General features: G+C 65.8%; 54 protein-coding genes. 48 read left to right on the top strand and 6 right to left on the bottom strand.

Going from position 1 to position 57,671, the window contains the following annotated elements:
* Positions 1 to 177 precede the first annotated feature (177 nt).
* Positions 178 to 1,197 (top strand): DNA-binding protein, encoded by a 1,020-nt coding sequence (locus tag VL15_RS07455; RefSeq protein WP_048244477.1) that lies wholly within the window; start codon positions 178 to 180, stop codon positions 1,195 to 1,197.
* Positions 1,198 to 1,329: 132 nt separating this feature from the next.
* Here VL15_RS07455 and VL15_RS07450 read toward each other — a convergent pair whose 3' ends face one another.
* A complete protein-coding gene (locus VL15_RS07450) occupies positions 1,330 to 2,901 on the bottom strand; it encodes a hypothetical protein (RefSeq protein ID WP_048244474.1) in 1,572 nt (523 codons plus the stop codon).
* Between the two features lie 307 nt (positions 2,902 to 3,208).
* Here VL15_RS07450 and VL15_RS07445 point away from each other — a divergent pair, with 307 nt between their 5' ends.
* The 7 genes from VL15_RS07445 (at position 3,209) to VL15_RS07415 (ending at position 11,253) form a co-directional block, all read left to right on the top strand.
* On the top strand, positions 3,209 to 3,829 hold the full coding sequence (locus VL15_RS07445; protein WP_048244472.1) for a TetR/AcrR family transcriptional regulator: 621 nt from the start codon (positions 3,209 to 3,211) through the stop codon (positions 3,827 to 3,829).
* 242 nt (positions 3,830 to 4,071) lie between these two features.
* Positions 4,072 to 5,130 carry an NADP-dependent oxidoreductase gene (locus VL15_RS07440; protein ID WP_048244470.1) on the top strand — a complete coding sequence of 353 codons (1,059 nt, stop codon included), beginning with the start codon at positions 4,072 to 4,074 and terminating at the stop codon, positions 5,128 to 5,130.
* Positions 5,131 to 5,223: 93 nt separating this feature from the next.
* Positions 5,224 to 5,523, top strand: coding sequence for a putative quinol monooxygenase (locus VL15_RS07435; protein WP_048244468.1), 300 nt, complete (start codon positions 5,224 to 5,226; stop codon positions 5,521 to 5,523).
* Positions 5,524 to 5,664: 141 nt separating this feature from the next.
* Positions 5,665 to 6,120 (top strand): (2Fe-2S)-binding protein, encoded by a 456-nt coding sequence (locus VL15_RS07430; protein WP_048244466.1) that lies wholly within the window; start codon positions 5,665 to 5,667, stop codon positions 6,118 to 6,120.
* A 1-nt stretch (position 6,121) separates the two neighbouring features.
* Positions 6,122 to 8,341, top strand: a complete 2,220-nt coding sequence (locus VL15_RS07425; RefSeq protein ID WP_048244463.1) for a xanthine dehydrogenase family protein molybdopterin-binding subunit — start codon at positions 6,122 to 6,124, stop codon at positions 8,339 to 8,341.
* 14 nt (positions 8,342 to 8,355) lie between these two features.
* Positions 8,356 to 9,654 carry a c-type cytochrome gene (locus VL15_RS07420; RefSeq protein ID WP_048244461.1) on the top strand — a complete coding sequence of 433 codons (1,299 nt, stop codon included), beginning with the start codon at positions 8,356 to 8,358 and terminating at the stop codon, positions 9,652 to 9,654.
* A gap of 153 nt (positions 9,655 to 9,807) precedes the next feature.
* Positions 9,808 to 11,253 carry an NAD-dependent succinate-semialdehyde dehydrogenase gene (locus tag VL15_RS07415; RefSeq protein ID WP_048244459.1) on the top strand — a complete coding sequence of 482 codons (1,446 nt, stop codon included), beginning with the start codon at positions 9,808 to 9,810 and terminating at the stop codon, positions 11,251 to 11,253.
* A gap of 157 nt (positions 11,254 to 11,410) precedes the next feature.
* On the opposite strand, the gene VL15_RS07410 is transcribed toward VL15_RS07415, so the two are convergent.
* From VL15_RS07410 to VL15_RS07400, 3 genes are all read right to left on the bottom strand, one after another.
* The gene (locus VL15_RS07410; protein ID WP_196319554.1) at positions 11,411 to 12,493 is read right to left on the bottom strand and encodes a phosphotransferase family protein; all 1,083 of its coding nucleotides are present in this window, start codon (positions 12,491 to 12,493) and stop codon (positions 11,411 to 11,413) included.
* A 228-nt stretch (positions 12,494 to 12,721) separates the two neighbouring features.
* Positions 12,722 to 14,182: a type VI secretion system-associated FHA domain protein TagH gene (tagH, locus tag VL15_RS07405; RefSeq protein ID WP_048244455.1), complete on the bottom strand. Its 1,461-nt coding sequence runs from the start codon at positions 14,180 to 14,182 to the stop codon at positions 12,722 to 12,724.
* Between the two features lie 48 nt (positions 14,183 to 14,230).
* Positions 14,231 to 14,617 (bottom strand): TssQ family T6SS-associated lipoprotein, encoded by a 387-nt coding sequence (locus tag VL15_RS07400; RefSeq protein ID WP_048244454.1) that lies wholly within the window; start codon positions 14,615 to 14,617, stop codon positions 14,231 to 14,233.
* Between the two features lie 630 nt (positions 14,618 to 15,247).
* On the opposite strand from VL15_RS07400, the gene tssJ reads away from it, so the two are divergent.
* From tssJ to VL15_RS39695, 18 genes are all read left to right on the top strand, one after another.
* A complete protein-coding gene (gene tssJ, locus VL15_RS07395) occupies positions 15,248 to 15,763 on the top strand; it encodes a type VI secretion system lipoprotein TssJ (RefSeq protein WP_048244452.1) in 516 nt (171 codons plus the stop codon).
* Positions 15,760 to 17,166, top strand: coding sequence for a type VI secretion system baseplate subunit TssK (gene tssK / locus VL15_RS07390; RefSeq protein ID WP_048244450.1), 1,407 nt, complete (start codon positions 15,760 to 15,762; stop codon positions 17,164 to 17,166). Before tssJ ends, tssK begins: the two co-directional genes overlap by 4 nt.
* 14 nt (positions 17,167 to 17,180) lie before the next feature.
* On the top strand, positions 17,181 to 18,509 hold the full coding sequence (locus tag VL15_RS07385) for a DotU family type VI secretion system protein (protein WP_048244600.1): 1,329 nt from the start codon (positions 17,181 to 17,183) through the stop codon (positions 18,507 to 18,509).
* A gap of 1 nt (position 18,510) precedes the next feature.
* Positions 18,511 to 22,137, top strand: coding sequence for a type VI secretion system membrane subunit TssM (gene tssM / locus VL15_RS07380; RefSeq protein ID WP_048244448.1), 3,627 nt, complete (start codon positions 18,511 to 18,513; stop codon positions 22,135 to 22,137).
* A complete protein-coding gene (gene tagF, locus VL15_RS07375; protein WP_155420142.1) occupies positions 22,119 to 22,814 on the top strand; it encodes a type VI secretion system-associated protein TagF in 696 nt (231 codons plus the stop codon). The genes tssM and tagF overlap by 19 nt, the downstream gene beginning before the upstream one ends.
* A gap of 62 nt (positions 22,815 to 22,876) precedes the next feature.
* Positions 22,877 to 25,135 carry a serine/threonine protein kinase gene (locus tag VL15_RS07370; protein ID WP_048244445.1) on the top strand — a complete coding sequence of 753 codons (2,259 nt, stop codon included), beginning with the start codon at positions 22,877 to 22,879 and terminating at the stop codon, positions 25,133 to 25,135.
* Positions 25,122 to 26,252: a type VI secretion system protein TssA gene (gene tssA, locus VL15_RS07365; protein WP_080970749.1), complete on the top strand. Its 1,131-nt coding sequence runs from the start codon at positions 25,122 to 25,124 to the stop codon at positions 26,250 to 26,252. The genes VL15_RS07370 and tssA overlap by 14 nt, the downstream gene beginning before the upstream one ends.
* An 82-nt stretch (positions 26,253 to 26,334) precedes the next feature.
* Complete coding sequence (gene tssB, locus VL15_RS07360) at positions 26,335 to 26,889, top strand: type VI secretion system contractile sheath small subunit (protein WP_048244443.1); 555 nt, start codon at positions 26,335 to 26,337, stop codon at positions 26,887 to 26,889.
* Entirely contained in the window at positions 26,882 to 28,390 is a 1,509-nt protein-coding gene (gene tssC, locus VL15_RS07355) for a type VI secretion system contractile sheath large subunit (protein WP_048244441.1), read from the top strand. The genes tssB and tssC overlap by 8 nt, the downstream gene beginning before the upstream one ends.
* A 47-nt stretch (positions 28,391 to 28,437) precedes the next feature.
* Positions 28,438 to 28,929, top strand: a complete 492-nt coding sequence (locus tag VL15_RS07350; protein ID WP_027791618.1) for an Hcp family type VI secretion system effector — start codon at positions 28,438 to 28,440, stop codon at positions 28,927 to 28,929.
* Positions 28,930 to 28,955: 26 nt separating this feature from the next.
* On the top strand, positions 28,956 to 29,504 hold the full coding sequence (gene tssE, locus VL15_RS07345; protein WP_048244439.1) for a type VI secretion system baseplate subunit TssE: 549 nt from the start codon (positions 28,956 to 28,958) through the stop codon (positions 29,502 to 29,504).
* A 4-nt stretch (positions 29,505 to 29,508) separates the two neighbouring features.
* The gene (gene tssF, locus VL15_RS07340) at positions 29,509 to 31,380 is read left to right on the top strand and encodes a type VI secretion system baseplate subunit TssF (RefSeq protein WP_048244437.1); all 1,872 of its coding nucleotides are present in this window, start codon (positions 29,509 to 29,511) and stop codon (positions 31,378 to 31,380) included.
* A complete protein-coding gene (gene tssG / locus VL15_RS07335) occupies positions 31,377 to 32,477 on the top strand; it encodes a type VI secretion system baseplate subunit TssG (RefSeq protein ID WP_048244597.1) in 1,101 nt (366 codons plus the stop codon). The genes tssF and tssG overlap by 4 nt, the downstream gene beginning before the upstream one ends.
* Positions 32,478 to 32,489: 12 nt before the next feature.
* The gene (tssH, locus tag VL15_RS07330) at positions 32,490 to 35,147 is read left to right on the top strand and encodes a type VI secretion system ATPase TssH (protein WP_048244435.1); all 2,658 of its coding nucleotides are present in this window, start codon (positions 32,490 to 32,492) and stop codon (positions 35,145 to 35,147) included.
* Positions 35,144 to 37,417 (top strand): type VI secretion system tip protein VgrG, encoded by a 2,274-nt coding sequence (tssI, locus tag VL15_RS07325; protein WP_048244433.1) that lies wholly within the window; start codon positions 35,144 to 35,146, stop codon positions 37,415 to 37,417. Before tssH ends, tssI begins: the two co-directional genes overlap by 4 nt.
* Positions 37,418 to 37,472: 55 nt before the next feature.
* Positions 37,473 to 38,096, top strand: a complete 624-nt coding sequence (locus VL15_RS07320; protein WP_048244431.1) for a hypothetical protein — start codon at positions 37,473 to 37,475, stop codon at positions 38,094 to 38,096.
* Between the two features lie 17 nt (positions 38,097 to 38,113).
* Positions 38,114 to 39,403, top strand: coding sequence for a hypothetical protein (locus VL15_RS07315; protein ID WP_048244429.1), 1,290 nt, complete (start codon positions 38,114 to 38,116; stop codon positions 39,401 to 39,403).
* Positions 39,400 to 44,331: an RHS repeat-associated core domain-containing protein gene (locus VL15_RS39695; RefSeq protein ID WP_080970748.1), complete on the top strand. Its 4,932-nt coding sequence runs from the start codon at positions 39,400 to 39,402 to the stop codon at positions 44,329 to 44,331. Before VL15_RS07315 ends, VL15_RS39695 begins: the two co-directional genes overlap by 4 nt.
* A gap of 164 nt (positions 44,332 to 44,495) precedes the next feature.
* Here the strand turns inward: VL15_RS39695 and VL15_RS39045 are convergent, their stop codons facing one another.
* Entirely contained in the window at positions 44,496 to 44,867 is a 372-nt protein-coding gene (locus VL15_RS39045; RefSeq protein ID WP_155420140.1) for a DUF3693 domain-containing protein, read from the bottom strand.
* Positions 44,868 to 45,217: 350 nt separating this feature from the next.
* Here VL15_RS39045 and VL15_RS07300 point away from each other — a divergent pair, with 350 nt between their 5' ends.
* The 22 genes from VL15_RS07300 to VL15_RS41765 all read left to right on the top strand — a co-directional run bounded on the left by VL15_RS07300 (position 45,218) and on the right by VL15_RS41765 (position 57,072).
* Complete coding sequence (locus VL15_RS07300) at positions 45,218 to 45,421, top strand: hypothetical protein (protein WP_048244425.1); 204 nt, start codon at positions 45,218 to 45,220, stop codon at positions 45,419 to 45,421.
* The gene (locus VL15_RS07295; RefSeq protein WP_048244423.1) at positions 45,418 to 45,618 is read left to right on the top strand and encodes a hypothetical protein; all 201 of its coding nucleotides are present in this window, start codon (positions 45,418 to 45,420) and stop codon (positions 45,616 to 45,618) included. The genes VL15_RS07300 and VL15_RS07295 overlap by 4 nt, the downstream gene beginning before the upstream one ends.
* Before the next feature lie 214 nt (positions 45,619 to 45,832).
* A complete protein-coding gene (locus VL15_RS07285) occupies positions 45,833 to 47,623 on the top strand; it encodes a replication endonuclease (protein ID WP_053077589.1) in 1,791 nt (596 codons plus the stop codon).
* Between the two features lie 10 nt (positions 47,624 to 47,633).
* Complete coding sequence (locus VL15_RS07280; protein WP_048244419.1) at positions 47,634 to 47,831, top strand: hypothetical protein; 198 nt, start codon at positions 47,634 to 47,636, stop codon at positions 47,829 to 47,831.
* A 47-nt stretch (positions 47,832 to 47,878) separates the two neighbouring features.
* Positions 47,879 to 48,127: a hypothetical protein gene (locus tag VL15_RS07275; protein ID WP_048244417.1), complete on the top strand. Its 249-nt coding sequence runs from the start codon at positions 47,879 to 47,881 to the stop codon at positions 48,125 to 48,127.
* Between the two features lie 11 nt (positions 48,128 to 48,138).
* Positions 48,139 to 48,432 (top strand): hypothetical protein, encoded by a 294-nt coding sequence (locus VL15_RS07270; RefSeq protein WP_048244415.1) that lies wholly within the window; start codon positions 48,139 to 48,141, stop codon positions 48,430 to 48,432.
* A gap of 2 nt (positions 48,433 to 48,434) precedes the next feature.
* Complete coding sequence (locus VL15_RS07265) at positions 48,435 to 49,055, top strand: hypothetical protein (RefSeq protein ID WP_048244414.1); 621 nt, start codon at positions 48,435 to 48,437, stop codon at positions 49,053 to 49,055.
* Positions 49,052 to 49,696 (top strand): hypothetical protein, encoded by a 645-nt coding sequence (locus tag VL15_RS07260; protein ID WP_048244412.1) that lies wholly within the window; start codon positions 49,052 to 49,054, stop codon positions 49,694 to 49,696. Before VL15_RS07265 ends, VL15_RS07260 begins: the two co-directional genes overlap by 4 nt.
* Before the next feature lie 116 nt (positions 49,697 to 49,812).
* Complete coding sequence (locus tag VL15_RS07255; RefSeq protein ID WP_048244410.1) at positions 49,813 to 49,998, top strand: hypothetical protein; 186 nt, start codon at positions 49,813 to 49,815, stop codon at positions 49,996 to 49,998.
* 7 nt (positions 49,999 to 50,005) lie between these two features.
* Positions 50,006 to 50,128 carry a hypothetical protein gene (locus VL15_RS43560; protein ID WP_256858024.1) on the top strand — a complete coding sequence of 41 codons (123 nt, stop codon included), beginning with the start codon at positions 50,006 to 50,008 and terminating at the stop codon, positions 50,126 to 50,128.
* 39 nt (positions 50,129 to 50,167) lie between these two features.
* A complete protein-coding gene (locus VL15_RS07250) occupies positions 50,168 to 51,163 on the top strand; it encodes a major capsid protein P2 (RefSeq protein ID WP_048244408.1) in 996 nt (331 codons plus the stop codon).
* A 33-nt stretch (positions 51,164 to 51,196) separates the two neighbouring features.
* Positions 51,197 to 51,643, top strand: coding sequence for a hypothetical protein (locus VL15_RS07245; protein WP_048244406.1), 447 nt, complete (start codon positions 51,197 to 51,199; stop codon positions 51,641 to 51,643).
* Complete coding sequence (locus tag VL15_RS07240; protein WP_048244404.1) at positions 51,644 to 51,901, top strand: hypothetical protein; 258 nt, start codon at positions 51,644 to 51,646, stop codon at positions 51,899 to 51,901. It abuts the gene before it with no gap.
* The gene (locus VL15_RS07235; RefSeq protein WP_048244401.1) at positions 51,871 to 52,281 is read left to right on the top strand and encodes a hypothetical protein; all 411 of its coding nucleotides are present in this window, start codon (positions 51,871 to 51,873) and stop codon (positions 52,279 to 52,281) included. Before VL15_RS07240 ends, VL15_RS07235 begins: the two co-directional genes overlap by 31 nt.
* Positions 52,278 to 52,838: a hypothetical protein gene (locus tag VL15_RS07230; protein WP_048244399.1), complete on the top strand. Its 561-nt coding sequence runs from the start codon at positions 52,278 to 52,280 to the stop codon at positions 52,836 to 52,838. The genes VL15_RS07235 and VL15_RS07230 overlap by 4 nt, the downstream gene beginning before the upstream one ends.
* A complete protein-coding gene (locus tag VL15_RS07225; protein WP_048244397.1) occupies positions 52,838 to 53,638 on the top strand; it encodes a hypothetical protein in 801 nt (266 codons plus the stop codon). The genes VL15_RS07230 and VL15_RS07225 overlap by 1 nt, the downstream gene beginning before the upstream one ends.
* Positions 53,639 to 53,643: 5 nt before the next feature.
* Positions 53,644 to 55,323 (top strand): hypothetical protein, encoded by a 1,680-nt coding sequence (locus VL15_RS07220; protein WP_048244395.1) that lies wholly within the window; start codon positions 53,644 to 53,646, stop codon positions 55,321 to 55,323.
* The gene (locus tag VL15_RS07215; RefSeq protein WP_329955934.1) at positions 55,323 to 55,952 is read left to right on the top strand and encodes a glycoside hydrolase family 104 protein; all 630 of its coding nucleotides are present in this window, start codon (positions 55,323 to 55,325) and stop codon (positions 55,950 to 55,952) included. Before VL15_RS07220 ends, VL15_RS07215 begins: the two co-directional genes overlap by 1 nt.
* Positions 55,949 to 56,296, top strand: a complete 348-nt coding sequence (locus tag VL15_RS07210) for a hypothetical protein (protein ID WP_048244393.1) — start codon at positions 55,949 to 55,951, stop codon at positions 56,294 to 56,296. The genes VL15_RS07215 and VL15_RS07210 overlap by 4 nt, the downstream gene beginning before the upstream one ends.
* Positions 56,293 to 56,727, top strand: coding sequence for a hypothetical protein (locus tag VL15_RS07205; RefSeq protein ID WP_048244391.1), 435 nt, complete (start codon positions 56,293 to 56,295; stop codon positions 56,725 to 56,727). The genes VL15_RS07210 and VL15_RS07205 overlap by 4 nt, the downstream gene beginning before the upstream one ends.
* A gap of 22 nt (positions 56,728 to 56,749) precedes the next feature.
* Positions 56,750 to 56,935, top strand: a complete 186-nt coding sequence (locus VL15_RS07200) for a hypothetical protein (RefSeq protein WP_196319553.1) — start codon at positions 56,750 to 56,752, stop codon at positions 56,933 to 56,935.
* Complete coding sequence (locus tag VL15_RS41765) at positions 56,935 to 57,072, top strand: hypothetical protein (RefSeq protein WP_155420139.1); 138 nt, start codon at positions 56,935 to 56,937, stop codon at positions 57,070 to 57,072. Before VL15_RS07200 ends, VL15_RS41765 begins: the two co-directional genes overlap by 1 nt.
* A 183-nt stretch (positions 57,073 to 57,255) precedes the next feature.
* Here the strand turns inward: VL15_RS41765 and VL15_RS07195 are convergent, their stop codons facing one another.
* Positions 57,256 to 57,489, bottom strand: a complete 234-nt coding sequence (locus VL15_RS07195; RefSeq protein ID WP_048244390.1) for a hypothetical protein — start codon at positions 57,487 to 57,489, stop codon at positions 57,256 to 57,258.
* Between the last annotated feature and the right edge of the window lie 182 nt (positions 57,490 to 57,671).

The following is a 57,671-nucleotide window of genomic DNA, read 5'->3' as shown; positions in this document are numbered from 1 at the left end:
ATCGCTGAAAGAGAGGCAGTTACAAATTTGTGCAGACAGACGGCCGAGATTCCGCGCGCCGCGCCGGCATCCTTCTATCTCAACATTATAGAAATAATGTCAAATCAATAGATCGCGATGATTGGATATTTAACGGTTTACGTTATATTATTGAAGAAATCACCGACGAAACCCGCCATGTCCGATCTCGCTGCCGACGAACCCCGCCTGACCGCCGAAATCGAGCGCCTCAAGGCCGACTTCCCGAAAACCCGCGAGCTGTATCGCGAAGCCTGCGCGCTGCTGTTCTTCCGCTTCGGCATCACGCCCACCGCGAACCGCCTGTACCAGCTCGTTCGCAAGGGCAGCATGAGCACGCCGACGGCCGTCCTCGGCGAGTTCTGGGCGGAACTGAGGGAAAAGAGTCGCGTCCGTATCGAACATCCCGACCTGCCGGCCGATCTGCAGGCGGCAGCCGGCGAGCTGGTCGCGGCATTGTGGAATCGATCGAGCACCGAAGCGGCCACCGCGCTCGACGCACTGCGCGCGGAAGTCGAAGCCGAGCGGGCGGCGGCGAACGCGGAAGTCGCCGCGCTGCAGGCCGAACTCGGCCGTACCGAAACAGCGCTGGAACAACGCACAGCCGCGCTGCTGACCGCGCAGGTGCGCATTCAGGAACTGGAGCAGGTGAGGGCGGCGGACGACGCGTCGCGGCGCGCACTGCAATCGGACGTCGAACGCCTGAAGGCCGACAACACGGAAGGCGATCGCGCACTCGTGCAGGCTCGCGCGGATTTCACCACCCAGCTCGACCGGCTGCGCGACGACGCGGGCCGGGCCGAGGAACGCTTGCGCGCATCGGAGAAGCGGGCGCTTCAGGAGATCGATCGCGAGCGGCTCGCCGCCGCGCGGCTGCAAAAGGAACTCGATGCCACGGCATCGCGCGCAGAACAACGCGATGCGCAGCACCGCAAAGACATCGCCACGCTGCAGACGCAACTCGGCGACGCGCTGCATCGATGCGGCGTCCTTCAGGGGCAGCTCGACGGTGCGCAGGCGACCGATGCGGCGCGCGGCAAGGAGCTCGATGCGCTGAGACGAGAGATGACGGTGCTCGCGCGCCGGGCCCCGCTGCGCGGCGCCAAGACGGCGCCGGCCGCGCAGCGAGACGAGCGAAGAACGCGCACGCGAAAGCGTGCCGACGAAGCGGCGCGTTGACGGCGAAACCAGCAGCCGGCGTGCGTCAGCCGAAGACGACGCACGCTGAGGCACACCGACGCACACCGAGGCAGGCAAGCGGCGAAACAGGCGAGATGCGCCGCACCGGAAACGCCTGCCTGCCCATTCAACTCAGCTCAGCACATACTTCGACGGCAGCGGCGGCGCGTCCGCCGGTATCGTCACAAGCGACGTGTTCAGCCAGCCCTGCGGCGTGCCGTTCGACTGCGCGTAGGCACCGACGTACGGCATCATCCGCGTCGTCTGATAGACCTGCGGCGTCCAGCCGGCCGGCGCGAGGAAGATCGACGTCGCACGCTTCTCGCTGTACGCGGACGCGCCATACGTCGAGATATTCCACAGCGTCTGCTGATACGTCGCGTAATCGGCGTTGTGACGCGAACCGCCGGCTTGCCAGCCTTCGAGCTGGATGAACGTGTTGTACGTGCCGGCGCCCGCGAGCAGGTTGTTCACCGTGCGCCCGTACAGGAACGACAGGATCAGCCCACAGTTCGCCGGCGCGAAATCGCTGCCGACGCTCAGGTAATAACGGCCCGTCGTGTTCACGACCGACGCGTAGTGCGAATTGCCGATATCCGTCGATGTCGTCAGCCCGCTCGCCCCCATGAAACTGTCGAACGCCTGCATCGTGACGCCCGCCGGCAGGTCGCTCGTCGCGCTGATCGCGACGAGGTGCGAACCGGCCGCCAGCAGCGTCAGGAACGCGGTCAGCGTGTCCGCGATCCAGTTGCCTTGCGCATCGACGAACGGAAACGCGCGATAACCCGTCAGCGCGAACACGGCCGGATCGGAGCCGGCCTGCCACGCGATCTGCGGCACCCACATTGTCAGCGGGCCGGCGCTCGATGCCGTGGACACGTACTGCTTCAGCGCATCGACGAGCTGCGCATCGGCGCCGGGCAGCTCGCCATACGACGCGCCGTTCTGCCAGCGCTGCACCCATTGCGCAACGAAACCCGCAAGCTGGCCGCCGGTGAAGTCGGCGGGGGGCACGTAGCCGAGCGGGCCGGTGCTCTGGTAGGCCGACTGGATCGCCGCGGCCGTGCGCACGTTACTGCCGAACATGCTGTTCGCGAAATCCTGGCAGTTGTTGGCCGGCGGCGTCGCGAGCTGCGCGAGCGGGACGACCCAGGCGCCGTTCGCGGTCGCGACGCCGCGATACAGGTTGAGATTCGCGACCGAGTCGTGGCCGGGAAACGTGGCGGCGTCCGCGCCCGACACGTAGCCGGCCGACGGCGTAACGCTGACGGTGGTCGGTTGCGATCCGAACGGATGCGTGTACGAGATCGCGAACGATGCATCGCCGCCGCCGAGGTTGAACGATCCCGCGCAATCGCCCCAGCTGTTCGACGCGCTGACGGCAGTCGATTGCCCGGTTGCAACCAGCGCTTGCGACGCCTGCGGCACCGACCCGCTCTGGCTCGCCGCGTTGCCGAACGCGAGCGTCGTCGACGGGATCGCATTGACGACGTTGATCGTGATCGAGCGATCGGCGATGCCGTAGCTGCGCGCGGACGCATCCGCCGCGCCGGCGGCGGCGAACGACGACGCGGACGTCGTGCTGCCGTCGCCGCCACAGGCGGCCAGCGTGCCGACGAGCGGCGACAGGGTCAGCGCGGCGCCGCGCTGGATGAAGCGCCGGCGGTTCGGCGCGGACGGGCGTTCGGGTTTCGAAGCAGTCATGGGCGTTCCTGGTCACGGGTTCGGGAGGAGGCAACGACAGTCCGGCGCATTGCACACGTGTGCAATGCCGGCCGCGGTTTCGCGCTCGCCGGCAGATGCGCCGCGCGTATTTATGCGGGAGATCGATGAAACGCGTGCGACGAAACCGAGTCGCTCGTGTGACGCCGGCACGCGGTTATGCGGGAGCAGGTGACGGAGAAAGCCGGCCGGGCATTGGGCGCCCGGAGAGGATCGGGTAAAGTGCCGCTAAACATGCCGGTTCGAGGTTACTAGACGACCGGTCTAATCGTTGCTACCATACGCCATCATGAATGCATCTTCAGGCGCGGAAGTTCGCCAGCACATCCTGAATATCGCGAAGCCGATCATGCTCCACAAGGGGTTTTCGGGGGTCGGTCTGAACGAGATTCTCGCTGCGGCGGGCATCCCGAAGGGCTCGTTCTACCATTACTTCGGCTCGAAAGAGGCATTCGGCGAAGCGCTGCTCGAATCGTATTTCGAAGGTTATCTCGCGCATCTCGACAACCTGTTCAAGCATCAGGCCGGCACGGGCGCCGAGCGCCTGATGACGTACTGGGGCAACTGGCTGCACACGCAGTGCGCCAACGATCCGGAAGGCAAGTGCCTGGCGGTGAAGCTCGGCGCGGAAGTGTCGGACCTGTCGGAAGCGATGCGCGCGGTGCTGCGGAACGGCACGAGCCAGATCATCGAGCGGCTCGCGGGCGGCATCGAGGCAGGGCTGGCCGACGGCTCGCTGAGCGCGGTCGACGATCCGCCTCATACGGCCGCGATCCTTTACGAGCTGTGGCTCGGCGCGACGCTGCTGGAAAAGATTCACCGCAACCGCAAGCCGCTCGAAAGAGCGATGGCCGAAACGCGGCGCATGCTGAACCTGCCGCCGGCCGCGCATGACGGAGCGCAGTCGTAAGCCGGGCGCGCATGAGCGCGCCTTGTTTTTACCCTGATTCTAGACGACTGGTCTACTCAATCACGCATGACGAACGCCTTGCTCCGCGTTACGCTGTCCCGATCATTTCAACCGCACGTGTGCGACCGCGACGGCCTGACCGCCGACGCTGCCGCTGCCACATGCGCGCATCTTCTGCTGGTCCATCCCTGATAACCGATCGTGCCCACGAAGCACGTTTATTCCTGTTGACGGAGGCTCACATGCCGCAAAGCAAGACCGCAAATCGCCAGATCATCCTGAATTCGCGCCCGGTCGGCGCGCCGACGCCGAATGATTTCCGCTCCGAGTCCGGCGACGTGCCGACGCCCGGCGCCGGCCAGGTGCTGCTGCGCACGGTCTGGTTGTCGCTCGACCCGTACATGCGCGGCCGGATGAGCGACGCGCCGTCCTATGCGCCGCCGGTCGAGCTCGGCGGCGTGATGGTGGGCGGCACGATCAGCCGCGTCGTGTCGTCGAACCTGCCCGCGTTCCGCGAAGGCGACCTCGTCGTCGCGGGCGCCGGCTGGCAGGACTATGCGCTGTCCGACGGCCGCGACCTGATTCCGCTCGGCCGCGACTTCGCGCATCCGTCGTACGCGCTCGGCGTGCTCGGCATGCCGGGCTTCACCGCTTATACGGGGCTGCTGAAGATCGGCGAGCCGAAGGCCGGCGAAACCGTGGTCGTCGCGGGGGCGAGCGGCGCGGTCGGCGCGGTGGTCGGCCAGATCGCGAAGCTGAAGGGCTGCCGCGTGATCGGCGTCGCGGGCGGCGCCGACAAGTGCGCGTACGTCACTGAAACGTTCGGCTTCGACGCCTGCGTCGACCACCGCGATCCGGCCTTTGCGGCCAAGCTGAAAGACGCGTGCCCGAACGGCATCGACGTCTATTTTGAGAACGTCGGCGGGGCCGTGTTCGACGCGGTCTGGCCGCTGCTCAACGAGCACGCGCGCGTGCCCGTGTGCGGGATCATCGCGCATTACAACGACTCGGCATACGACGACACCGCCGTGTCGAGCGGCCGTGACCGCGTACCGGCACTGATGGGCACGATCCTGCGCAAACGCATCCGGATCCAGGGTTTCATCATCCTCGATCACTATGCGACCGGTTATGCGCCGTTCATGAAGGAGATGAGCGAGTGGGTCGCGCAGGGCAAGGTGAAGACGCTGGAAGATGTCGTCCCCGACCTGGCCGATGCACCGGACGCGCTGATCGGCCTGCTCGCCGGCAAGAACTTCGGCAAGGTCGTCGTGCGCGTGGGCCCGGACGAACTGGCCTGATACCACCGCACGGCAACTGCATACGGCTGCACGCCGGCGTCACGCGACGCCGGCTTGTGGCATGCTCGATTCCGTTTCGAAAGGAGTGACAAGATGGCGCTTCACGTGATTGCTTCGCTGTTCGTGAAACCCGAACACGCGCAGGCAGCCGAAGCCGAACTGCGCAGCATGGTCGCCAAGACGCGCACCGAACCGGGCAACCGGCGCTACGACCTGTTCCGCGAGCAGGACGGCTCGCCGAACCTGCACCTGTACGAGATCTACGACGATCAGGCCGCATTCGACGCGCACCTCGCCAGCCCGTATTTCGGCGAATTCCGCGCGAAGTCGGCTGACTGGTTCACGGCGCCGCCGGTCATCAAGGTGCTGTCGGGCCTCGACGTGGCCGAGTAACAACCGCAGGACCACCGCCGCGGCTCGCCCCACCCGGGCCGCGCGGCACCCGTGGCGCACCGCGCGACGGCGATGAACATGACGACCCCGCACGGCGTGCCGTTCGCGCCGTTTCCCCAATACACCGGCCCCGGAGGCTGTATGGTCACCCTTAACATCAACGGCGAAACCCGCACGGTCGACGCCCCCGACGACATGCCCTTGCTCTGGGTGCTGCGCGACGTCGTCGGCCTCACCGGCACGAAGTTCGGCTGCGGGATCGCGCAATGCGGCGCGTGCACCGTGCATCTCGACGGCGTCGCCGCACGCTCGTGCGTGCTGCCGGTCGCGGCCGTCGCGGGCCGCAAGATCACGACGATCGAAGCCGTCGGCGCGACGCCGGCCGGCCACAAGGTCCAGCAGGCGTGGCGCGAGCTCGACGTCGTCCAGTGCGGCTACTGCCAGTCGGGGCAGGTGATGGCGGCCACCGCGCTGATCGCGTCGAACCCGAACCCGAGCGACGCCGACATCGATGCGGCCATGGCCGGCAACATCTGCCGCTGTGGCACGTACAACCGGATTCGCGCGGCGGTCAAACAAGCCGCGAAGGGAGCCTGACATGTCGCAAGGACTGATCGAAGCAGGTCGGGCCGCCGCGGGCGTGTCGCGTCGTTCGTTTCTCAAGTTCGGCGTGTCGCTCGGTGCGGCGGCGGGCGGCGGCTTGCTGCTCGGCTTCAGCCTGCCGGCCGCGGGCGACGACACGCGCCGTTCGGTGATCGGCGGCGACGGCGATGAAACCGCGCGCGCCGGCGTGTTCGCGCCGAACGCGTTCGTGCAGATCGACCGCGCCGGCAAGGTCACGCTGGTGATGCCGAAGGTCGAGATGGGGCAGGGTGTTTATACGGCACTGCCGATGCTGATCGCCGAGGAACTCGAAGTGCCGCTGTCGAGCGTGACGCTCGATCACGCGCCGCCGAACGAAAAGCTGTTTCTCGATCCGCTGCTGGGCGGCCAGCTCACCGGCGGCTCGACATCGGTGCGCTACGCGTGGGAGCCGCTGCGCCGCGCGGGCGCGACCGCGCGCACGCTGCTGGTTGCGGCAGCCGCGAAACAATGGAATGTCGATCCGGCAACCTGCCGCGCCGCGAACGGCGAAGTGCAGCATCCGCCGAGCGGCCGGCGCGCGTCGTACGGCCAGCTCGCCGATGCGGCCGCGAAGCTGCCGGTGCCGAAGGACGTCGCGCTGAAGAAGCCGGAAGATTTCAAGCTGATCGGCACGCCCGCGAAGCGGCTCGATTCGCCGGAGAAGGTCGACGGCACCGCGCAGTTCGGCCTCGACGTGCGCGTGCCCGGCATGCTGTACGCGGTGATCGTGAACAGCCCGGTGTTCGGCGGCACGGTCGCGAGCGTCGACGACACCGCCGCGAAGAAGATCCCCGGTGTGCGCCAGGTCGTGCGCGTCGACAACGCGGTCGCGGTGGTCGGCGATCACACGTGGGCCGCAAAGCGCGGCGCGTCGGCGCTCGTCGTCAAGTGGAATGAAGGCGCGAACGCGAAGGTATCGATGAAGGACATCGTCGCCGATCTCGCACAGGCCGCGGCGAACGGCAAGGGCGCGGTCGCACGCAAGGACGGTGACGTCGGCAAGGCGTTCGCGGGTGCGAAGACGCGCATCGACGCCGTCTACGAACAGCCGTTCCTTGCACACGCAACGATGGAACCCGTGAACTGCACGGTGCACGTGCGCAGCGACGGCTGCGAAATCTGGGTCGGCACGCAGGTGCCGACGCGGGCGGTCGATACCGTGCAGCGGCTCACGAGCTTTCCGCCGGACAAGATCGTCGTGCACAACCACCTGCTGGGCGGCGGCTTCGGACGGCGGCTCGAAACGGACATGATCGGCCAGGCCGTGAAGGTCGGCAAACAGGTCAACGCGCCCGTGAAGGTCATCTGGACGCGCGAGGAAGACATCCAGCACGACATGTACCGGCCTTACTACTACGACAAGATCTCGGCCGGCCTCGACGCGAATGGCAAGCCGGTCGCATGGCAGCACCGGATCGTCGGCTCGTCGATCCTCGCGCGCTTCGCGCCGCCCGCGTTCAAGGATGGCGTCGATCCCGACGCGGTCGAGGTCGCCACCGACCTGCCGTACGACCTGCCGAACCAGTTGATCGACTACGTGCGGCAGGAGCCGCGCCACGTACCGACCGCGTTCTGGCGCGGCGTCGGGCCGACGCGCAGCACCTTCGTCGTCGAGAGCTTCATCGACGAGCTGGCCGCGCAGACCAAGACCGACCCTGTGCAGTACCGCCGTGCATTGCTCGGCAAGACGCCGCGCGCGCTCAACGTGCTCGACGTCGCGACCAAGGCGGCCGGCTGGGGCCCGTCGCTGCCGAAGGGGCAAGGGCGCGGCGTGTCGGTGATGCACGCGTTCGGCAGCTTCTTCTCGATCGTCATCGACGTCGCGGTGGACGACGGCGAGGTGCAGGTCAAACGCGTCGTGTGCGCGGTCGACTGCGGGATGGTCGTCAATCCGAACACGATCGAGGCGCAGGTGCAGGGCGGCATCATCTTCGGGATCACGGGCGCGCTGTATGGCGAGATCACGATCGAGGACGGCCGCGTCGTGCAGAACAACTTCACCGATTACCGGATGCTGCGGATCAACGAGACGCCGCCGATCGAGGTCCATCTCGTGAAGAGCGGCGAAGCGCCGGGCGGGATCGGCGAACCGGGCACGGCCGCGACCGCGGCGGCGCTGTCGAACGCGATCTTCGCGGCAACCGGCACGCGGCTGCGCAAGCTGCCGGTCGGCAACCAGTTGAAGACGGCTTGAGGGGAGGCACGATCATGCGAAACCTCACCCTGAACACGCTCGGCGCCTCGCTGCTCGCGCTGTCCGCACTGCTGGCCGGCACGGCCGCGCACGCCACGCCGACGGCGCCGGCCGACAGCGCGCTCGTCGCGCGCGGCGCGTATCTCGCGAAAGCGGGCGACTGCGTCGCGTGCCACACCGCGCCGCGCGGCACGCCGTTCGCCGGCGGCCTGAAGATGGTCACGCCGATGGGCGCGATCTACACGACCAACATCACGCCCGATCCGGACACGGGCATCGGCGGCTACACCGAGGCCGAGTTCGCGGGCGCGCTGCGCGCGGGCGTCGCGAAAGACGGCCATCACCTGTATCCGGCGATGCCGTATCCGTCGTACGCGAAGCTGAAGGACGACGACGTGAAGGCGCTGTACGCGTACTTCATGCACGGCATCGAACCGGTGAAGCAGGCGAACCGGCCGTCCGACATCCCATGGCCGCTCAACATGCGCTGGCCGCTCGCGCTGTGGAACGCGGTGTTCCTCGACACGACGCCGTATGCCGACAAGCCGGCCAAGGACGCGATGTGGAACCGCGGCGCGTATCTCGTGCAGGGGCTCGGGCACTGCGGGTCGTGCCACACGCCGCGCGGCGTCGGCTTCCAGGAGAAGGCGCTCGACGAAGGCGGCGCGGCGTTCCTGTCGGGTGCGCCGATCGACAACTGGTTCGCGTCGAACCTGACCGGCGAGCCCAACACGGGGCTCGGCCGCTGGAACGACGCCGACGTCGCGCAGTTCCTGAAGACCGGCGCGAACCGGCACGCCACGGCGTTCGGCTCGATGGTGAGCGTGATCAACCACAGCACGCAGGCACTGAACGACGACGATCTGGCGGCGATTTCCCGCTACCTGAAGTCGCTGCCGGCCGCGGGCGGCACGGGCGCGCCGCCGTACAGCTATGATCCGAAGGCGACGCAGGTGGTGCTGGGCCGGCCGGCGGCCGATCCGGGCGCGAAGGTGTATAACGCTTACTGCCTGCATTGCCATGGCGCGGACGGGCGCGGTTACGCGCCGCTGCTCGCGCCGCTCGCCGGCAATCCGAACGTGCTCGAGGCCGATGCATCGTCGCTGATCAACGTGACGCTGAACGGCAGCGACACGCTCGTGATCGATGGCGTGCCGTCCGCGTATCCGATGCCGGCGTTCTCGAACCAGTTGAACGACCGGCAGATCGCCGACGTGCTGACGTTCATGCGCGCCGGCTGGAACAACGGCGCGCCGCCCGTGCAGGCGGCGGACGTCGCGAAACTCCGCAAGGCGACGGCGGCCGCGCGCTGAGCGCGGCCTCATGCGGAACGGCGGCGGGCCGGTGTGCCTGCCGTCGGCACCGCCGGGTGCCTGTCTGCCCCGGCGGCTTTGCTCTTTCTGTCAACCGGCGCGCAGCCATGAGCGGCAGCGCGCGTTTTATCGACGCAATGTAGGGGTGTCTGGATGGCTAACGTGACTTATACGGATACGCAACTGCTGATCGACGGCGAGTGGGTCGACGCCGCGAGCGGCAAGACGATCGACGTCGTGAACCCGGCGACCGGCAAGGTCATCGGCAAGGTGGCCCACGCGGGCATCGCCGATCTCGACCGTGCGCTCGCCGCCGCGCAACGCGGCTTCGAAGCGTGGCGCAAGGTGCCCGCGCACGAGCGCGCGGCGACGATGCGCAAGGCGGCCGCGCTGGTGCGCGAACGCGCCGACGCGATCGCGCAGCTGATGACGCAGGAACAGGGCAAGCCGCTCACCGAAGCGCGCGTCGAAATGCTGTCGGCGGCCGACATCATCGAATGGTTTGCGGACGAAGGCCGCCGCGTGTACGGCCGGATCGTGCCGCCGCGCAACCTCGGCGCGCAGCAGACCGTCGTGAAGGAGCCGGTCGGCCCGGTCGCGGCGTTCACGCCGTGGAATTTTCCGGTCAACCAGGTCGTGCGCAAGCTGAGCGCCGCGCTCGCGACCGGCTGTTCGTTCCTCGTGAAGGCGCCGGAAGAAACCCCGGCATCGCCGGCCGCGCTGCTGCGCGCGTTCGTCGACGCGGGCGTGCCGGCCGGCGTGATCGGCCTCGTGTACGGCGATCCGGCTGAAATCTCGTCGTACCTGATCCCGCACCCGGTGATCCGCAAGGTCACGTTCACCGGTTCGACGCCGGTCGGCAAGCAGCTCGCCGCACTCGCGGGCCAGCACATGAAGCGTGCGACGATGGAACTGGGCGGGCACGCGCCGGTGATCGTCGCCGAGGACGCCGATGTCGCGCTCGCGGTGAAAGCCGCAGGCGGCGCGAAGTTCCGCAACGCGGGGCAGGTCTGCATTTCGCCGACGCGCTTCCTCGTGCACAACAGCATCCGCGACGAATTCACGCGCGCGCTGGTCAAGCACGCGGAAGGGCTGAAGGTCGGCAACGGCCTGGAGGAAGGCACGTCGCTCGGCGCGCTCGCGAACCCGCGTCGCCTCACCGCGATGGCATCGGTCGTCGACAACGCGCGCAAGGTCGGTGCGAGCATCGAAACCGGCGGCGAGCGGATCGGCTCGGAAGGCAACTTCTTCGCGCCGACCGTGATCGCGAACGTGCCGCTCGAGGCGGACGTGTTCAACAACGAACCGTTCGGCCCGGTCGCGGCGATTCGCGGCTTCGACAAGCTCGAGGATGCGATCGCGGAAGCGAATCGTCTGCCGTTCGGCCTGGCCGGTTATGCGTTCACGCGTTCGTTCGCGAACGTGCACCTGCTCACGCAGCGCCTCGAGGTGGGGATGCTGTGGATCAACCAGCCGGCAACGCCGTGGCCGGAAATGCCGTTCGGCGGCGTGAAGGATTCGGGCTACGGGTCGGAAGGCGGACCGGAAGCGCTCGAGCCGTACCTCGTCACGAAGTCGGTGACGGTGATGGCCGTCTGACGGTTGGTGGACCATGTGCGCGTCGTCCGCCTTGGTGCGGCGCGCGCGAGCGGCGCAGGTCGGGTCTCGTGCCCGGCCTGCGCCGTTTTTTCTGGCGTTTCACTTCTTCATGCCGTGGCGATTCATGGCATCCGCGTCGGCGAGGACTACCCCGCGTTCACTCCGGCGTCGCGACCAGCGCCGCGGTCTGGCCCAGCCAGTCGGCCGGATCGCCGCGATGGTAGATCTGCTCCGACGGTTCGATATTGTCGATGAAGCGCTGGTAGATCACCGCGCGCCGGGCCGTGGCGATCGGCGCGAGGAGGGTGGCGGCGCGCGTCGGGTCGCAGCCGGGCAGCTTCGCCAGCCATTCGCGATGCCAGTGATCCTTGATCGTCGCCGCGTAGTCCCGCGGAACGGCGTCGAGAAACGCGGACTGGTCGAGCAACGGGTGGCCGATGCCGCTGTCGCCCCAATCCAGCAGCGTGAGCGCCGAGCGCGTGCCGCGAAAATTGCCGGGATGGCAATCGCCGTGCACGAGCGTATGCGGCAATCCGCACGCATCGATTTCGGCGAACCGGGCCGCCAGACCGCTCGTGAAATGCCGCAACGACGCACGTTCGTCGCGCGACAGTGTAGCGCCGGTTCGCTCGACGACGTCCGCGATATCGGCAGCCAGGTTGGCGCCGCTCCAGTCGGGCAAGCGCATCGTGCGCAACGCGTCGATGCGGTCGATCCACTCAGCCTGCATGTCGACCAGCAGCGTCACCATGCCGAGCAGTTGCGGCAGCGCCGCGTCGAACTGGTCATCGCCCGGGATCTCCGCGAGCAGAATGCGCCCGCATTCGTCATGGCCCAGCAGGGTCGGCACCCGCCGGCCGGCCAGCGCCGTGATGACCCGGCCCTCATGACCGAGGAACGGCGGCACCACTTTCAGCCAGGCCGATTGGCCGCCAATCGGGATACGCCAGACGCTGGACAGATTCCAGGTTCGCACCTGGACGGGTTTGGCCGTCGCCGACAAGCCGCGATCGGCCAGCACGCGCGCCGCCCAGCCGAGATCCGCCGCGGGACCGCCCGGCCGCGCGTAGCGCTGGCGCAGTGAATGGGGTTCGATGTTCCCGGTCCAGCATTCGGCCGGAACGGGTTCCGCGATCTCGGCCAGATAGGTGACTTCGCCGCCCGGTGCCCGGTCGCGAGCGGTTTCCAGCAGGCGCAGGATCGTCACGTCGACACGATGGCGCTCGCGCGCGGCACGCACGACCGACTCCACTTCCTGCCACCACGGAATCGCGACAGGCATCGGCGGCAGGCAACCGACCACCGCGCCATCCGGCGTCACCAGCACCAGCCGCGCGACACGCGGCGGCGGTGCGGATGGATCGAGGGTCTCCGACAATGTGCTCATTTCGCTCCTGACCGGCGTCGATTGCCTGTGCAGGGCGAGCGTATCCCAATTTAGTCATTGCCGGCTGTGCGGTCGGGCGACTCAGTGCCGACTGCTGCCGCGATAGCTTTCCACCTCCGCGTCGTACGCGGCAAGGAACGCCTTGCCGAACACCGACGCGAAATCGTCCTCGATCGCGAACACCGTATCGCGATGGGTCGCCGCGTAGCGATCCCACATCCGCGCCTTGTATAGCGCAGGGACGCGTTTCTCGTACCAGCGCATCGCATCGTCACGCTCACGCAGCCGTTGCGGCGAAAAGCGCGTCAGCAGGTCCATCAGCGCAGCGCGCATGCCGGCGACCATGCCGATCTGGTGTGCGTGCAGATCCTGGAACGCATCGCTGACCGCACTCTGCGGCGACATGAAACCCGGCAGCGGCAGCCCGAACATCTGACGCAGCACGGCGCCGCCGTCGGGCAGCAGCTTCAGCGGGTTGTTCTCGCGATCGAGCAGCATCGTCATGTGCGCCTTCACCTCGCGCTTCAGGATGCTGCGCGACGACAGCAGCTCGACCGTGCCGTTCGCGAACAGCGCCAGCAACTGGCCCGCGATATAGAGCTGTTCGGCCGACCACTGATGCGATTCGGCGGCCGTATCGAGCCCGGCGCCTTCGAAGAACGCATTCAGCAACTCGTCGGGCGTCGGCGGTGCCGGTGCGCGCGCCGCATGCGGCGCCGGTTCGTCGGCCGGCCGCGTATCGGCATGTGCGGCCGCCGGCTGCACGCGCACGTGCTGCGTCCACTCCGGCGCGTGATCGGCCTGCGTCGCGGACGGCGTGTCGCGCTCCGCATCGCCACGAGCAGCCGACGACGCGGTACCCGACGTGCCGCCGATATCGCCCGACGACTGCGCGAACAGGTCGAGCGGATCGGTCGACAACTGATTCAGGTCGCGCTGCGACGGCGCGGGCGATTCGGCCGGCGCGGGGTGATGCGCAGGCTGCGTGGCATCCGCGCGTGCGGGACCGCCCGGCCGTGTACCGGCATCCGCCGCCTTGCCGCGCGGCGCGAGACGATCCTGGAGCAGCCCCCATAGTCGGTTGCCGGCGCCTTTCGCATCGTCGCGCGAAGGCGAAGGCGAGGGCGGGCGCGACGATTGCGGGGCGGCGGCTTCCGGCGCGCCTCGCCTGTCGACGTGCACTCCGGTATCGGGCGCCATGTCGATGACCGGCGCGTCGTCGCCGTCGTCGCGCTCCGCTCGCAGCACGTAAGGCCCGATGCGGATGATGTCGCCGGAATTGAGCGGGCGCTCCTGCGCGTAACCGACCGGCTCGCGGTTCACCTCGATCGTCGAGACGCTGCTCAGGTTCTTCAGCAGGCACGCGTCGTCGCCGACCTGCAGCAGTGCCTGCAGCCGCGAAATCTGCCGGGTGTCGTCGCGCAGCACCAGATGGTTGTCGCTGGCGCGGCCGATAGTGCCGCCCGGTGGATGAAACACGACGGCGTCGTAGGAGTCGTTTTCGACCGGCTCGCCGGCATGTTCGATCACGATCAGTTGCATGTCATACGTCGCTCGGTGGATGAAGCGCTCGGGTGTCGACCGGTTCGTTCAGGATGACGACGCATGTCTGCGGCGCGCGTATTCGAACGCGGGCCCCCAGATCGGATGGCCCTTCTCGGCAGCGGACAAGTCGAAGCGCGGGTTGAGGTCGAGAATCCTCGAGAACTCGGCGCGGCACTGCGCGACGCGGTTCGTTACGCAATAGCTGAATGCGAGGAGCTTGTGCGCGGCGACCTGCGTGTTGATGTCCGCGCCGTCGATCTCCTTCGCATGGCTCAGCAACGCGATCGTGCGCCCGTAGTCGCCGCTGTCGTACGCGGCGCGCGCGCTGTCGACCGTCGTGCGCGCGGCCGACTGCGGCGGGGACGTGCTGCACCCGCCGGCCCCCAGCCACAACGCGCCGAGCAAAACAACGAACAATGAACGGCCTGTCATTATTGAAATTAAGAATTCGCGTAATTGGAAGGTGGCACACAAGCGCTGTTGGATTCTAGTGCCAATCATCGGCATCGCTGTTGCTGTTACGTTTTGTTTCATTTAAGCGATCCGATTCCAATTAAATAGAAAATCACTACGAATTTCAGTCCTTGTGAATCCAAAAAAACGAACCTATAGTTCGCTGTGTTTTTCGGATTCGTCAGTTGTTTTGTCGGCGCTCGTCAATGCACGAAAAAACGGATCGTCCGTTCGCGCGACACGAATAGCTTGGCACACCATCAACGTCGCGGGCGTCCCTTGCCCGGCGGCCGGCCGGCTTGCGCCCCGAGCCCATCCGACAGGTGTCCACGCAATAGAACCGGGCCGCCATGGCGAACCGGTCGGATTAACTTTTTACGTTAAATGAACAAACCCAATCAAATGACCTGTCATCTCGCCAAATTTACTTTTACAAACCACGGATGATTTGACCCGGCTTTTACAAAAAACGATTTGCCGGCACAAATTGCGATGGAAGGATATTCGAGTTACACAATTACCGGTCAATTAATTGTCCCTTTTTTGATCAGACCATCCGGTTCCGTAGTCCAGGATCGGCGAATGGCTATTGGGTCGCGAGGGTGGAATATGCAATGGCGGTCGAGCAGTCTCATCGTATGGGGATGCGTGTTGCTGCTTCCGGGGTGCGGCGCGACGGAGCACGCCGCGGCGGTGCCGTATGCGATCACGGTCGACGTGGCACCCGACGTCAACCCTGACATGAACCGCAAACCGTCGCCGATCGTGCTGAAGGTATTCCAGCTCCGCGCGGCATCGGCGTTCGACAGCGCGGATTTCTTCTCGCTGCAGGACAAGCCCGAGAACGTGCTCGGCGCGGACCTGCTCGGCACCGACCGCGTGATCCTGCGGCCGGGCGACTCGCGCACGCTGCACTATCGCGGCAACGTCGAGGCCGGCGCGATCGGTGTCGTCGCCGAATACCGCGTGCTCGAAAAGAACCGCTGGCGGCTGACGGTGCCGCTGCCGCGCGCGAAGCAGCTCAATCTCTACAAGTTCTGGCAGACGTCGCCGGGCGAGCTGAAGCTGTCGATCGCGGTCAGGAACGGCGGCATCGCGCTGAACGACGCGCGGGAGCGCCCATGACCGAACCGACGATGTCCGCGACGCCGGTCGCCGCACTCCGCCAGCGCGTGGTGTGGACCGAAGGGATGTTCCTGCGGCCGCAGCATTTCCAGCAGCTCGAACGGCACTGGGAACGCTACGTCGCGCTGCGCTGCCTGCCGCTGCAAGGCTTCTACTGGGGCTTCGACGCGCTGGAAATCGATCGCGAGCAGCTCGCGCTCGGCAAGGTCGCGCTGCGCGCCGCATCGGGCGTGATGCGCGACGGCACGCCGTTCGACCTGGCGCATCCGGACGATCTCCCCGAGCCGCTCGACGTGCCCGCCGACGCGAAGGACCAGCTCGTCGTGCTCGCGCTGCCGCTGTGGCGCGGCGGCGGCGAGGAAGTGTCGTTCGGTGCGGGCGCCGCTAACAGCGGAAACGGTGGAAACGGCACAAACGGCAACGCGGACGTCGCCCGCTACGTCGTGCGCGAATACGAAGTGGCCGACGCGAACGCCGTCGCGCTCGGCCCCGCGCTGCTGCAAACGGGACGCCTGAACGTGCGGCTGATGCTCGAAGCCGAGCTGACCGGCGACTGGCACGCGCTCGGCGTCGCGCGGATCGTCGAGCGGCGCACCGACGCGCGGCTGCTCGTCGACGACGGCTACATCCCGCCGCGGCTCGTCGCGCAGCGCGATGCCGTGTTGCTGGCGTATGCGCGCGAACTGCACGGGCTGCTCACGCAACGCAGCGAGGCGCTCGCGGAACGGCTGTCGGAACCCGGGCGCGGCGGCGTGTCGGAAGTCGCGGATTTCCTGCTGCTGCAGCTCGTGAACCGCTATCTCGCGCTGACCTGGCATGCGCAGCAGCACGTTTCGACGCATCCGGAAGCGCTGTTCTGCGACTGGCTGAAGCTCGCGTGCGACCTGAGCACGTTCACGGCGGCCGGCCGGCGCCCGCAGTCGCTCGCGGTCTACGTGCACGACGACCTGCGCACGAGCTTCGCGGAACTGATGACGGAACTGCGCCGATCGCTGTCGACGGTGCTCGAACAGAACGCGATCCAGATCGAACTGCGCGATGCGGGCAACGGCATCCGCGTCGCGACGCTCGCCGACCCGGCGCTGCGCGACACGGCCGGCTTCGTGCTCGCGGTGCGCGCGGACGTGCCGGCCGACAGCCTGCGCACCCGCTTTCCCGCGCAGGCGAAGCTCGGGCCCGTCGAGCGGATCCGTGATCTCGTACAGCTGCAGCTGCCGGGCATCACGATGCGCCAGTTGCCGGTCGCGCCGCGGCAGATCCCGTATCACGCGGGTCATACGTACTTCGAGATCGACAAGGGCAGCGACCTGTGGAAGCAACTGGCGCGCTCGGGCGGTCTCGCTTTTCATTTCGCCGGCGAATTCCCGGGGCTCTCGATGGAGTTCTGGGCGATACGCGGGTGAGGGCGGGCATCGCGATGAATTCTTCCCCCGATTCGATCTCCGCCGGCGCCGGCGGATTCGTGCCGCCGAATCCGGGCGGCATGCATCCGGCCGCCACGGCGGGCGCGGCGGGTCCGGCCGGGCCGACGGCCACGCAGCCGCGGCCCGGCCGCTGGGCCGCGAGCGGCACGAACCCGCTCGTCGCGGCCGCGAACCCGCTGCTCAATCTGGTGCCGCAGATCCGCTCGACCGTCCATCATCCGAATCCGGCGTGGCTGCGCGAGCATCTCGTCGTCGAGATCCGCCAGTTTGAGGCACGCGCGCAGGAAGCCGGCGTGCCGTCCGAGGCGATCATCGGCGCGCGCTATTGCCTGTGCACGGCGCTCGACGAGGCGGCCGCGCTGACGCCATGGGGCGGTAGCGTGTGGTCGTCGCACAGCCTGCTCGTGTCGTTCCACAACGAGACCTGGGGCGGCGAGAAGTTCTTTCATCTGCTCGAACGCCTGTCGCAGCAGCCGCGCCAGCATCTCGACCTGCTCGAGCTGCTGTACTTCTGTCTCGCGCTCGGTTTCGAGGGTCGTTATCGCGTGCTGGACAACGGCCACGCGCAACTCGATGCGCTGCGCCACCAGCTCGCGCTGACGATCCGCTCGGTGCGCGGCGAATTCGAACCCGCGCTGTCGCCGCACTGGCGCGACGTCGTCACGCGCGACGTCGCGCGCCGTTTCGTCGTGCCGCTGTGGGTGTGCGTGGCGCTCGCGCTGCTGATCGGCTTCGGCGTGTTCGTCGGGCTGCGCATCGCACTCGCCGGGCATTCGGATCGACTGTTCGCATCGATCGACGCGCTGCATGTGCCGAAGCTGCAGCCGGCGCAAGCACCGCCGCGTCCAGCACCGACGCCGCGCATCGCCAGGTTCCTGGAACCCGAGATCGCGGCCGGCCTCGTGTCGGTGCGCGACGACGCCGATCGCAGCGTGATCGTGCTGCGCGGCGACGGGCTGTTCAAGTCCGGCTCGACATCGGTGATCGACCGTTACGCGCCGGTGCTCGCGCGGGTCGCCGATGCGCTGAACAAGGTGCCCGGCAACGTGCGCGTGACCGGCTATACCGATGACACGCCCGTACATACGGCGCGTTTCGCGTCGAACTGGGATCTGTCGCGCGAACGCGCGGAAGCCGTGCGCAGCATGATCGCCGCACGGCTCGACCATCCGGAGCGGCTCGCCGCGGAAGGGCGCGGCACGCTCGATCCGGTCGCGCCAAACGATACGCCCGCGAACCGCGCGCTGAACCGGCGCGTCGAGATCACGCTACTGCCGGCGCCCGGCAGCGCCGCCGTCGGCGCGACGCAGGGGGCCAACTGACATGAACCAGGCTGTCGCGCGTTTCGTCCGGCCGTTGCCGTCGCGGGAGATCTGGACCTTCGCCGGTCTCGTCGTGCTCGCATGCTTCGTGTGGCTCGCGGGCCCGCTGTTCGCGTTCGCCGAAGTCCGTCCGCTCGAAAGCGGCTGGGCGCGCGGGCTGACGATCGCGGTGCTGTTCGCCGCGTGGGGCGCGCGCGTCGCATGGCGCAGCTGGCGTGCCGGCCGCCTCAACGCGCAACTGCTGAACCAGCTTCGCGAGGCCGTGCCGGGGCCGGCCACCGCCGACGATCCGGCGAAGGCGCAGCTCGACGAACTGCGCAGCCGCTTCGACGAAGCCGCGACGCTGCTGAAGAAAGTCCGCTTCGGGCAGGCCGACACGGTGCGCAAGGGCCTGCCGCGCTGGTTCGACCGGATGTCGCGCCAGTATCTGTATCAGTTGCCGTGGTACGTGTTCATCGGCGCGCCGGGCTCGGGCAAGACGACCGCGCTCGTGAATTCCGGGCTCAGCTTTCCGCTCGCCGAACAGTTCGGCCGCGCGGCGATTCGCGGCGTGGGCGGCACGCGGCATTGCGACTGGTGGTTCACGAACGACGCGGTGCTGATCGATACCGCCGGCCGTTATACGACGCACGAGGGCAACCGTGCGCTCGACGAGGCCGAGTGGAAAGGCTTCGTCGATTTGCTGAAGAAATACCGCACGCGCCAGCCGCTGAACGGCGCGATGCTGACGATCAGCGTCGCCGACCTGCTCGGCGCATCGGAAACCGAACGCACGCAGCACGCGATGGTGCTGCGCAAGCGGCTGCTCGAGCTGCGCGCGCAGCTCGGCATCCGCTTTCCTGTGTACCTGCTCGTGACGAAGGCCGACCTGCTCGCGGGCTTCGCCGAATATTTCGGCAACTACGGCCGTGCGGAATGCGCGCAGGTGTGGGGCTTCACGTTCCCGCTCGCGCAGAGCGAGGCGCCCGGCTTCGACCTGCGCGCGGCCTTCGACCGCGAATACCGGCTGTTGCACCAGCGGCTGAACGACGGGCTGCCCGAACTGCTGGCCGCGCAGACCGATGCGCGCCAGCGCGAGATGACGTACCTGCTGCCGCAGCAGATCGCCGACCTGCAGGACATGCTCGGCCAGTTCGTCGCCGAAGTGTTTTCCGTCTCGAGCTTCGAGCCGATGCCGATGCTGCGCGGCGTCTACCTGACGAGCGGCACGCAGGAAGGCACCGCGTTCGATCGCGTGATGAGCGGCATCAAGCGCTTCCTGAAGATCGAAGGCGTGCCGCCGGTTGCGCAGGTCGGCTCGACCGGGCGCAGCTTCTTCCTGAAGTCGCTGCTGCAGGAACACATCTTCCGCGAGGCCGCGCTGGCCGGCAGCGACCTGCGCTGGCATCAGAAGCGGCGTGTGCTGCAGATCGGCGGCTACGCGCTGCTCGCGCTGGTGTGCGTGGCCGTGCTGGTCGCGTGGCTGCGCAGCTATTCGAACAACCGCGCGTATCTCGACCAGATCGCCGCGCGCGTGCCGGCCGTCGATGCGCAGATCGCCGGCGCGAAGTTCTCCGACGCGGCCGACATCGCCCGGCTGCTGCCCGTGCTCGACGCGCTCGGCCGCCTCGCGAATGCGGGCGGCGTCGACCTGTCCCATCCGCCTCTGGCGTATCGGTGGGGGCTGTTCCAGGGCGAGAAGATCGACGAGGCCGTCGACGCCGTGTACCGGCGCGCGCTCGACGACGTGCTGCTGCCGATCGCCGCGAGCCGGATGGAAGCCGCGCTGCGCGACGCGCGGCCCGACGAGACCGAATACGCGTATGCGGCGCTGAAGGCGTACCTGATGCTGTACGACAGCGCGCACTACGATCCGGCATTCGTGCAGGCCGTCGTCGATCTGGAAATGGAGCGCGCGCTGCCGCCCGATTTCTCGCCGGCCGAACGTTCCGCGCTGCGCGCGCATCTCGCCGCGCTGTTCGGCAGCCGCGTCGCGGTATCGCCGTATCCGATGAACGAGCGGCTCGTGGCCGACGTGCGCGACCGGCTGCGGCAGGTGCCGTTCTCGCAGCGGCTGTACCGGCAGCTCACGCGCACGCTGCGGCCGGCGACGTCCGCGTTCGACTTCAGCGTCGCGCGCGCGGTCGGCCCCGACGCGTCGCTGGTGTTCCGCCGCCAAAGCGGCAAGCCGCTGTCGGAAGGCGTGCCGGGCCTCTATACGCGCAACGGCTATCGCAACGTGTTCGCGCCGCGCCTGGCCGGCGAGGTCGATGCGTACGGGCGCGAGGAAGTGTGGGTGCTGAACCTCGGATTGTCGGAGATCCCGGGACCGAATGACGCGGCCGCCTGGGCGCGCGACATCCGCCAGCTTTACCTGAACGACTACCTGAAGATCTGGGACGACTATCTCGCGGACATCAAGCTGCAGCGCACCGCGACGCTCGCGCAGAGCATCCAGGTCGCGCGCGCGCTGTCGTCGGCCGATTCGCCGCTCACGCGGCTGATGATCGCGCTCGCGCGCGACACGGCGCTCGGCGATGCGCCGGGCGGGGCGCGCAATCTCGCGTCGCGTGCGCAGGACAAGGTCGACGAGGCACGCAGCTCGCTGTCGCAGATCTTCGCGGGCCAGGCCAGCGACGCGAATCCGTCCGCTGCGGCGCCCGCGAGCGCCGAGCAGGTGGTCGACAGCCACTTCGCCGGGCTGCGCGCGTTCGCGCCCGGCAGCGGCGACCAGGCACAGGCGTTCGACGCGGTGCTGAAGTCGATCGACGCGCTGTACACGTACCTGACGGCCACCGACGACGCGCTCCGCAGCGGCGCGCAACCGCCGCCGTCCGACGCGCCCGCGCGGCTGCGTGCCCAGGCCGGCCGCCTGCCGACGCCATTCCGCGAAGTGCTCGACGACCTGTCGAACGTCGCGAACGGCAGCGTCGCGACCGTCGAGCAGCACAGCGTCATGCAGCGCGCCGGCGCGAACGTCGGCGACTTCTGCCGGCAGGCGATCGCGGGCCGTTATCCGTTCGCGCGCGGATCGTCGCGCGACGTCGCGCCGGCGGACTTCGCGCAGATGTTCGCGCCGGGCGGGCTGATGGACGATTTCTTCCAGAAGAACCTGCAGTCGATCGTCGATACGACGTCGCACCCGTGGCGCTTCGCGAACCGGAATGCCGATGCCGATCCGTCAGCGATCGAGATGCTTGCGTCGTTCGAGAAGGCCGCGGTGATCCGCGACGTCTATTTCGGCGGCGCAGCGCGCACCGCGCAGTTGAAGGTGCAGATCCAGCCGCTCGAAATGGACCCGTCGATCACGGAGATGGTGCTCGACGTCGACGGGCAGATCGTCCGTTACGCGCACGGCCCGCTCGTGCAGAGCGCGGTGGACTGGCCGGGCCCGCGCGGCAGCAACCAGGTGCGGCTGCAGGTGTCGGGGCAGGCCGGTACGACCGACGGCTTCACGACCGACGGGCCGTGGGCGCTGCACCGGCTGTTCGACCGCGCGGGCGTGTCGGCCGGGCGCGGCTCCGACCAGATGATTGCGCGCTTCACGGTCGACGGCAAACCGATCGTGCTGCAGGTGAATGCGGGCAGTGTCCGCAATCCGTTCAGGCTGCCCCAGATGGAGTCCTTTACATGCCCTCCGAAGCCATGAGCCCGACACCGCCGCTCGCGCGCGCCGATGGCGACGCGCCGGCCTGGTACGGGAAGATTCCCGGCGCCGGCGACTTCGTGAACAGCCGGCTGCCGCATGCGCTCGCGCTCTGGTGGGAACGCTGGCTCCTGCAAGGGATGGCCGCGATGCGCCAGCGCGGCGCGGACGAGATCGAGCGCCACTACACGGTCGCGCCGGTCTGGAATTTCCTGATCCCGGCGGGCGCCGGCGCGTCGTGCGTGCAATCGGGTTGCCTCGCGCCGAGCTGCGACCGCGTGGGGCGCTACTACCCGGTGATCGTCACGCTGCCGATGCGCGCGACCGATTACTGGAACGGGCTGCCCGACGCCGCCGACACGTTCTACTGGCAGGTCGGCCATGCGCTGCTCGACGCGATCCGCCATGCGCGCGCGCCGGGCCATCTCGAGCAGACGCTCGAACGCGTGCGGCTCGCGCCGGGCGGCGGCACGCTCGCGGACATCGTCGACGGTTTGCCGGCGGCGCTGCCGGAGCGGCCGGCGCCGGCCGCGTGGCCGGGGCTGTCCGGCTATTTCGATCCGCACGGCGGCACCAGCTTCTGGTGGACCAACCGCGCCGACGGATCGCCGCTGCGCACGCATGCGCATACGGGCACGCCCGACAACGCGCTGTTCCTGACGCTGTTCGGCGGAGCTTAGCAGGCCGCCGGGCGCGGCGTGAGCGACGAGCAGAAAGGACGCGGTTTCGAGAGGTGGTGGAGATGAAGGACCCAGGATCGAGAGACAACGAGCACGACACCGCGACACGCGGCGACGCATCCGAATTCACGGTGCGACCGCTGCCGCTCGGCCATCGCCTGGGCGAACTGCAGCTCGACGAGGTGCTGGGGATCGGCGGTTTCGGGATCGTCTATCGCGCGTTCGACCGCACGTTGCGGCGCGCGGTCGCGATCAAGGAGTACATGCCGTCGATGCTCGCGACGCGCGGCGGCGACTACACGGTGTCGCTGCGTTCCGAGCGGTTCGCGCAGGCGTTCGACGCGGGGCGCGGCGCGTTCCTCAACGAGGCGCGCCTGCTTGCGCAATTCGACCATCCGGGGCTCGTCAAGGTCCTGCACTTCTGGGAAAGCCACGGCACCGCATACATGGTGATGCCGTTCTACGAAGGGCGCACGCTCAAGCAACTGCTCGACGGCGGCATGCGGATCAGCGAGACGCAGTTGCGCAACATCGTCGCCGCGCTGCTCGGCGCACTCGATACGCTGCATCGCGCGCAGTGCTTCCATCGCGACGTCGCGCTCGACAACGTGCTGATCCGCCCGAACGGCAACGCGATCCTGCTCGACTTCGGCGCGGCGCGCAAACGGATCGGCGATCTCGTCGACGACGGCGCGATGATGATCAAGCCCGGTTACGCGCCGATCGAGCAGTACACCGACGACCCCGCGTTCAGCCAGGGGCCGTGGACCGACCTCTACGCGCTCGGCGCGGTGATGCACGCGATGATTACCGGCGAACTGCCGCCCGCGGCCGTCGTGCGCAGCATCAAGGACACGTACCGGCCGCTCGCGTCGCGCGAGTTGCCGGCCGGCGAGGTGTACAGCCCGGCGTTCCTCGCGGCGGTCGATCATGCGCTGCAGTTGCGGATCCCGGATCGGCCGGAATCGGTCGCGGCGTTCGCGGCGGAACTCGGGTTGCGGGACTTCGACCGGACGAGCGGCGGGTATGGCGCGGCGGTCGTGCCGGTGGGCGATGCGGGCAGCGGCGGGGACGGGAAGGGTGATGCTTCCGCTGCGGCCGGCACCGCGTCGGCTGGTGCTGCGGCGGCTATCGGCGAGGGCGGGACTGCGTCGGATGTGCAGTCGTCGCGGCCCGGGCAGGCGAACGATGTTTCGGTGCCGGCGGAGACTGCATCTGCTTCGTCTGCGGTGTCCGGTGTGAATTCGGAGGCCGGCGCCCCATCGGCATCGAAGGTGGCCGCGCAAGGCGCCGCGCTTGCGGCTGCGGGAACGATGGCAGCGTCGGCAGTGCATGCGCCGCAGTCGGTCAGATCCGATGGACCCGGCGGTGAAAGCGAGCGCGCAAAGGAACCACCCGCGGCCGGTACGCGACCGGCAAACGTCGACGCCGACATCGGAAAGCGTGGTGCGGCGGATGCCGGGAATACGAGCCCGAATGCCGGTGCTGCCAGCGCGACCGTGCCGCATCCCGCCGCATCGGCATCATCGTCGGGCGGCGCATCCACACCGTCCGGCATTCGACCCGGCCCCGCACGCAACCGCCGCATCCCCGTCTACGTCGGTGGCGCACTCGTTGCGCTGATCGCCATCGGGCTCGCCGCGACCTATCTGTCGAGTCCCGCCCGCGTCGCCGACGAGGCCGCGCCCGGTGCGAGCCAGCCGCTGGCCGGCACGTCATCGCCCGCGAGCGCGCCGGACGCCGCGCTGGCCCAACGCGGACCGACGCCGACCGTCGTGCCGCCATCGAGCCTGCCGGCCGGATCGTCGGAGCAGGTTCCGCCGCCGCCCGTCGCCGCCGCACCGGCCAGCACGCCAGCCGTCGAGGCCGCCGCCGCGCCGCAGGTCGCGACCACCGTCACTAACCCGGCCCCGTCGCAAGCCGGCTCCCGTTCGACCATCGCGCCGGCCGGCAGCCTCGATGCATCGGAGCGCGTCATCAACGTGCCGCCGTCGGAAGCCGCAGCGCGGCCAACCACGACGCCAACTCCGGCGCCGCCACCGGAAACCGACACGACCATCGCCGCCGTGAACCTGCTGCCTGCCGAGCCACGTCCGCCGAAGACGCAGGAAACCGTCCAGGTGCGCTTCAACGTGCGGCCGTGGGGCGACGTCTACGTGAACGGCGCGCGGCGCGGCGCGAGCCCGCCGTTGCGCTCGGTATCGCTGACGCCGGGCGTGTACCAGATCGAGATCCGCAACGGCTCGCTGCCGCCGCTGCGCCGCACCCTGGCGGTCGATTTCGGCAGCAAACCGATCAACATCGACTATGCATTCGAATGACATCAGCCAGGCGGCGCTGGCCGCCGCCACGCTTGCTCCCGGGTCGCGCGGCGTACCGTGGGCAACCCCGCGCGCCGACCTGATCGGCGGGCTGCTCGCGGACGTCGCGCCCGATGCACCGTGCGGCGCGAACCTCGAATACGACGCCGAGTTCCTGCAACTGCAGGAGCGTGCGACGCCGCGCGCCGAGCAGCAGTACGGCGACACCGTGATCCCGGCCGAGGCGCCCGACTGGCACGCGGTCGAGCGGCTCGCGCTTGCACTGTCCGCGCGCACGAAGGACCTGCGCGTTGTCGCATATCTCGCGCGCAGCTGGACCGAGCAGCACGGCATTCCCGGCTATGCGGACGCGCTCGCGGTCGTCGCGAACCTGCTCGAGCGCCGGTGGGACGACCTGCATCCGCGGCTCGACGCGGACGGCGAACCCGATCCGACGCCCCGGATGAACGCGCTCGCCGACGTGGCCGGCGCGCACGACTGCGCGCGTGCGGCGCGCCGCCAGCCGCTGTTCGACGGCGGCCCGAGCGTGCGCGACGCCGAACGGCTGCTCGACGGCCGCGACGAAACGGGCGGCTCCGTGGCAGGCAGCCGCGACAGCCTGGTCGCCGCGCTGTTGGCCACGCGCGACGACGGCACGACGCCGCTCGACGCGGCACGCGCCGCATTGCACGCGCTGGATGCGATCCGCGTGTGCGTGACGGACAAGCTCGGCCGTGAATGGGCGCCCGATGAAGGCGATGCGGAGAAGGCGTTGCAGCGGATCGTGCGCGAAGTGCCGCTGCCCGAGCCGCGACCGGGTGCGCCGGACGGCGCGGTGGCCGCGCCTCAGGCGGCATCCGGCGACGCGTTGCAGGCGGGTGGCACACAACCCGCGCTGGCGGCGATGCCGAACGGCCATGCGTGGCGCGATGCCGACGTAACGAGCCGCGACGACGTGCGGCTCGGCCTTGACAAGATGTGCCGCTATTTCGAGCTGCACGAACCGAGCCATCCGGCGCCGCTGCTGCTGCGGCGCGCGCAGCGGCTGCTCGCGCTCGACTTCTACGAAATCATCCGCGATCTCGCGCCGGAGAGTTTGCCGAAGCTGGACCTGCTGAGCGGCGAGCGAAGCGAATGAAACGAACCAAACCAACGAAAGGGGCCGCCACACGGGCGGCGACCACGGATTGCGCAACCTGATCGATGCGAAGGAGTAGACGATGACGGACAGAACCAAGGCGGCGGGCAGCGGACAGAAGTTCATCGCGCGCAATCGGGCGCCGCGCGTGCAGATCGAGTACGACGTCGAGACCTACGGCGCCGAGCGCAAGGTGCAGCTGCCGTTCGTGATGGGCGTGATTTCGGACCTGGCGGGCAAGCGTGCCGAGCCGCTGCCGGATCTGCCCGAGCGCAAGTTTCTCGAGATCGACGTCGACAACTTCGACGAGCGGATGAAGTCGGTCGCGCCGCGCGTCGCGTTCCAGGTGCCGAACACGCTGACGGGCGAAGGGATGCTCAACGTCGACATGACGTTCGAGCAGATCGACGATTTCTCGCCGGCCGCGATCGCGCGCAACGTCGACGCGCTGCGCCGGCTGCTGGAAGCGCGTACCGAGCTGTCGAACCTGCTGTCTTACATGGACGGCAAGCACGGCGCCGAGCAGCTGATCGAGCGCGCGATCAACGATCCCGACCTGCTGAAGACACTCGTGCGCGAACCGCCCGAGCCCGCGCAGGGCGGCCACGCGACCCAACCGGAGGCCCGCGATGAATGACCCCGTCCAATCCCGCGGCGACGCGCGCGACGCCGCGCAGCCGGCCGTCGCGCACGACGAATTCGCCGCGCTGCTTCAAAAGGAATTCAAGCCGAAGACCGCCGAGGCACGAGAGTCGGTCGAGCGCGCGGTGCGCACGCTCGCGCAGCAGGCGCTCGAACATACGGTCGGCATGACGACCGACGCGTACGGCAGCGTCAAGCAGATCATCGCGGAGATCGACCGGAAGCTGTCCGAGCAGATCAACCAGATCCTCCATCACGACGAGTTCCAGACGCTCGAGGGCGCCTGGCGCGGCCTGCATTACCTCGTCACGCACACCGAGACCGACGAGCTGCTGAAGATCAAGGCGCTGCCCGCGTCGCGCAACGAGGTCGCGCGGATGCTGAAGCGCTACAAGGGCGTCGCGTGGGACCAGAGCCCGCTGTTCCGCAAGATCTACGAGGAAGAGTACGGGCAGTTCGGCGGCGAACCGTTCGGTTGCCTCGTCGGCGATTTCCATTTCAACCACAGCCCGCCCGACGTCGAGATGCTCGGCGAGCTGTCGAAGATCGCGGCGGCCGCGCACGCGCCGTTCATCGCCGGCGCGTCGCCGGAGCTGATGCAGATGGATTCGTGGCAGGAGCTGTCGAACCCGCGCGACCTGACGAAGATCTTCCAGAACACCGAATACGCGGCGTGGCGCAGCCTGCGGCAGTCGGAGGATTCGCGCTACGTCGGCCTCGCGATGCCGCGTTTTCTCGCGCGGCTGCCGTATGGCGCGCGCACCAATCCGGTCGACGAATTCGATTTCGAGGAAGACACCGACGCCGCGAACCACGATCGTTATACGTGGGCGAATTCGGCCTACGCGATGGCCGCGAACATCAACCGCTCGTTCAAGCAGTACGGGTGGTGTTCGTCGATCCGCGGCGTCGAATCGGGCGGGGCGGTCGAAGGGCTGCCGAGCCATACGTTCCCGACCGACGACGGCGGCATCGACCAGAAATGCCCGACCGAGATCGCGATCAGCGACCGCCGCGAGGCCGAGCTCGCGAAGAACGGCTTCATGCCGTTCGTGCATCGGAAGAACTCGGATTTCGCGGCGTTCATCGGCGCGCAGTCGCTGTACCAGCCGGCCGAGTACCACGATCCCGACGCGACCGCGAACGCGCGCCTGTCCGGCCGCCTGCCGTACCTGTTCGCGTGCTGCCGCTTCGCGCATTACCTGAAGTGCATCGTGCGCGACAAGATCGGCTCGTTCCGCGAACGCGACGACATGGAGCGCTGGCTGAACGACTGGATCATGAACTACGTCGACGGCGACCCCGTGAACTCGTCGCAGGAAACCAAGGCGCGCAAGCCGCTCGCGGCCGCGCAGGTGGTCGTCGACGAGGTCGAGGACAACCCGGGCTACTACACGTCGAAATTTTTCCTGAGACCGCACTACCAGCTCGAAGGGCTCACCGTGTCGCTGCGGCTCATCTCGCGGCTGCCGACCGCGAAGGCGGCAAACGAGTGAACGGCAACCGGCATTCAACCTGACATCGCACCGAAACGGAGACGGTTATGGGCGTGGCAATGTTTATGAAGGTGGACGGCGTGACCGGCGAATCGGCCGACGCACAGCACAAGGGCTGGACCGACATCCAGTCGTTCACGTGGGGCGCGAGCCAGCCGGGCGCGATGGCGAGCGGCAGCGGCGGCAACGCGGGCAAGGCGAGCTTCAACGACCTCGTCGTCGCCGCGTACATGGACAAGGGCGCGCCCGCGATCATCAAGAACTGCGCGAACGGCAAGCATCTTTCTTCGGTCGAGATTTCGGCGTGCAAGACGGGCGGCACGCAGGTCGAATTCATGCGCGTGACGCTGCAGGAAGTGCTCGTCACGTCCGCGCAGGTCGCGGGTATCGACCCGGGCGACGTCGCCGACCGGCTGATGATGCACTACGGCTTCCAGGCCGCGAAGGTGAAGAAGCAGTACTGGCAGCAGAACGACAACGGCGGCAAGGGCGCCGAGGTGACGGTCGGCTGGAACATCAAGGAAAACACCGAGATGTGACGGGTCGAACCCGCACGGAGACGACGATGGACGACCCGCGAACCCGCGACGGCCGGGAGGGCAGCCTGCGCGACCGGCTGCAACCCGCGCTGCTCGACCGGCTCACCGACGATGCACCGCAGCGCACGACCGAAGCGCCCGGCGCGCAATGGATCGGCACCGAGCGGCTGCGCGCGGCCGTGCTGCGCGATCTCGCGTGGCTGCTCAACACGCGCAACGCCGAGGACGGCTTCGTCGACTGGTCGGCGTTCGCGCATGCGCAGGCGTCGGTGCTCAACTACGGCATGCGGCCGCTCGTCGGCAAGCCGATGTCGGGCGTCGAGCGGATGTCGGTCGAGGCGTCGATCCGCGACGCGATCGTCCGCTTCGAGCCGCGCATCGCACCCGACAGCGTCGAGGTCCGCAGCGTGCTCGATGCGCCGGGCGGCCGGGCCGGCGAACGGCGCCACAACGTGCTGCTGTTCGAGATCCGCGGCACGCTGTGGTCGATCCCGCATCCGCTCGAATTCGTGCTGCGCTCCGACCTCGATCTCGAGACGGGCGCGATGTCGCTGCAATCCGTGGCGGGAACCTGACGCGATGGATACGCGCCTGCTCGACTACTACAACCGCGAACTCGCGTACCTGCGCGAGCTCGGCGGCGAATTCGCGCAACAGTTCCCGAAGGTCGCCGCGCGGCTGCGGCTGCACGAATCGGGCCCGCCCGACCCGTACGTCGAACGGCTGCTCGAAGGGTTCAGCTTCCTCACCGCGCGCGTGCAGCTGAAGATGGACGCCGAGTTTCCGCGCTTCACGCAGGCGCTGCTCGACGCCGTGTATCCCGGCTATATTGCGCCGCTGCCGTCGATGGCGATCGTGCGGTTCGCGCCGATGATGAACGAAGGCAGCCTTGCGCAGGGCTGGCGGCTGCCGGCCGGCACCGCGCTGCGCGCGCGGCCGGCCGCGTCCGAACAGACCGCGTGCGAATTCCGCACCGCGCACGACCTGACGCTGTGGCCGCTCGAACTGACCGATGCGACCGTCACCGGCGCGCCGTCGTGGCTGCCGCGCGGCGCCGTCGCGGCGCGCCAGGACGTCCGCGGCGCGCTGCGCATCCGGCTGAAGGCGCGCGGCGGCACCACGCTCGCGCAACTGCCGCTCGACCGGCTGACGTTCCATCTCGCGGGCCCCGAACGCGACGCGCTGCATCTGCTCGAACTGATCGCCGCGCATGCGCTCGGCGCCGTGTGCCACGACCCGGGGCAGCCGCCGCGCTGGCTGCAACCGCTCGACGCCGATGCGATCGTCCACGAGGGTTTCGATCCGGCGCAGGCGATCCTCCCTGACGACGGCCGCAGCTTTCACGGCTACCGGCTGTTGCGCGAGTATTTCGCGTTTCCAGCGCGCTTCCTGTTCTTCAGCATCGGCGGGCTGCGCGCCGCGCTGGCGCGTGCGACCGGCGACGAGTGCGAGCTGACCGTGCTGTTCGACCGTCACGATGCGGCGCTCGAAGCGGCCGTCGATGCGCGCCATCTCGCGCTGAACTGCACGCCGGCCGTGAACCTGTTCGCGCGTCGCGCCGACCGCATTCCGCTGCAGCCGGGCGCACGCGAACATCATGTCGTCGTCGATCGCAGCCGGCCGCTCGACCATGAAGTCTATGCGGTGCAGCGGCTTGCGAGCGAGCAGCGCGACGACGGCCAGTCGCGCGAATTCCGGCCGTTTCACGCGTCGTTCGCCGGCGATAACGGCAATCACGGCGCCTACTACACGGTGCGGCGCGAGCCGCGGCTGGTGTCCGCGCAGGCACGCGCGAACGGCACGCGCACCGGTTATGTCGGCAGCGAGACCTACGTCTCGCTCGTCGACAGCCAGTGCGCGCCATACGACGAGACGATGCGCTATCTGTCCGCCGACACGCTGTGCACCAACCGCGATCTCGTGCTGCTGCAGCCGCCCGGCGACGCGAACACGTTCACGCTGCGCGTATCGGCGCCCGTCGAGCGCATCGTCGCGATTCGCGGCCCGTCGCGGCCACGCCCGCCGATCGCCGATGCGCAAACCGCGTGGCGGCTGATCCGCCATCTCGGGCTCGCGCGACACACGCTGACCGATCTCGACGACGACGAGGGCGCGCATGCGCTGCGCGAACTGCTCGGCCTGCACGCCGACCCGGCCGACGCCGCGATGCGCCGGCAGATCGACGGCGTGCAGCGCGTCGCGTTCTCGCCCGTATTCCGGCGGCTGCCCGCGTCCGGGCCGCTGATGTTCGGGCGCGGCGTGCAGGTCAACGTGACCGTCGACGACCATGCATTCTCCGGCGACAGTCCGTTCCTGCTCGGCGCGGTGCTCGAACAGTTCTTCGCGCGTCACGTGTCGATCAACGCGTTCGCCGAATGCGTGCTGACCAGCGTGCAGCGCGGCACGCTCGCGCACTGGCCGGCGCGCATCGGCAGGCGGCCCGCGATATGAAGCGCGACACGTCTCCCGGCGCGCCGCCGGCCACCGAAACCGCCCGCCGCGACGCGTGGTGGGCGCGGTTGCGGGCCGCGCCGCACGGTTATGACCTGTTCCAGGCGCTGCGCTGGCTCGACGCGCTGTCGCCCGGCCGCGCACCGCTCGGCCATGCCGCGCGGCCGCGCGACGAAGCTGTGCGGCTCGGGCAGCAGCCGTCGCTCGCGTTCGCGGCGTCGATGCTGGCCGGCGTGTACGAGAACGGCGCCGCGCCGCCGCGCATCGCGATCCACGGTTTCGGGCTGTTCGGCCCGAACGGGCCGCTGCCGACGCACCTGACCGAATACGCGCACGAGCGCGCCGCGCAGCACGACGACCCGACGTTCGCCGCGTTCGCGGACCTGTTTCATCACCGGCTGATCCTGCTGTTCTACCGCGCGTGGGCCGATGCGCAGCCGACGGTGAGCCTCGATCGCCCCGAACGCGCACGGTTCGACGGTTATGTCGCGAGCCTGATCGGGCGAGCGGCGAACGGTGACAAGTCGGCCGCGCAAGCCGAGGCCGATGCCGGTACCGACCCGCTCGCACCGCATGCGCGTTATTTCCATGCAGGCCATCTCGTGCGGCACACGCGCAACCCGGAAGGGCTCGTGCAGATCCTGCGCCGACACTTCGGCGTCGAGGCGCGCATCGTCGAGCACGTGCCACAGTGGGTCACGATCGAGCGCTCGCAGCGCTGCACGATCCGCGCGACACGGCCGACGTTGCGCGTCGGCGCCGTCGCGCTCGGCGTCGCGGTACGCGATGCGCAGTCGCGCTTCCGGATCGTGCTCGGTCCGCTATCGCTCGACGCGTACCGTCGTTTCCTGCCGGGCGGGCCGCACGCGCGGCAGCTCGCGTTATGGGTGCGCGAATACGTCGGCATCGAGTTCGACTGGGACGTGCAGCTTGAACTGGCGGCCGACGCGGTGCCCGCCATCGCGCTCGGCAAGCCGCAGGGTATCGGCCGCACCGCGTGGCTCGGGCAGCGGCTCGAACCGGGCCCCGCGCGCGACCTCGTCGTCCGCTACGACGTGCGGGGCGGCGCCACGGCCCTTCATCGCGAAACCGCCTAACCGGGAACCGTCATGTCCGATATCGGCCGCGTCAACCTGTTCGGAAAACTGAATCCGTTCCTCTACGAGACGCTCGAGCAGGCGACCGGATTCTGCCGGCTGCGCGGCAATCCGTATGTCGAACTCGCGCACTGGTTCAAGCAGATGCTGCAGCGGCCCGACGGCGACCTGCAACGCGTGCTGCGCCGCTTCGAGATCGATGCGGCGGCCATCGACCGCGGGCTCGTCGCGGCGCTCGACCGGCTGCCGCGCGGCGCGGGATCGGTGTCGGACCTGTCCGCGCACATCGACGACTCGGTCGAACGCGCGTGGGTTTATGCAACGCTGAAATACGACGCGACCCGCATTCGCGGTGCGGTGCTGCTGCTCGCGATCCTGAAGACGCCGCAGTTGCGCAACGTGCTGGTGGCGATCACGCGCGAATTCGAGCGCATCGTGCCGGATCTGCTCGCAGATCAACTCGAATCGATCGTCGACGGTTCGCCGGAGGCGCAACCGGCCGGATCTGCCGGCACGGGAGGTGACGCGGCCGTACGCGGAGCAGCGGCCGCCGACGGCTCGGCGCTCGCGCGCTTTGCCGTCGACCTGACCGCCCGCGCGCGGGCCGGTGAGATCGACCCGGTCGTCGGTCGCGACGCAGAGATCCGCCAGATCGTCGACATCCTGCTGCGGCGCCGGCAGAACAACCCGCTGCTGGTCGGCGAGGCCGGCGTCGGCAAGACGGCTGTCGCGGAAGGGTTCGCGCTGCGGATCGTGGCCGGCGACGTGCCGCCGTCGCTGCGCGACGTCGCGCTGTACCTGCTCGACATCGGGCTGCTGCAGGCTGGCGCGAGCGTGAAGGGCGAGTTCGAAAGCCGGCTGCGGGGTGTGATCGACGAAGCGATGTCGTCCGAGCGGCCGGCGATCCTGTTCATCGACGAAGTGCATACACTCGTCGGGGCGGGCGGGGCGGCCGGCACCGGCGACGCCGCGAACCTGCTGAAGCCCGCGCTCGCGCGCGGCCTGCTGCGCACGATCGGCGCGACCACTTGGTCCGAGTACAAGCAGTACATCGAGAAAGACCCCGCACTGACGCGCCGCTTTCAACTGGTCCATGTGCACGAGCCGGAAGAGACGGCCGCGCTGACGATGCTGCGTGGCCTCGCCGCGAAGCTCGAAGCCCATCACCGCGTGCTCGTGCTCGACGATGCGCTGCAGGCCGCCGTCACGCTATCGCATCGATATATCCCCGCCCGGCAGTTGCCGGACAAGGCGATCAGTCTGCTCGACACGGCCTGCGCGCGCGTCGCCGTCAGCCAGCACGCGGTGCCCGCGCCGATCGAGGATGCGCGCCGCAGCATCGACAGCCTGCGCGTCGAGCAGGAGCGGATCGGCCGCGAGTGCGCGCTCGGCACTGGCGATGCCGCGCGGCGCGACGCGATCGACACCGACATTTCGGACGCGCAGGCCGCGCTCGACCAGCTCGACGCGCGCTGGCAAACCGAACGCAATGCATTGGCGGCGATCGTCGAATCACGCGCCATGCTGCTCGACGACGCTCCGTCGCCCGAACTCGACGCCGCCACGCGCGCCGATATCCAGGCCCGTCTCGCCGCCGCACAGCAGGCGCTGGCCGACGTGCAGGGCGATGCGCCGCTCGTGCTGCCCGCCGTCGACACGCATGCGGTGGCGGCCGTCGTCGCCGACTGGACCGGCATTCCGCTCGGCCGGATGGTGCGCGACGAAACGCAGGCCGTGCTGAAGCTCGCCGATACGCTCGGCGAGCGCGTCGTCGGCCAGCGGCATGCGGTCGAACTGATCGCCGAGCGGATCCAGACCGCGCGCGCGAAGCTCGACGATCCGACCAAGCCGCACGGCGTGTTCCTGCTGTGCGGCCCGTCCGGTGTCGGAAAGACCGAGACCGCGCTCGCGCTCGCCGACACGCTGTACGGTGGCGAGCACAACGCGATCACCATCAACATGAGCGAGTTCCAGGAGGCGCACACCGTGTCGACGCTGAAGGGCGCACCGCCCGGTTATGTCGGTTACGGGCAGGGCGGAGTGCTCACCGAGGCCGTGCGCCGCCGGCCGTACAGCGTCGTGCTGCTCGACGAGATCGAGAAGGCGCACCGCGACGTACACGAGATTTTCTTCCAGGTGTTCGACAAGGGCTGGATGGAGGACGGCGAGGGCCGCGACATCGATTTCCGGCACACCGTGATCCTGCTGACGTCGAACGTCGGCGCCGATCGCGTGATGCAGCTGTGCCGCGACCCCGAGCATCTGCCCGGCGTGCAGACGCTTGCCGATGCGCTGCGCGCGCCGCTGCTCGACGTGTTTCCGGCCGCGCTGCTCGGCCGGCTGACCGTCGTGCCGTATTACCCGCTCACCGACGCGACGCTCGCGCGCATCGTCGCGCTGCAGTTGCGGCGGATCGAGAAACGGATCGACGCGCATCACGGCATCCGGCTGTGCTGCACCGACGCGGCGACCGCGCTGATCGTCGAGCGCTGCCGGACCATCGAATCCGGCGGCCGGATGGTCGACGCGATCCTCACGCATATCGTGATGCCGCGCATCAGCCGCGCGATCCTGCAGGCCACGCTCGAAGGGCGCACGTTGTCGTCGATCGAGGTGAGCGCGGCCGACGGCGAATTCGCTTACCGGTTCGACGAGGAGGGAGCGGCGTGAATCGCGTCTTCACACTCGACAGCCCGCACGGCGACAACCTGAAATTCCACACGCTCGACGGCAGCGACGAACTCGGCCGGCTGTTCGAATTCCGGATCGAGGCGCTCGCCGACAATCACAGCCTGTCGCTGAAGGACATGCTCGGCAAGCCCGTGACGGTGCGGATCGAACAGCAGGACCAGTCGACTCGCTACTTCAACGGGATCGTTGCGCGCGCATCGCTTGCCGGCCGGCGCGCCGAGCGGTACTACGGCTACGAACTGGTCGTGCGCCCGTGGTTGTGGCTCGCGACGCGACGCTCCGATTGCCGGATTTTCCAGAACAAGACCGTGCCCGAGATCGTGCAGGAGGTGCTGTCGACGTACGGCTTTCCGATTGAAAACCATCTTGTCGAATCGTATGTGCCGCGCGAGTTTTGCGTGCAATACAACGAGACCGATGCCGCGTTCGTGTCGCGGCTGATGGAGTTCGAAGGCATCTATTACTGGTTCCGGCACGCCGAGGACACGCATACGCTGATGCTGAGCGACGCGATGTCGTCGCACACGGCGCTGCCCGGTTACGAGACGATTCCGTACATCGCGCGCGACCGTACGGCGATCGCCGACGAGGAACACATCGACGGCTGGCTACCCGCGCAGGAGGTGAGCGTTGGCAAGCACCAGACCACCGACTACGACTACACGAAGCCGCGCGCCGATCTTTCGTCGCAGAAGGTCGATCCGCGCGGCCACGATCACGACAGCTTCGCGTCGTTCGAATGGCCGGGCGGCTATCGCGACGACGCGCCCGGCGCGCACTACAGCCGCGTGAGGCTCGAAGAACAGCAGGCTGAACATGAGCGCGCGAACGCCGATACGGATGTGCGTGGCGCGGCGCCCGGGTATCTGTTCACGCTCGCGCATTGCCCGCGTGCCGACCAGAACCGCGAGTACATGATCGTGCGGTGCCAGTACCGGTTTCAAGAAAACGCGTATGCGAGCGATCAGGGCGCGGAGGCTGTCGTGCATCAGACGATGATGCTCGTGCAGCCGTCGAGTTTGCCTTACCGGTCGCCGCGCGAGACGCCGAGGCCGCGGACTAACGGGCCGCAGACGGCCACCGTCGTCGGGCCGCCCGGCGAGGAAATCTGGACCGATCAGTACGGGCGCGTGAAGTTGCAGTTTCGGTGGGATCGGTATGGGCAGAGCAATCAGGATTCGTCGTGCTGGGTGCGAGTGTCGAGTCCTTGGGCTGGCGGTGGGTTTGGGGGCGTGCAGATTCCGCGGGTGGGCGACGAGGTCGTGGTCGATTTTCTGAATGGCGACCCGGATGAGCCGATCGTGACGGGGCGTGTTTATAACGGCGAGAAGATGCCGCCTTGGGGCTTGCCGGGGAGTGCGACGCAAAGTGGGATGCTGTCGAGATCATCGCCGGGCGGGACGACCGAGCATGCAAATGCGTTCCGGTTCGAGGACAAGAAGGGCGCGGAACAGCTGTGGATGCACGCGGAAAAGAATTTCGATGCGGAGACGGAGGCCGATCACTCGCTGTCGGTCGGGAACAACCATACGCATACGGTCGGGAACGACGAAACGATGCAGGTGAAGAACAACCGGCAAAGGAGTGTCGGGCAGAACGAGACGGTGAATATCGGGCAGAACCGGGTTGCGCAGATTGGGGCGAACGAGACGCATGGAGTGACGGGGAATCGCTGCGTGTCGGTCGACGGGAACAGTTCGCATACGGTGACGAAGGGAAATCACGATACTTCAGTGCTGAACGGCACGCATTATTTGTTCGTTCAAAAAGATAGCACCCACGTTGTCGATTCTGGATCGTATCTTGCGCAGGTCAGGAAAGGGAACTACTCCGTTGACGTTGCAAAGATCGTATCGATAGGCGCGCTCGAATATATTGAGACTGGTTCCGGGAAGAGTGGCCTGACAATCAATAAGGAAAACATCGGCGTTTGCATCGGTGGAACGGCAAGCGATCTTGGTGTCGGCATTACGGGTCAAGGTGGAGGTGTCGGCATCGCCGGATACGGTAAGGGCGTGAACATCTCGGGCTATGCGCAAGGCGTAACGATCTACGGTGAGGACGATCTCAATCTTTCCGGCAAGTCGACAGCCAATCTTCAGGCACCGACGGTCAACATCGACAACGGCAAGAGTAGCTGTACCGTCAACGTCAATGCGACGAAGATCGTTCTGGCGACCGGTGGCGGGTCGATCACGCTCGATGGTTCGGGCGTAACGATCCAGGGAACGATTGCCCACATCAACTGATTTCGACTGGCGCCCGCCGGTCACGCGGTTGCTTTCAAAGCATGGGAGACATTCGATGCAAAACGAATCGGATCAGATGATGGTCGACGAAGCGCTCGAAGCGGAAACGGTCGAGGCGTTGCGCCGGTTGTTCGCCAGCGATGCGGCGCCGAATCGTACACCGCCTGTCGAGCGCGGAGATTCTTCGACGATGATCGGCGAAGTGACCGATACGCATCATCCCGATGCGATGGGGCTCATTCGCGTGAAGTGGACGTTGCAGGACGACACCACGTGCGAACGCTGGCTCGAATGCGTGGACGGCGTGAAGCCCCGCATCGGCGATCGCGTGCTGCTGCAATCGCCCGCGAACTGGCCCGAGTACCTGATCGCCGGGCTGCTGACCCGCAAAGGGCATGGTGAACCAGTCGAGCCGGCGGTCGAACCTGCGATGGCACTTTCGCTTGAAACCGACCGGTGCGTGCAGATCGCGGATGCATCGGGCTGTCCGCTGCTGCAGGTGCGTGCTTCGCCGGACGGACCGGTCGTGACGCTGCTGAACCGGAACGTGAATATCGAGGTTGCCGGCAAGCTGCGGTTGAGTGCGCAAACCCTCGAACTGGAGGGCGGACGAGGCGGTGTCGATATCCGAACCGAAGCGGACACCGTCGTCCGCAGCCGGTACGTTCGCCTGAACTGAGAAGGCGGCCTGACGCCATGCATCGTGAATTCTCCGCAATCGATTCGTCGCTCGAGGCGTTCATCGATCAACCTGATGATCCGACGCTGTTGATCGAGGCAACGGACAACGACCTCGTGCCGGTTCTCAAGATGATGCAATCTCTCGACGAACGCCTCGGCGATGCGGTTTTCCTGAATTTTCCGTTCCCTTGCGACTCTGCCGACGCGTATCTACAGGCATGCATGGAAACGCTTGCACGTCAGATCGACGACGCAAGCAGCGCACGCATCGAACGTGGCGAAACAGGCTGGCCGGCGTTGCCGCTGACCTGCACCGACCCAAGGCGCGCGCCGGCGCAGCGGCTGCGTGATGCTGTCATGCACGTTCGCACGCTGATGCCGGAAGGCACCAAGGTCGTATGGGCATGGTTGCCGTCGCCGATGGGCGATTTCGGCGGCTTTGCGAAGCTGGTGCTGCAATGCCTGGCGCTGAACGGCTTTGAGGAGTGGATGGAAGGACATCGGTTCTGTATCCGCGACGACCGGAAGCATCCGTGCCTCATTCCGCTCGCTCGCGAGAAGAAGGCCGAGCATGTGCTGATTCTTCCAGTCGACTTCTCGTCCGAAAAAGCGACCCGTCATCTGGTCGACATCGCGAACGATGCGGTGCATCCGATCGAGCAGCGAATGGGGGCTTTGATGCAGATTGCTGGGATCGACCTTGCGCATGGCCGGCTACCCGAAGCGCAGCGCAAGTATTACGCGCTCTTTTCCTTCCACGCCGAGCGTAAAGACGCGACGGGCTGCGCGGTGGCATTGCATGGCCTCGGCGATGTGGCGTTGCGCCACGGGTCGCTGCGCGATGCGAAGGACTGGTACATGCGCGCTCTGCCGGCCGCGCTCGATGGCCGGAATCTGCTGGTCGTGCTGAATGCGCTGATGGCAATGGGTAGCTGTTGCAACACGCTCGGCGAGCATGCCAAGGCGGCGACTTATTTCGATCTGGCGAGCGGTGCGGCCGGCAGGCTGATGCTCGTGCATACGAAGATCGAGGCGATGGAGAAGGGCGGTGTCGCGCTACTGGCGTGTGGCCAGGCGGCGGAAGCCACGAAAAGCTGGATCGCAGCGAAGGGATTGTGCGAGCAGTTCGGTTGCGAGCGGCAACGCATCTGCATTCTGGATCGGCTCGTGTCGCTCTATGGAAACGCGGGTCTGAAAATCGAGGCGAGAGCGTATGAGTTGGAAAAGGATCCGCTATACATGGCTCGCCTGCGGGAAACCGTGGCGCCGACCGCGCACGCCGACCATGGACGAGCACACCAATGAGCGAGTCCGAAAGCCGTTTGACGCGTGCCTCAGAATCGTCCGAGAACCATGCAACGCAATCGAAAACCAAGGCGGACACTGCATGCGACTCCCTGCTCGATACCGTCAAGTCAACCGTCGATCCGTTCAAGGAGACGTTCTCGTCGGACGGCAGCGTACTGCATCATCTCAGCGCAGGCGTGAATGCCCTCGCGTCATTGCAGGGCATGCCATCGCAGTTGCTCAACACTGGCATCGCGCAGATTCCGCTGCTCGACAAGGTGCCGGGAATGCCGGCAGCCACGATTGGTGTTCCGCATCTCGGTACGCCTCATGCGCACGGTCATCCCCCGAGTAGCGGCTTCCCTTTGCCGAGTGCAGGCATGACGATCGGCAGCGGCTGCCTGAGCGTGTTGATCGGTGGTATCCCGGCCGCCCGGGTGCTGGACATTGGCTTCGCGCCGACTTGCGGCGGCCTGACGCCTTACTTCGACATCCAGACGGGGTCGAGTAATACCTTCATTGGCGGAATGCGTGCCGCGCGCATGGGCATCGACATGACGCGACACTGCAATCCGACGGGGCACTTGGGGAAGTCGGGCGGCGAAGCGGCAACCGCTGCGGAGAAAAGCGAGGAGGTGGCGAGCGAGGCTGCTCAGGTGACGGGTCGGGCGAAGGCGCTGGGACTGGCGGGCAGGGCATGGTCGGTGGGTAATGCGGCGGTCGGTCCGGCTTCCGGTGCGGCGACCGCTGCCAGCGACATCAAGCATCACGAGGCCTTGGCTGCCGCCATGACAGCTGCGCAGACGGCTGCCGATCTGGCGTTCATGATGCTTAGCAATCTGATGGGCAAGGATCCCGGTATCGAGCCGAGTATGGGCACGCTGCTCATGGGCGATCCGACGGTGCTGATCGGCGGGTTTCCGTTGCCGGATTCGCAGATGATGTGGCATCGAGGTAAGCATGGGATTGGAAAAAAAGTAGGACCGATATTGCGGAAACCGCGTCAGGACTTGAAGTCCGAGTGTCGAGGTGAGCCGATCAGTGCCGTCACTGGTGAGGTCAAAAACGATTTCACGGATTACGAAACCAGCGAGGCCGTGCCGTTCAAATGGATTCGCCACTACAGCAGCGGCTGGCACCAACGCAACGGGTTGCTGGGATTCGGTTTCAGACATGCGTGGCAGCATGAACTGCGGCGGCTGCGAACGCGTGCCGTATATACAGATCCGCAAGGAACCGAGTACACGTTCAGCAGAGGACCGGACGGCCGCTATGGCGGTTACTCTCAAGGTTACGAACTCACCCAACGCATCCCAAATCGGTACGTCATTCAGCACGATATCGAGGGCATCATCGAGTTCGATCAACTTACTGCAACCAGTTCTGCAGCCCGCTGTATCGCTCATACGAGACAAGGAACAAGAAGTCTCTTGAACTGGAATTCCGATCGCCGCCTGGAAGCAATCATGCAATCCGATCGATCGGGTCATATAAGACGCACGATTTCTCTCAGATATGATTTTTACGACAGAATCGTCGAAATTTCCCTAACCAATTCCGACGAAAGAAGTTCATCGATCATTCGATATGAATACGACGACTACGGCTGCCTATCCAGTCATCGCACCGCACTCGATGCAACATCAAAATTCAAATACGATGCGCAGCGTCGCCTTGTAAAAATCATTGACGCCAACGACTACTCATTCAGCTACCGTTACGATAGCGAAGGGCGTTGTGTGGAAAGTACCGGACAGGACGGGACGTGGCATGTCAAATTTCAGTATGAACCTGGACGAACGATCGTGACCGAATCGGATAGTGGTCGATGGTTGATTACATACAATAACGTAAGAACAATTACCCGCATTATAGATCCGTATGGAGGCGAGTCTGAGTACGTACTCGGGCCAGATAACAGAATTATCAAAGAAATCGATTCCAATCGCGATGTTTTACATTGGATCTATAACGATCAAGGTCTTAATATAGGTCGCGTGGATCAATGGGGAAACTTGTGGCCGATCAAGGACGACTTGCCAAATCTCCCGAACCAGTCTCCACATCAAACTGCCGATACAGCATTGGAACTTCAATGGGGAGAGGCCAGTCAGGCGGATGCCATCGATACGGTGCTGCTGCCACCGAACCTCGATGCGAACGCTCAGCAAGCCGCGACACCACCGTGGCCCATATTTGACGAACTGCGCGAACAGTACGATGCTGCCGGCCAATTAATCCGGAGGGTCGACATTTACGGCAACGTCGAGCAATTCGAGCACGACGTGGTAGGCAACTTGCTGCGTTGGCGCGACCGTGATGATCACGAGTACAGCTACACCTTCTCATCGTGGAAACTTTGTAGTGGCGAGACCGACCCTCTCGGAGGCACTGTTCATTATAAGTATACGTCCCGAAGAGAAGTTGAATCGATAATCGACCAGAACGGAAGTGCGAGTGCATATATCTACGATCTCAAGAATCGAATTATCAGCATCGTGCGTCACGGCGTATTGCGCGAATCTTATAGCTACGACATCGGGGATCGATTAATTGAAAAGCAAGATCATGCTGGAAATACATTACTTCGCTTTGTAATTGGAGAGAACGGCTTGTGCAGCAGACGGATACTTTCAAGTGGCGACGAATATTTCAACGAATATGATTCGCATGGAAATTTGGTTAAATCGAAAAATAATAAGTGCGAGATCATTAGAAAATTTGACGTTCTCGGGCGCTGCACTACCGACATGCGAGCGGGTTTAGGTGTGAGACACAAGCATGGCGAACATTATCTCGAGCAGACCAAATATTTCAATAAATTTGACATTGACTACGAGTTTGTCAACGACGGCGATATCTTGATTCATACCCCGACAGGAGGCATTCATCGCATGCAACGGGGTGCGGACGGGCGAATCTTGATGCAATTAGGAAATGGCACAAACTCCGTATACGCATTCGATTTATACGGTCGCTGCACTGGGCGAACCACATGGAGCGAAGGCAATGCAAGCAAAGCTGATAGCGTTCAGTATCAATATAGTGCGACTGGAGAGTTGCGGCGAGTAATCGATAACATGAAGGGCACAACTGTTTTCAAGTACGACAAAGCTCATCGCTTGACGGACGAAGTACACGAAGGATGGTCGATCAGACATTTCGAGTACGATCCTGCGGGCAATCTGCTATCGACGCCGACATATGCCAGGATGCGCTATCTGGAAGGCAACCGACTTTCGACGACTTCATCCGGAATCTTTCGTTATAACGAAAGGAATCATCTCGCAGAAGAAATTTCACGCAGTGGCCGCCGTACAACTTATTGGTACGACAGCATGGACCTGTTGGTGAAAATTGAGTGGAGCGATCGTCCCGAAATATGGACGGCCGAATATGACGGACTTTGCAGACGAACCACCAAATCGATAGGGAAAAATAAAACCTCATACTATTGGGATGGAGATAGGCTTGCCGCAGAAGTGGAATCAAGTGGAGGAGTGCGGATTTATATATACGTCAACGAATCAGCACTACTCCCTTTCATGCTCATCGATTATGATGATGCAGACGCATCGACTGACACAGGGCGACCCTATTTCGTATTTCATAATCAAGCTGGCTTGCCTGAGTGGATCGAGAATGAGCAAGGTCAGGAGGTCTGGCGAGCACAAGAGATCGATCCTTATGGGGCGATTCGCGTGACGGATAAGAGCACCTTGAAATATGACCTTCGTTGGCCCGGTCATTGGTTCGACCGAGAGACAGGATTGCACTATAACCGGTTCCGATCGTATAGCCCGGCGCTTGGCAGGTATTTGCAGACGGACCCGAAGGGACAGGCTGGTGGAATCAATCTCTATGCCTATTCCCCCAACCCCTTGGTTATAGTCGATGTTCTTGGAATGGACCCTCATCCCGAGCCGAATCAGAATCAACATAAAAGCAATTCCGACAACACTTTCAGCGAACGCCCGCCGAAATCGGATGAAATTTCATCAAAAGCAACTGAGAAAAAAAATCAATCCTCAAACGAAATTGATATGAACATGGTGAAGGCCGGCAGGCAACTTCAGCCGATCCTAATAGAAGCAGAAGGGCGTTTTTTGAGACGTCACTCAGGCCCCGAACTTACCTACAAAAGATGCCATGAAAATTTGAACGATGACATTAAAAGGATAATGAGCTACCGAAGCGGCCGCAACAAATCAAATCGAAAAGCAAAAATGCTATTTGACAAATACAGCAAGGACACGCAAACCATCAAGGAGAAGGAGGACGCGCTGCGCCGAGCTGTTAAAGAATCCGTCGAGCCTGACCAAGACCCCCGAGCCTCTAAAGAGCCTATATTTCCACCATCCCTGGCTACAGTTCATGTGAAAAAGCCGATCGGATATCAAAACACAACATATCCCTATATGTATTCTAAATTGAAAAAACTTGGCTACGAACCACTTGAACTTAATCACGAAAGTTTCTACAACGACTTACTTAATCTTGAACGAGCACGAAAAAATGGAATCATGCCCGCAATGGATATTGCCGAGCATCTTTCGCTAAACCCATGGGATGGAATCGCCGGCTGGGCCAATTCACTACGGTTCAAAAATGCCGCCGTCGCCGCCAATGTTGACGATCTTCAGTGGGATTTAGTCAAATACGGAATTCACAACTTAACAGGGACAAATTCCAAAGCAATTGCCAAAAGAAAGAAGGCTATTATCGTGGCGCGCGGCCAGCGCCATGAAAGTGTAGGTCAAATATTCGCTCGCCTGAATGATCTATACAAAATGGATGCTCTTACAAACGACTCCTTGAAAGATTTGGCAAAAGCACATGATGAATGGATGGCGAACGGGCATAACAACGTCGCAGGATCGGACGACGAATATCGAAAGCAATTGGTAGACAAGATCATCAATTTTCTTGAGGACATCCATCATTGAACCGGATCAATACGCGCGGCCCGGACGGCCGGGGCGACGACATCCCCCCGAAATATCGCGCGAACGTCGGCGTGACTGATGCGCCGTTGGGCGACAAGCCTGCAATTGAATCCGTGAAGCGGCGAAATACTGTCACCCGTGTGAACAGTCCGACATTCATAATTTTACATAACGTGAAGACTCGGCACTATCGGCTGGATTGTTGCAGCTTCAGCAACGGAAGGGGCCGCCGCTAGGCCAGCTACCAGCGCGGTCGCTACGGTGGCCCCGGTCACTTTTCCCCAAACGTTCTCCCAGAACGCGCGTGCGTCGTCCGTGCGAGCCCATTCGCCGTGCACGGCGGCAATCACTTCCATCGGATCAACGTCCAGGGCGTCGGCAATTCGCACGGCGGTCTGATCGTCGAAGCCGCCGTAACCGTTCCTGTACTTGCTGACAGCCGCTCGCGTGATGCCGAGCGCTTTCGCTGCTGCGTAGTCGGATTCGATGCCGAGCGACGCCTTGAACGCGTCGAGATACTCAATCGTGGTTTTCATACCCGTACCCCAATAAATCACCCAAGTAAACCTTAGGGAAAACGTCAAACCGAGTCAACGTTCACTCAGGTTGACGACGTTCACGCGCGTGAACTAATATTTCGGCACTCGCCCCGACACGCCACCGTCCCATCACCCACCCAGACGGCGCTAGGAGGCCACCCAGCAAGGCTCGGGGCGAGGTTTCTCCCTCGGGGTGGGTCTGAAAGGGGTGTGGTGATGCGAAAGACTCCGTTACAAATTCATCCGTCCGCTCTGGGCGGGTTCACGCTTCAAGGCCCGTACTACCGTCGCCGCTCGCGCATCGCGCGCGCCGTGAACGCGTTCCTTCACTGGCTGGGGGCGTGACCATGACGAGCACGAGCGTTTCGGTTGCATGCCCGCTCTGCGGGTGTCGTCAAAATTACTTCATTGATAGCCCGTCGACAGTCGAGCGGCCCGATCTGGTGAACTGCGATACCGATGAGGGCGGGTGCGACAAGTACTTCGTCGTGTTCTCGCACATCAGGGTCGAGAAGTTCGTACGCGCCGCGAAAATCGAGGGTGAGCAATGACAGCCTCGGCCGCCTTCGCTGATATCGGCTACCGCGTCGAAGATGGTGATCTCGGCTACGCGGGTTCCTCTCACGCTTCGTTCGTTGCACGCCACGTGCCGCGCGTCGCGCACATCCGCGCGACGCCGATCGGTGACGCGGCGCTTGAGCGCATCTACCGCGTGCTGCGTGATCGCCGCGCGGGGAGGGGGCGGTGATGGGCGGCGGCGTTGAATTCCGCCAGCAGCAGGGCGTAGCGCGTCGCACGTGCGTCGAGTGTGCGCGCTTCGTTTGCATGCCGAACGCGGAGGTTGGGGTGTGCGTTGCGGCCGTGCCGCTCTGGGTGCGCAAAAACAACCTGATCAGCACATATGGCGAGGTATGGGCGCACTCGGATGCTGACCGCTGCGACTGCTTCGAGGTGCGCACCTGATGCCGCTCGCGCGCATGTCGACCGATGGGGAATGGAGCGCGCAGCGCGTCGCGGGGCTCCCGCCGCGCTGGCGCTCCCGCATCCTCGGCCAGTACGACGAGCAGCGGGCGAGCAGCGCGCGCGACGCGCGGCGCGAATCGAACCTGTTCCTGCTTTCCCTCACCGAACAACTCGACGCCGTGCGACTGCCGCTCGGCGCGAATGATGGCGTTATCTGCGAGCGCGCGACCGTGCTCGCGGCAGAGTGCGCCGCGATGGCCGAGCTGTATCACGAGCCGCGCGCGGCGCGCGAGGCGATGACGCGCATCGTCGAGGCGCACCAGTGCGACGCGCCGGAGGCCGAGCGCATCGATCCGCGCACGGGCGAGATCAAAGGCGTGCTCGACGTGCCGGCCGTGAAACGCATGACAGATCCGCTGTGGTGGCGCCGCGCGCTGCGCCGCATGCACGCGCGGCACGTCGAGGCCGCGGCGATCTCGCTCGGCTACGTCAACGCGGCGCGCGATATGTACGTGAGCGACGAATCGCTCGATCGCCGCACGCAGCAGCGCAGGCGCAATGCCGCGATGCTCGAGCAGACCATCGCGCGGAACGAGCAGGGCGACGAATTCACGCTGGCAGAGCTCGCCGCGCGCGGCGTCGCGAACAAGGCGATACGTCGCGGCGAGCTCATGACGCGGATCTCGGGCTTCGAGCAGATCGCGCGCGACATGCGGCATGTGGGCCTGTTCTTCACGGTCACATGCCCGTCGCGCATGCACAAGTGGAAGAAGGCCGGCGGCAAGGCCCGCGCGAACCCGCTGTATGACGGCACGAAGCCGAACGAGGCGCAAGCGTACCTCGCGCGCATGTTCGCGCGCCTGCGTGCCGCGCTCGCGCGTGCCGGCGTGCAGTGGTACGGCTTCCGCATCGCTGAACCGAATCACGACGGCACACCGCACTGGCACGTGCTCGTGTTCTTCGCGCCGGGGTGGCGCGGCGACGTGCGCCGCGCAGCACTGCCGCGCGTGTGCGCGATCGTGCGCCGCTACGCGTTGCAGGACTCGCCGGACGAGCGCGGCGCGAAGGCGCACCGCGCGGACTTCGAGCCGATCGACTGGAACAAGGGCAGCGCGGCCGGATACGTCGCGAAGTACGTTTCGAAAAACATCGACGGCTATGCCGTGGGGGACGATCTGTATGGAAATCCGGCACTTGAATCGTCGGCGCGCGTCGAGGCTTGGGCGTCGACGTGGCGTATTCGGCAGTTCCAGCAAGTCGGCGGTCCTCCGGTGTCGGTCTGGCGTGAACTCCGCCGCGTTGCCGATCTTCCTGCCGGCGCTCCTGAAGCGTTGGAGGCCGCGCACCGCGCCGTCAACAAGATGGAGGGCGTTTCAGGCGAGGCGAAGCCGGCATCGTGGGCTGAGTTCGTACAGGCTAACGGCGGGATCTATGCGCCGCGTGAAGCCCGTCCAATACAGCTCGAGAAAGAGTGGGACTCGCGCGAGGGCAAATATGGTGAGCCAGTCGGTCAGGTAGTGCGCGGCGTGCGCGCGATGGGCTGGATCACGTACCGCGACGGCATCGTGGCCGATCGCCGCAAGCTGGTCACGGTGCTGGTGGAAAGCGTCCGCCACGCATGGGAGATCGTCTCCCGTCGAGTCAGCGAGGGTGTTCACGCGGGCATCGCCCGCGCTTGGACTCGTGTCAATAACTGTACGCGCGGCGTTGCTGCCGACACGGCCGAAATGGCCGACTGGGTTAAGGATTATGAAAGAAACGAGCGGTACGGCGGGTTCTGTCCCGCCTGATGCGGAGTACTTGGAGTCGAAAACGGGTGCGTGCTACGCCGACATGGTCAATCAGGACATCGTCGACGCGGTAGACCGTGCGAAGCGCGCGGCGTGGGCCGTGCGCAAGGTTTTCGACGGCATGTCCGCGATCGACCGGGCGATCGTGAAGCGCTCGGCACATTTCAAGGCGCTCGAACGTCTCGTCGAGGCGGTCGAGGCACTGTAACGGCACGCGGCCGGCCGATTCCGGCCGCACACAAAGCGAGGTTGACCATGTTGGAAGCACTGAAAAACGCAGTATCCGCCGCCGTCGAGGCGCTCACGAACAACGGCGAGCACCGCGCATCGCTCGCGGCGGCGTTGAAGGCCGCGCACGATACCGTCGCGGCGCTGGAGGAGCGCGTCTCGGCGCTCGAAGCGAAGATCGAGGCGGGCTTCACGGCGGCCGGCGCCGTCGCGGCCGTCGTCGATCCGCTGATCGGCGGCGCACCGACCCAGGTCGAAACGAAGCCGGCCGCGTAACAGGAGGCGCCATGTCGTATCTCGGAAAGGCTGACTGCCACCTCTGCGACCGCGAAGTCGACGTGTCTGCGAACCGGAACGGCATGGCGTACTACCGCTGTGCCGCGTGCGGCGCGAAGCTGGAAACGAAGCATGCGCGCGCGGATCGCGCGTTGCGCGCGAAGGTCCGGCCGTTCGATGCACCCGACGATGCGCCGGCAAACCCGGCGCCGGAACCTGCGGCGAATCCCGGCAAATCGCCGGAACCGCCGCAACCGAACAACCCGCCGCGCGCGCCCCGGCGTGCCGGCTTCTGGAACGTATGACCATGGCAAAAATCACTGACCCGGTAACGACCGGGGTGACGGACGTGCGCGCCGATTCGACGCTAGACGGCGCGGCGCCGGCCGACCCGCTCGCGGCGATCGCGCAGGAGGAAATCGACGCGAACGAAGCGATCGCGGCGAAGGTTGCGGCCAACGCGCAAGCGGAAGCGGACGCGATGATGGGCGATCTCGTGCAGGGCTGGCAGGAGGCATGCCGGCACGGCGCGGACATCATCACGGCCGCGTTCGATGGGCTCAAACCCGTGTGGACGCCGGAACGCATGGACAACCTTGGCGCGGCGCTCGCGCGCGCTGATGCGCACTATGGGTGGGGCGGGGCAGGGCGGCTGCTCGGTCATCCTCTGCTCGGCGTCGGCGTCGCGGCGCTGCCGGTGGCGATCGGCACGGCGCAGTTCGTGAAGCTGGAGCGCGAGCGGCTTGCTGTGCAGCGCGTCGAGGCTGGCCGGCGGCTCGCGGCGGGCAACCCGCACGCGGCAGCCGCGCCGTCGACGCCGGCAGCACCGCCAGGTGAGCCGGCACCTGCGAGGGCGCCGCGGGGGCCGACTCCTGACATGGGCGCAGCGATCGATACCGCGCTCGCACGCGACACGTTCATGCAATGACGGCCGGAATCCACAACAGCGCGGACATCATCGGCGTGGTGGGTGCCTCCAGCATGGGGAAGGGGATCTACGTCAAGGATTACCTTCGCCGGCAGTCGAAGCGACGGCCCATGGCGATTTGGTCGCCGCTGGAGGAAACCGACGACTACGCGGCGGTGATCGGCGGCCGGAAGGTCGACACGATCGCCGCACTAGTCGCCGCGATCAAGGCGGGCGAAACGCGGCTCGTGTTCATCCCATCGGAAAAGCCGAAAGAGCTGAAAGAGCAATTCGACCGGTTCTGCCGCGTCGTGTGGCAGCTCGCCGGCTGGCTGGTCGTGGTCGAGGAACTGTCGAACGTGACCATGGCGAGTTGGGCGCCGCCGGCATGGAAAAAGCTGTCGACGGCGGGTCGCCACAAGGGGCTGACGATCATCGGCACCAGCCAGCGGCCGGCGCACGTCGACAAGGATTTTTTCGGGAACTGCACCGAATTGCGGTGCTACCGGGTCGGCTACAAAAACGACGCGGTTGCGATGGCCGACGTGATGCTGATCGCGAATCCCAGCGAACTGCTCAACCTGCCGCAGTTCCACTACATACACCGTCAGAAGATGTCCGGCACCAACACGCCGGGCGTTGTATCGCCGCCAAAAAGCTGAAATTTTCCACCGACACGCGGGCCGCAATTTCCCGAGAATCGCCGCGATTCCCCGACTTGGACTCGCGGCGATTTTTTTTGGAACCTGCGGGCTCATCCCACTCGTACGGGCTCCACGTGTCTGAACCGTCTTACCTGCCTACCCGCTTCCGCCTGTCGCAAGAAATCGTCGCGACGACGGTCGGCGTGCTCGTCGCGGCCTACATCATTTCGAAGGTGCCGGCGTTCAAGAAGCTGGTTGACGGCAACACCATCTGGGCCACCGAGAACAACCTGACGAGCACCTCGTCGATCACTCCCTGAGGCCCAAATGAACAAGGCTCACCTGCATGCTGCTTTGGCGACGCTCGCAACGTTCGCCGTCGTCGCCTTCATCCAGAAAAACGTGTTCGCGATTCCGGTCGTCGGCACGTATCTGCCGGGCGGCCAGTAACCCGCGCGCGGGACTCCCATCAACACCTAAGGAATCGCCATGCGCAAAGAGCAGCTTGTAAATTTCCAGAATATCGCGCCGGGTCAGACCGCCATCCTCACGATGCCGATCGGCCCGACCTACGAGCGGGTGAAAATCAACCTGCTCAACGGCCTCGTGATCTCGCAGATCGACAACATCGTCGGCAAGATCAACGGCAAACCGTTCTTCACGGTGACGGGCGCCGACCTGCTGGCAGAGAACCTGTACGAAGGCCGTAGCAACCCGACCACGCTGATCCTGCTCGACTTCACGCGGAAGAACGCGAAAAGCTCGTCGACGAAATCCGGCGCGAGCGCGCAGACCAGCGAGGAGCTGCTCACGGCGATTTGCTCGGCGCTCATGCAGACCCTGACGTTTGAAATCACGGTCGACGTGTCCGCGCCGAACGGCTCGAACATGCAGGCGTTCGCGCAGCTCAACGACCCGTCGAAAAATCCGATGGTGCTCAAGCAGCTCTACGCGGCGCTGGCGTTCCCGAACGCGCAGGACAACGATATCCCGCTCGCCGTGGGTCTGGCCGGCGCGATCATCAAGAAGCTGTATCTGCACCAGTCGAACTACGGCCCCGCATGGGCGGCGTCGACCGCGTACGCGCTTGGCGCGCTCGCGTCGAACGGCGGCAACCTGTACCGCGTGACGGCGGCCGGCACGTCGGCGTCGTCCGGCGGCCCGACCGGCACCGGTTCGTCCATCACGGACGGCACGGTGACGTGGACCTATGTCCAGGCGGTCGGCTCGATCACGAAAATGCAGGTGCGCAACTCGGGCGTGATCATCTGGGAAGGTGCGCCGAGCGACGCAGCGGGCGATCAGACCGACTACCTGAAGGTGCCGCAAGCGGGCCTGACAGTGATCGACTTCGATCTCCAGGGCTTCCGCGAGAAGTGGCTCAACACGGCCGTGACGAACAACGTGTTCCTGCGGCTGACGACGAGCGGCGGCCCGTTCAACCTGCGCATGTATCAGTCGATCGTCGACCCGGTTTCGCGTTAATCGACGCACGTCCACCAACCAACAGGAGGGCGTATGTCGCTTTTCACGATGGACGACGGGTCAGCCGGTGCTGATCCGTCTGCACTGACGGCGTATGGCGGCGACAGCAGCGGATCGACCGACCTGTCGACGCTGTACGGCGTGAACGGCGGCGGCGTAGGCGACGGCTATAACTGGGCGACGGTCACGGACTCGACGCCGGTTTCGGCCAGCTCGCAGACGCTCGGCCAGCTCCAGGCGGGCGGCTCGAATATCGATTGGACGTCGATCGTTCAAGGCGGCCTGTCGACGCTCGTCGCCGCAGACTCGATCAGCCATGGGCTGACGGCAACCGGTCAGGCGTTGCCGACGTACCGCGCGCCGAACGGTGCCGTGTATCCGGTGGGGCAGGGGCCGGGCTACGTGCAGCAGGGCGGCGGCGGTTTCATGCTGATCCTGCTGATCGGGATCGTGCTGTTCGCGGTCGCGGAGGAAAAGTAAATGGTCCCCGGACTCTCTCTGCCTCCACTAACGTTCGCGGGCGGATCTGCCGGCCCGTCGAGCGCGACGAACTACAACCCGGTCAGCTTCAACGATGGCTCGTTCATCGTGTCGGGCTCGCCGTCCCTCGGAACGTCGGTCGCGGGCGCAGTGGCGGGCGCGACGAATAGCTTTGCGATCGGCTCGTTTTCGAACCTCATGCCGTGGCTGCTTATCGGGGGTGTGGCGTGGCTCGTGATGCATCGCAAGCGCGGCTGACGCTGCGCGAAGCCGACGCTGCGACGGTGTTGCCGTTGCTGGCGCCGGTCGCGCAGTACGACACGACGGGCGGCATCGACTCGCTCGAACGGATGGCGGTGAGCGGCCGCGCGTTCGTGATCGAGCAGGACGGCGCGCCCGTGTGCGCGTACCTGCTCGAGCGGCACGGCCGCGAAGCGTTCGTGACCGCGGCGGCCGGCGCGGCCGGCGTCTGCCTCACGGACCTGCTCGCCGAGTTGATCGAAGCGCAGGCGGTCGGGCTCGACTCCATCGCATTCCAGACGCGTCGACGCGGGCTGATCCGCAAGGCGATCGCCAAGGGATACCGCGTCGCCGGGCACGTCAAGAACGGAACCATCATGCGGAAGGAACTGCAATGATTCGCAACCCCCAACAAATCAAGCTGCTCGCACTCGGCCTGCCGATGGTGCCGGCGAACGGCGGCGGCTCGTCGGACTCGTCGTCAGCATCGACGACGACGAACGCTGACCAGCGGAACAACGTCGGTTCCGGCGTCGGCGCCACTGCGTCGAGCGGCGGCACGGTGACGCTGAATGTGCAGCAGCTCGATGGCGGCGCAATCTCGGCCGCGTTCGGGCTCGGGCACGATGCGCTCGCCGGGATCGAAAACATCGGCACGGCCAGCATGAGCGCGAGCGCGCACACGGCAGAAGACGCGATCAACGGCGTGCTCACGAGCGCGCAGGGCGCACAGAAGGCGTACGCCGATGCAACGTCGCAGGCGATCGCCGCCGTGCGCGACGCGTACGGTAGCGCGAGCACGGCGGTGATCGGGCAGGCGAACACGACGGCCAGCGATGTCGCGGCCGCGTATCAGGATGCGAAGACCGGCAACCAGCGCACTATCGTGATCGGCGGCCTGATCATTGCGGCGCTCGCGGTGACGATGCCGTTCCTGATGCGGGAGGCCGCGTAATGCAGACCGTCGCGCAAAAGATCCTCGTCAACCCGAATCCGGCGACTGGGCAGCAGGCCGGGTATCAGGCGGCGATGGCTGGCCGCACGCTCTACGTGCAGTCGAGCGACGCCGGAAACGTGCTCACGATCACGCTCACGGACGTGTTCGGGAACCGTGAGACGGTGCAAAGCGTCGGCGCGGGCGCGAAGCTCACGCCGGCGGCCGGCTTCGTCGCGGTGACAATCTCGACGACCGCGGACAGCAACGTCGCATTCATCGTCACCCAAGGCGACATCGATATCCAGCTCAACCAGACGACCGTGAACATCGGAAACGGTAGCGGGAACCCCGTGCCGGTCGCGATCGTCAGCGAGCCTGGATCGCCGTTCCCGGTGACGGTGACGGGCACGGTTGCCGTGTCGGGTGCGACGCTCACGGCGACGAACGTCGGCATCAACAATACGACCGCAAACCCGGTTCCAGTTCAGCTGCACGTATCAGATATCACGGTGCCGGTCTTGCCGGCGCTCGCGCTTACGCCTGCCACGGTCACGCCGGTAGTGGTCGCGGCCGGTGCAACTGGAGCGGTGCTGCTCGCGGCCGACGCAACGCGCCGCGCGGTGCGATTCTTCAATCCGGCGAGCTCGGCCGGCCCGGTTGCTATCGTGCCGGCTGCGGCGGACGCCTACGCGAACGGCGCCATCGTGCTGAATCCGGGTGACTTCTGGAACGAAACGGACGCGCCGGGCGCCGCGTGGTATGCATCCACGCCGGCCGCCACGGGCGCAACCGTCAACCTGCAAACGGTGAAAGCATGAGCCTCATGACGCGCGCGTTGCGCGACGCCAATATCATGACCGTGCCGAACCTCACGGGCGAACTGGCGCGCACGCAGCAGAGCAAGAACGGCGACGCGGTGAGCGTGTTTGGCTTCCTCACGCCGGCCCAGCGTAACGACGTGGCAGGGCGCACCCGTTCTTACGACCTGACGGCGGCGGTCAACGCAGCGATCGCCGCGCTTGGGGCCGCGGGCGGCGGCACGCTGCTGTTCCCGTTCGGCGACTATCGATTCGATGGCACCCTGAGCGTGTTGAAAAGCAATGTGACGCTGCAAGGGGCGGGGCGCGGCGGCACGACGTTCGCATTCACGAGCGCGACGGCAGACAGCATCTACTGGAACGGCGCGACAGCGCCCGGCATCTACGATTGCGGTATCTACGATGTGGCAATCGTCAACACGGCCACGCGCACGGCCGGCATAGCCCTGCGCCTCGCGCTCACCAACCAGATGACTGTCGAGCGCGTGACGATCGATGCGGCATGGCAGGCGTTCGACATCTACGTGACGAACAATGTGCTGCTGCGCTCGGTGATCGGCACGAACATCAAGGGCACGCAGGCGCTCAAATGGTGGGCGCCCGCTGACGGATCAGCGCGATCGGACGTGCTCACGCTGACGGATTCTGTTTTCAATCTCCAGAACAACGGCGGCAACGGCATCGTGCTGGATGGTCTGGTGAACACGCTGCGCACCTTCGGGTGCGGCGTGCTTGATGCCAATTACGGGCTGCTGGTGCAAAACACGGGCGGCAGCACGTCGAATTTCCCCGGGTTCGTCTACTGCTGGGATCTCGAGATCGACGGAACCAACAGCACGGCGGTGCGGCTGGAGGCGGGGCAGCAATTCGAGTTCATCGGGTCGGATTTCTTCAACCTGTCGACCGCAAGCGGGCCGATCATGACCGTGCTGGCGGACGCCAGCGGATCGGACACGGGATCGATTCGGATGAGCGGGTGCCGACTGGGCGGGGGCAAACAGCAAGCCTTGGCGTTCAACGGGCGCGACCTCGTCATGACCGGCTGCAACATCGGGGGCGGTAGCGGCACCACGTTCAACTGCATCGACCTGCAATCGAGTGCGCAGGACGTCGTGATCGTCGGAAACAAGATCGGCACGTGGTGGGGATCCCCGATCAATAAGTACGTGTATGGCGTGGGGATCGCGAACGGCGTATTCCGATCGCACATCAGCGACAACTCGTTCTACGGCTGCAACGGCGAAGTGCAGGACAACAGCACGAGCGGAACCAGCTATGTCGGGCCGTACCTGAACCGCGCCGGCACGCCGAACTGGCCGAACACCATCATGAAGCGCTCGGACAACAACACGGGCGTGTTTGACGACAAGATTTACAACACCACGGCCGGCGCGGGGGTGGTGGCGCAGCGCAGTTTCGCAACCGGCACGACCAACAGCTATGTGATCGATGCGCTGAAAGATAACAACGGCGCACCGTACATGCAGCGCTCGGCGGGCTCGGCGGTCACGACCTTTTACGCGGATTGCAACGTGCACAACTTCCGCACGGCGGCAGGTGTGTCTCAGTTCGCGATCGGTCAACTGTTGCCGAACTATACGAGCGATTCGGCGGCAGCTGCGGGAGGCATTGTCGTGGGTGGTTTCTACCGAAACGGCAACGCAGTGCAGCAGCGGATCGCGTAATGGCAAGCGCGGCGCCGTTCCTCGTGCTGGCCGCAGGTGCCGTCGCGCTGCTGTATCTGGAGCAGCAATCGCAGGGCGATCAAGACATGGCCAGCTTCACGCCGGGCGACATCATCGGAAGTGCAACAGGAGATTTACTCGACATGACGGGCACCTATACCGGCGGCGATCCGAACCAAAATCGTCAAGCGTTCCTCGACATGATCGCGCAGAGCGAGATCGGCGCGGCGTTGCTCGCTGAAACGGACAACGGATACAACGTGCTTGTTGGCGCGACGGCCGCGAACCCGCTCACGTTCTCCGACTACTCGCACCATCCGCGCATCTACAACGCACGGTTCAACTCGACGGCAGCCGGGCGCTACCAGATCAATTGGCCGACGTTCCAGACCGTCTCGGGGCAGACCGGGCTGATGGACTTCTCGCCGGCCACGCAAGACGCGCTCGCGCTGCAACTCTGCTCGAACAAAGGCGCACTGCCCGATATCGACGGCGGCAACATTCAGGCGGCGATCGCGAAGTGCGCGCCCGTCTGGGCGTCGCTCGCGGGCGCCGGATACGGTCAGCACGAGAATTCCATGTCGAGCCTGATCGCATGGTTCACGAACGCGGGCGGGGTGACCGCATGAAAGACACCATCAACAATCTGGCGCTCGGGCTCGGCGTCGCCGCGCTCGGCTTCGCGCTGCTGAAGTACTTCCAGGGCGCGCGAGGTGGAACGTCGGGGGCGGCCGGGCTCGGCGCGCCGATCGGTGCATCGACGAGCCCGAACGCGGGATCGATTTGGCAGAACCTCACGTTTCCGCTCGGCACGAACACGGGCGGCGTCAACGTGGCTGGCAACGTCGATCAAGTCTATTCGTCGACGAGCTGGAATCCTGACGATATCAGCGCGCAGCTCGGCGCCGACGCGATCGCAGCAATGGGCGCGGCGGGGCAGTCGACGGCGAACGTGTGGGGCTTCCACGTATGAGCCTGAAAAGCGACGCGATCGAGGTGACGGTGACGGTCGTCGTCGTGGGCGGTCTGCTCTGGTATGCGGCGCGTAAGGTGGGCGGCGGCCTGTCGTCGCTCGGCAGCTCGATATCGGATGCGGCGAGCGCGGCCGGCGGGGCGATCGCGGACGGCGCGTCGACCGCCTGGACGACGGCGGGCACGCCAGTCGTGCCGAACGATACCGGGATACCGGCCGTCGACGGCGCGGCGAATCTCGCAAACGGAATTGTGTCGGCACCGTCGAGCGCGCTTGACGGGCTGTCGATGGGCCTGATCGGTGGATCGGGCGGATCGGGTGGTAACGGCGGGCTGGCGGGCTGGTTGATGAGCATCATCGACGGCAGCTACTTCGCGCCGAAACAGACGCCGGACCCGACGTTTGACGCGGGGAACGGTTCGGGGTGGTAGTGCAGTTCAACTGGAGATCGTGATGAACTTTTTCGCAAGACTGATGGAACCGAGCACGCACGCGGCGCTCGCCGGGCTCGCGGGCGTCGGCTCGCAGCTCGCTATCGCAAACGGTGCTGACCCGCATACGGTCGGCGCGATCGGCACCGCGTTGTCGGCGCTGTTCGGGCTGCTCGCGGTGTTCATCCCGGAAGGCAAGGGCGCGTAATGGATCCGGCCCAGTGGCTGACCATCGGCGTGAGCATCGTGCAGATACTGGTCGTGCCGGTGGGCTGCTTTCGCTACATTTTGGGGGTCGAGAAACGCCTCACGCGTATCGAGGCCAAATTAGGGATTGCCGACTGACGGAGGTCATCATGGCAAAGCATCATCGCCGCCGCGAGCGCGACAGCAAAGGCCGATTCAAGCGGTCGCGCTAACGAAAAGCCCCGCACGCGCGGGGCTTTTCTCATTCGAGATGGTCGGGATCTGGTGGTTAGCCAAACAGCCATTCGCAGAGCGTGACGAACGCGCGCATGAGCCAGTCTTTCATGGTGTGATCCCGAAGCGTCGAGCCAGGTGCGCGCGGCGGGCGCAGTGCCGCTCGATGGTGGATTCGAACGTGCCGGCCGCCTTCGCAGCGCGCACCTTGCCGGCAACGTCCCAGAGGCGCACGTAGCGCTCGAACGCGCGCTCGTTAGCCATGTAGGCCGGGGCGAGCGCGGCGACCCACTGCGCGATATCGTCGAGCGTCACGACGATCTCCCCAAACAGGTCGAGCATGTGCATGTTTCCCGAATCCCAATAAGTGGGTTGTCGGCGTTGCATGGATGGACGAGATAGGGGGAAATACGGGTCAGATTGATACGACGAAATAGCCGTCGTTGGCCGCCTGGCGGGCGCGACGTCTATTTGACATAACGTGAATTATCGATAATTTTGCTTGTAGTGGCTAGATAGAAATG

The sequence above is a fragment of the Burkholderia cepacia genome (assembly GCF_001039005.1).
GTDB lineage: Bacteria > Pseudomonadota > Gammaproteobacteria > Burkholderiales > Burkholderiaceae > Burkholderia > Burkholderia theae.
The sequence above is the reverse complement of the archived record's forward strand: the minus strand, read 5'-3'. Positions and strand labels throughout refer to the sequence as shown.

Coding starts and splice junctions, on each gene's coding strand:
- VL15_RS07455 (WP_048244477.1), top strand. CDS start 178: ATGTCCGATCTCGCTGCCGACGAACCCCGCCTGACCGCCGAAATCGAG.
- VL15_RS07450 (WP_048244474.1), bottom strand. CDS start 2,901: ATGACTGCTTCGAAACCCGAACGCCCGTCCGCGCCGAACCGCCGGCGC.
- VL15_RS07445 (WP_048244472.1), top strand. CDS start 3,209: ATGAATGCATCTTCAGGCGCGGAAGTTCGCCAGCACATCCTGAATATC.
- VL15_RS07440 (WP_048244470.1), top strand. CDS start 4,072: ATGCCGCAAAGCAAGACCGCAAATCGCCAGATCATCCTGAATTCGCGC.
- VL15_RS07435 (WP_048244468.1), top strand. CDS start 5,224: ATGGCGCTTCACGTGATTGCTTCGCTGTTCGTGAAACCCGAACACGCG.
- VL15_RS07430 (WP_048244466.1), top strand. CDS start 5,665: ATGGTCACCCTTAACATCAACGGCGAAACCCGCACGGTCGACGCCCCC.
- VL15_RS07425 (WP_048244463.1), top strand. CDS start 6,122: ATGTCGCAAGGACTGATCGAAGCAGGTCGGGCCGCCGCGGGCGTGTCG.
- VL15_RS07420 (WP_048244461.1), top strand. CDS start 8,356: ATGCGAAACCTCACCCTGAACACGCTCGGCGCCTCGCTGCTCGCGCTG.
- VL15_RS07415 (WP_048244459.1), top strand. CDS start 9,808: ATGGCTAACGTGACTTATACGGATACGCAACTGCTGATCGACGGCGAG.
- tagH (WP_048244455.1), bottom strand. CDS start 14,182: ATGCAACTGATCGTGATCGAACATGCCGGCGAGCCGGTCGAAAACGAC.
- VL15_RS07400 (WP_048244454.1), bottom strand. CDS start 14,617: ATGACAGGCCGTTCATTGTTCGTTGTTTTGCTCGGCGCGTTGTGGCTG.
- tssJ (WP_048244452.1), top strand. CDS start 15,248: ATGCAATGGCGGTCGAGCAGTCTCATCGTATGGGGATGCGTGTTGCTG.
- tssK (WP_048244450.1), top strand. CDS start 15,760: ATGACCGAACCGACGATGTCCGCGACGCCGGTCGCCGCACTCCGCCAG.
- VL15_RS07385 (WP_048244600.1), top strand. CDS start 17,181: ATGAATTCTTCCCCCGATTCGATCTCCGCCGGCGCCGGCGGATTCGTG.
- tssM (WP_048244448.1), top strand. CDS start 18,511: ATGAACCAGGCTGTCGCGCGTTTCGTCCGGCCGTTGCCGTCGCGGGAG.
- tagF (WP_155420142.1), top strand. CDS start 22,119: ATGCCCTCCGAAGCCATGAGCCCGACACCGCCGCTCGCGCGCGCCGAT.
- VL15_RS07370 (WP_048244445.1), top strand. CDS start 22,877: ATGAAGGACCCAGGATCGAGAGACAACGAGCACGACACCGCGACACGC.
- tssA (WP_080970749.1), top strand. CDS start 25,122: ATGCATTCGAATGACATCAGCCAGGCGGCGCTGGCCGCCGCCACGCTT.
- tssB (WP_048244443.1), top strand. CDS start 26,335: ATGACGGACAGAACCAAGGCGGCGGGCAGCGGACAGAAGTTCATCGCG.
- tssC (WP_048244441.1), top strand. CDS start 26,882: ATGAATGACCCCGTCCAATCCCGCGGCGACGCGCGCGACGCCGCGCAG.
- VL15_RS07350 (WP_027791618.1), top strand. CDS start 28,438: ATGGGCGTGGCAATGTTTATGAAGGTGGACGGCGTGACCGGCGAATCG.
- tssE (WP_048244439.1), top strand. CDS start 28,956: ATGGACGACCCGCGAACCCGCGACGGCCGGGAGGGCAGCCTGCGCGAC.
- tssF (WP_048244437.1), top strand. CDS start 29,509: ATGGATACGCGCCTGCTCGACTACTACAACCGCGAACTCGCGTACCTG.
- tssG (WP_048244597.1), top strand. CDS start 31,377: ATGAAGCGCGACACGTCTCCCGGCGCGCCGCCGGCCACCGAAACCGCC.
- tssH (WP_048244435.1), top strand. CDS start 32,490: ATGTCCGATATCGGCCGCGTCAACCTGTTCGGAAAACTGAATCCGTTC.
- VL15_RS07320 (WP_048244431.1), top strand. CDS start 37,473: ATGCAAAACGAATCGGATCAGATGATGGTCGACGAAGCGCTCGAAGCG.
- VL15_RS07315 (WP_048244429.1), top strand. CDS start 38,114: ATGCATCGTGAATTCTCCGCAATCGATTCGTCGCTCGAGGCGTTCATC.
- VL15_RS39695 (WP_080970748.1), top strand. CDS start 39,400: ATGAGCGAGTCCGAAAGCCGTTTGACGCGTGCCTCAGAATCGTCCGAG.
- VL15_RS39045 (WP_155420140.1), bottom strand. CDS start 44,867: ATGAAAACCACGATTGAGTATCTCGACGCGTTCAAGGCGTCGCTCGGC.
- VL15_RS07300 (WP_048244425.1), top strand. CDS start 45,218: ATGACGAGCACGAGCGTTTCGGTTGCATGCCCGCTCTGCGGGTGTCGT.
- VL15_RS07295 (WP_048244423.1), top strand. CDS start 45,418: ATGACAGCCTCGGCCGCCTTCGCTGATATCGGCTACCGCGTCGAAGAT.
- VL15_RS07285 (WP_053077589.1), top strand. CDS start 45,833: ATGCCGCTCGCGCGCATGTCGACCGATGGGGAATGGAGCGCGCAGCGC.
- VL15_RS07275 (WP_048244417.1), top strand. CDS start 47,879: ATGTTGGAAGCACTGAAAAACGCAGTATCCGCCGCCGTCGAGGCGCTC.
- VL15_RS07270 (WP_048244415.1), top strand. CDS start 48,139: ATGTCGTATCTCGGAAAGGCTGACTGCCACCTCTGCGACCGCGAAGTC.
- VL15_RS07265 (WP_048244414.1), top strand. CDS start 48,435: ATGGCAAAAATCACTGACCCGGTAACGACCGGGGTGACGGACGTGCGC.
- VL15_RS07260 (WP_048244412.1), top strand. CDS start 49,052: ATGACGGCCGGAATCCACAACAGCGCGGACATCATCGGCGTGGTGGGT.
- VL15_RS43560 (WP_256858024.1), top strand. CDS start 50,006: ATGAACAAGGCTCACCTGCATGCTGCTTTGGCGACGCTCGCAACGTTC.
- VL15_RS07250 (WP_048244408.1), top strand. CDS start 50,168: ATGCGCAAAGAGCAGCTTGTAAATTTCCAGAATATCGCGCCGGGTCAG.
- VL15_RS07245 (WP_048244406.1), top strand. CDS start 51,197: ATGTCGCTTTTCACGATGGACGACGGGTCAGCCGGTGCTGATCCGTCT.
- VL15_RS07240 (WP_048244404.1), top strand. CDS start 51,644: ATGGTCCCCGGACTCTCTCTGCCTCCACTAACGTTCGCGGGCGGATCT.
- VL15_RS07230 (WP_048244399.1), top strand. CDS start 52,278: ATGATTCGCAACCCCCAACAAATCAAGCTGCTCGCACTCGGCCTGCCG.
- VL15_RS07225 (WP_048244397.1), top strand. CDS start 52,838: ATGCAGACCGTCGCGCAAAAGATCCTCGTCAACCCGAATCCGGCGACT.
- VL15_RS07220 (WP_048244395.1), top strand. CDS start 53,644: ATGACGCGCGCGTTGCGCGACGCCAATATCATGACCGTGCCGAACCTC.
- VL15_RS07215 (WP_329955934.1), top strand. CDS start 55,323: ATGGCAAGCGCGGCGCCGTTCCTCGTGCTGGCCGCAGGTGCCGTCGCG.
- VL15_RS07210 (WP_048244393.1), top strand. CDS start 55,949: ATGAAAGACACCATCAACAATCTGGCGCTCGGGCTCGGCGTCGCCGCG.
- VL15_RS07205 (WP_048244391.1), top strand. CDS start 56,293: ATGAGCCTGAAAAGCGACGCGATCGAGGTGACGGTGACGGTCGTCGTC.
- VL15_RS07200 (WP_196319553.1), top strand. CDS start 56,750: ATGAACTTTTTCGCAAGACTGATGGAACCGAGCACGCACGCGGCGCTC.
- VL15_RS41765 (WP_155420139.1), top strand. CDS start 56,935: ATGGATCCGGCCCAGTGGCTGACCATCGGCGTGAGCATCGTGCAGATA.
- VL15_RS07195 (WP_048244390.1), bottom strand. CDS start 57,489: ATGCTCGACCTGTTTGGGGAGATCGTCGTGACGCTCGACGATATCGCG.